Origin of the sequence: Gluconobacter aidae, assembly GCF_009547075.1 — a bacterium.
Taxonomy (GTDB): domain Bacteria; phylum Pseudomonadota; class Alphaproteobacteria; order Acetobacterales; family Acetobacteraceae; genus Gluconobacter; species Gluconobacter aidae.
In genome coordinates this window covers 111849-169519 of record NZ_WIPH01000003.1, presented here as the reverse complement: position 1 = coordinate 169519, position 57671 = coordinate 111849, and the positions used below count along the sequence as shown (strand labels likewise).

The window sequence follows — 57671 nt, the reverse complement described above, 5'->3', positions numbered from 1 at the left end:
TGCGGAATATGAGCGGTTCCGGGGCTTGAATGATGCGTATCGTGCGCGGTTTTCCATGCCGTTCGTGATCTGCGTGCGCAAGGTCGCTGCACCCGGAAAAGCGGCGAAAACCGTCATTATGGATGAAATGGAGCGCCGTCTTTCTGGCACTCCCGAACAGGAACTGACCGAGGCGCTGACGCAGATTGATGCGATTGCAGGACTTCGTCTGAAAGATCTGGTGACGGCATGAGTTCTCTGTCCACGCATGTTCTCGATACGGTGTCCGGGAAGCCTGCCGCGGGTGTGAGCCTGCGTCTGTTGCAGGGAGAGCAGGTTCTGTTCGAAGGCCAGACCAATTCGGATGGGCGTTGCCCGGAACTGCGGGATGTTGCGCTTCCGAAAGGGACGTATTGTCTGGAGTTCCGGATTGGCGATTACTTCCGCAAAGGCGGGCAGGTTCTGTCTGATCCGCCGTTTCTGGATGTGGTGCCGATCGTGTTCGGGCTGGCGGCGGAAACACATGCACATGTGCCGCTGCTGGCGGCGCCGTTCGGATATTCCACCTATCGCGGAAGCTGAGGGCTTTTCATGACTGCCGAGAACGCCGCGATGACCGGTCTGCATCCCGTTGACGAGAAACTGCCGGTCTGGCGGCTTGGGGCCTATGGGTTGCAGCATGTGCTGGCGTTCTATTCGGCGGCGGTCATCGTGCCGATCCTCGTAGCGGGCGCGCTGCATCTGCCGCGCGAGACGCTGATCCATCTGATTGATGCGGATCTGTTCACCTGCGGGATTGCTTCGCTGCTTCAGGCGGTGGGGTTCGGACCGGTCGGGGTTCGGCTGCCGCTGTTGCAGGGCGTGACGTTCACGGCCGTGGGGCCGATGATCGCCATTGGCTCTGCTGTGGGCGGCGGGACGCCAGGGCTGCTGTCCATTTACGGCTCCGTCATCGTGGCGGGGTTCGTGACGTTCCTGATGGCGCGGCATTTCGCCGGGCTGGTGCGGTTTTTCCCGCCGGTGGTGACGGGGTCCATCATTCTCATCATTGGTCTGGCGCTGTTGCCGGTTGCGGCGAATGACATTGTGTCGGGGGCCAGTCCGTCCGTCATGCAGGACCATGTTCCGCTGCGGAGCATCTGGTACGGGCTTGGAACACTGGCCTCCATTCTGGTGATCCAGCGGCTGTTTCGCGGGTTTATTGCCACGATTGCCGTGCTGATCGGACTGGTGCTCGGGACGGTGGTGGCCTGGATACTGGGCGATGCGAATTTCGGGGATGTGGCGTCCGCGCCGCTTCTGTCCATCACGCATCCCTTCTATTTCGGGATGCCGACGTTTCATCCGGTCTCGATCCTGTCGATGGTGATCGTCATGACGATTTCCATGATCGAGACGATTGGCAACGTCTATGCGACGGGCGAAATCGTGGACAAGCCGATCACGTCCGAAGATATTGCCCGCACGCTTCGGGCCGATGGGATCGCGACCATGCTCGGTGGGGTGCTCAACTCGTTTCCCTATACGTGTTTTGCCGAGAATGTCGGTCTGGTGCGGATGACGGCGGTGAAGAGCCGCTGGGTCGTGGCGGCGGCGGCGGTCATCATGATGCTGCTGGGCTGTCTGCCGCGTCTGGGCGCGCTGGTGGCTGCGGTGCCGCTGCCGGTTCTGGGCGGGGCTGCGCTGGCGATGTTCGCAACCGTGGCCGTGGTCGGCGTGCAGACCCTCTCGCGGGTGGATTTCAACCGGCAGAGCAACGTGATTATCGTTGGGACCAGCATCGGACTGAGCATGCTCGCGACGGCCCAGCCGCATATCTCCGACACGTTTCCGATGTGGGCGAAGATCGTTTTTGGAAGCGGAATTACACTTGGATCGCTGTCAGCGATTTCGCTGCATCTGATTTTCAATGTGAAGCGGACGATTCATGAGGCGGCCCATGCCACGGATGTGCCGCGTGAGTCTTTGATCGACGAGCGTATCCGCGAAGGGTGAGGCTCAGGGCTCTGTCCTGAAACCCGCCAGAGGCCGTGGGCTCTGGACACCGATTCATAAAACAGGGTGCAGGGATCGAGATCCCTGCCGGGTCCGGGCAGAGCCCGGATCGCCCCTTCAGAAGCCGGTCTGCGCGGAAAAATAGAAGCCCGTCTGATTTTTATACGTCGCGATCGTGCCCAGCGACACATAGGCCAGCGTGACGTTCAGGTGTTTGTTGACGAAATAGCTGGTGTAGACGTCGAACCAGTTGCTTTCATCGGTGAAGCGCTGGTTGCGGGGTTTGGTGCGATATTCCACGCCGACCACCAGTCCGGGGATGAAGGAGGGCAGATAGCCGAGAGAGCCTTCGAACTGGGCGTGATAATTGTTGTCCTGATCCCCGCCGAAACCGAGAATGCCCCACTGGTTGCCCTTGGTGAAGCGGACGGTGGTGTCGATCAGGATGCCGATTTTCGGAAACAGCTTGGTCACGGCGAGATAGGCGTCCCCGCCATCGGTATGTTTCGAGCCGACTTCGTGGATGACCTTGCCGTCGCTGTCATGTTTGTACATGCCGCCGATGGCGACCTGCGGGATCAGGGTATTGTCGGCAATATGCCCGAAGAGGCGGACTTTCGCGCCCGCGACATCAAGGTCGAACTGGTAGCCGTTGCCGATGCCGAGTTTTGCGCCGGTGCCGCGGGTCTGGAAGAAATTGTGCGTGTAGGAGATCTCGACGCGGTCGAAGAAGCCCATCGACGCGCCGACGTTCTGGTCCCAGTAGCTGGTGAGGTTCACATAGCTGTAGTGCAGGGCCATGCCCGCGCTTTTGTTGGAGCCATAGCCGCTGATGGTGGCCCAGCTTGCGATGCCGCCGCCGCTGGCGCCTTCGAGCGAAGAAAGTCCGCTGGTGCCGAGCGCGCGCTGTCCGTCAAAGAGGGTGCGGAACATGGAGTGTCCGGTGCTGTTCCCGTCATTGCCGAGCGTCACGCTGGGCGTTGTATCTGTGCTCCCGGCGGCATGCGCTTTTTCGGGAAAACCTGTGGCAGCAGCGAAGGACAGTGCCACTCCCAGGAAAATCAGGAAGCCGCAGCGGAATGCGGTATGGGCCGGAGGGTGCATGGCGCCTGCTTTTATGTCGCGAGCCCGAGGGTGAGCCGGAGTATTCTCGCAGATTAAATACTCTGATCAGTATTACCGCTGCGACTCTGAAAAATAATTAAGATACCCCTAGAGTTCAAAATTTTTCCGAGTCAAAGAAAAAATTACACTCAGTGTCTGTTTATGACGCTGATATGCTCCTGTGCCGTCATGTTGCTTTATCTCCGGTGGAGCAACTGTCCGGCGACATAGGTGGCGGCGATGCTGCGATCGTCGCCCAGCATGGTGAGGGCGAACAGGCGGTCGGCGAGGGTTTCGGCGGTCTGGGACCGAATCCGGCCCAGCGGCGTGGCGGCAGGGTCGAAAACGCAGAGATCGGCGTAGAGGCCGGGTCGAATATTGCCGATCCGCTCTTCGAGGCCGAGAGACTGTGCACCTCCCGCCGTGGCGAGCCACAGTCCCTGCGCGGGATGAAGTCTGGTCTGGAGGCCCTGTGCGACCTTGTAGGCGTCGGAGAGAACCTGAAGCAGCGATAGCGAGGGTCCGGCGCCGATATCGCTGCCGATGCCGACGGGCACGCGACGTTCGGGTTTGAGGGCCTCAAAGAGCGGGAAAGATCCGCTGCCGAGGAACTGGTTCGAGCCGGGACAGTGCGCGATGGAGCAGCCGGTGTCGTGACAGCGCTGGAAGTCGGCTTCTTCGGCGTGGACAGCATGGGCGAGAATGGCGCGGGGACGCAGGAGACCGGCCTTGTCGTATACGTCCAGATAGGAGCTGCGATCGGGGAAAAGCTCGCGGACCCAGGCGATTTCGGAGCGGTTTTCGAGCAGATGCGTCTGCATGAACAGATCGGGTTTTGTGGCGAGGAGGGCGCCTGCGAGATCGAGCTGTTCGGGGGTGCTGGTGGGAGCGAAGCGGGGAGTGACGGCGTAAAGCTGGCGTCCGCGATTATGCCAGCGTGCGATGAGGTCCGCAGACTGGTCGTAGCCTCTCTGGGCGGTATCGCGCAGGCTCTCTGGGGCGTTGCGGTCCATCAGGACCTTGCCTGCGATCATGCAGGTGTTGAGGCGTTCGGATTCCTCAAAGAATGCGTCCACGGACTGGGGGTGGACCGTGCAGTACACGGCGGCCGTCGTAGTGCCGACGCGCAGGAGTTCGATCAGGAACTGCCTGGCGACAGTGCGGGCATAGGCGATGTCGGCGTAGCGGGCTTCGGCGGGGAAGACGTAGCTTTCCAGCCATTCCAGAAGCTGTTCACCGTAAGACGCGATGACCGGAAGCTGCGGGTAATGGACGTGCGTGTCGATCATGCCCGCGGAAATCAGCATGTCGGGATAGTGGTCGAGGGGCGTTCCGGCAGGGATGGTGTCGCGCAGACTGTCCCAGGGACCGACGGCGGTGATGCGGCCGTTTTCCGTCAGGATCAGACCATCGGGCTCGTGATGCAGGGCGTCCATGGGATCGGTGGTGAAGGGATCGGCATGGAAAGTCAGGATGGGACCGCGAATGGCTCGGATCTGGGTCATGCGGGTACCTTAGCGCAGGGATTTCAGTGCGGGGAGCGGGTTTGTGTGCAGGAGGCGATGGGCAGCCGGTGTGGGAGTGGCTTGCAACACGGACCGGAAGATCCGGCTTCTGGTGCGTTCTTCGGCCTGAACCTGGAGTCTCCGTCCATGATGCCGAACTGGGGAAATTCGGGCGGCCGGGCAAGTGTCAGGAGCAGCGACGGGATCATGCCTTTCGGATATGGGGCAAAAGTTGTGCTTCTGGGGGGCGGGGCTGGCATGACGGCTTTGGCCCTGATATCTGCGGGGCTGTCTTTTTCATCCGATCGCGGCTGTGTCTGCGGTCCCGGTCGCCGGATGCCTGCCTCATGTCCGATATTCTCGAACCGATCCGTATTGTCGCGCTGTATCATTTTACGCCGTTCGCCGACCCTGCCGCATTGCGCGGGCCGTTGCTGGACCTGTGTGAGCGTGAGGGGATCAGGGGGATTCTGCTTCTGGCGCGCGAAGGGATCAACGGGACGATTGCCGGGACGGATGAGGGCATGGAGCGCGTGATGGCGCATATCCGTGCACTTCCGGGCTGTGCGGAACTGGAAAGCAAGGACTCCCGCGCGCCTGAACTGCCGTTCCGCCGCATGAAGGTGCGGCTGAAAAAGGAAATCGTCACGATGGGCGAGCCGGATATCGACCCGCTTCAGGGCGTGGGGCGGTATGTGGCGCCGGAAGACTGGAACGCGCTGATTTCCGATCCGGATACGATCCTGATTGATACGCGCAACGATTATGAAGTGGCGATTGGGACGTTCAAAGGCGCGGAAGATCCCAAGACGAAATCATTCCGCGAATTTCCCGAATGGTTCCGTAAGCGTCGGCAGGAACTGGAAGCGGAAGGCCGTCTGCCGAAGATCGCGATGTTCTGCACGGGCGGTATCCGCTGCGAAAAATCAACGTCCTTTGCGCTGGCGGAAGGTGTGGATGAAGTCTATCACCTCAAGGGCGGCATCCTGAAATATCTGGAGACCGTGCCCGAGGAAGAGAGTCTGTGGGAAGGCGAGTGCTTCGTGTTCGACCAGCGTGTGTCGGTGAAGCACGGGCTTGAGGTCGGGACTTATGACGTGTGCCATGCCTGTCGTCGTCCATTGAGTGACAAGGACAAGGCTTCGGCTCTGTTCGTACAGGGTGTGTCGTGCCCGCATTGCCATAACGAACGCACGGAAGAGCAGCGCCATCGCTATGCCGAGCGTGAGCGGCAGGAAGCGCTGGCTCAGGCGCGGCAGGTTGGGCATCTGGGGGTTCGGCAGAAATAAGTGAGAAGAAAAGATACTTCTCTATACTCAGCTTGATTGCCGTTCCCGATTAGGGGAACGGCTTGATGTTATGTGCCCAAATCATTATCGGCTTCTTTCGCCGTCATCTTGGCAACGCACGGGATTGGAATGGTTTTTTTGAAAGCTGACCTTTGTTAGCAGTCAGCCGTTAAAACCTCATTCAGAGTGTCCAGCGGCATGGAGGCACTTTGTGCACTGGTTGGGAATACGCCGGCGCGAACATCCTCAGCATATTCCCTGACCGTTTTTTCAATAGCTGCGCCAATCTCTGCAAAGCGTTTGGCGTGTCGAGGCGTCTTGTTGTCATAGAGCCCAAGAATGTCGTGCCAGACTTGTACTTCTCCATCACAATGTGGTCCTGCGCCAATCCCGATGACGGGAATAGACAGCCGCTTTGTAATGACTTCAGCCAGAGGAGCCGGAACGACTTCGAGGACAATCGCAAATGCGCCAGCCTGCTCCAGCGCCACAGCATCATCCAGAAGTTGCCGTGCCGCTGAGGCTTCGCGTGCTTGAACTTTTAGCCCGATTTGATGCTGTGCCTGAGGCGTCAGACCAAGATGTCCCATGACGGGGACGCCCATGGCGGTCAGGTGATTCACCATGGGGAGGATTTCTTGGCCACCTTCCAGCTTGATCGCCTGTCCTCCACCTTCCTGCATGACGCGGCGGGCCGAAGAGATGGCATCCGGCATAGTCGCATAACTCATGAACGGGAGATCAACCACGACGAGTGCTGAACGGCTGGCGCGTGTCACCATTTTTGCATGAAGAATCATGTCATCCACAGTCATTGGTAATGTGGTGTCATAACCATGCACCACCATTCCGGCGGAATCTCCGACCAACAGCATCGGAATACCCGCCCGTTCGGCGATCAGGGCAGAAGGGTAGTCATAGACGGTCAGCATCGGAATTCTTTCGCCAGCGACCTTCATTTTGCGGATACCATCAACTGTCTGCCGTTTGATCACGATTTATCCTTCTGCCTTTAAAAATTTCTATGATAGCCGGCATGTAGGCGCTGTTATATCTTGGATCTACAGTGCCTTGCAGAATAATCTGGCAGATTTAAATCATCGGTGCTGCCAGACCGGCAATGCCTCCCTCATCCCCGACAAAATATCGGTCAAAGAGGGAGGGGCTTGTTTTTCGTCTGAACCGTTTTGTTTTGACGGATTTAATCCGGTTTAAGCTTTGGCTTTGTTGCAGGAGCCGGCAGGACGACCTCTAGGTTTCTTTTCAGTGTCGGCTTTTTCGGCTGCCTTTTCCTTGGCGGTTTGGGCCTTTTTTGCGGCTATACGTTCGGTTTTTGGGGGCGGCAGGCTGGCGGCGAGCATGGCTTGTGTGATTTTGGTGGCCGTGACTTTGCGGGGCTGTCTTGCGCCGGGCGCGTCCAGCAGCGGGGCGAGGAAGCGGCCCGTATGGCTGGCTTTGCATGCGGCGATGTCCTCCGGCGTTCCGGCTGCGACGACCTGACCGCCGCCGTCTCCGCCTTCGGGGCCGATATCGATCAGCCAGTCGGCTGTCTTGATGACTTCAAGATTGTGCTCGATGACCAGCACCGTGTTGCCCTGATCGACGAGGGTGTGCAGCACTTCGAGCAGCTTGCGGACATCTTCCGTATGCAGGCCGGTTGTGGGTTCGTCGAGGATATAGACTGTGCGGCCGGTGGCGCGTTTGGCCAGTTCCTTTGACAGCTTGACGCGCTGGGCCTCGCCGCCCGAGAGCGTTGTGGCCTGCTGGCCGAGGGCGACATAGCCCAGCCCGACCTGTTGCAGGATGGCGAGACGGTCGCGGATTTTCGGCGCGGCCTGAAAGAACGGCAGGGCCTCGTCCACGGTCATGGCCAGCACGTCCGCGATGGACTTGCCGCGGAACTTCACGTCCAGCGTTTCGCGGTTGTAGCGTGCGCCTTTGCAGGTGTCGCAGGTCACGTACACGTCCGGCAGGAAGTGCATTTCGATTTTGAGAACACCGTCGCCCTGACAGGCTTCGCAGCGACCGCCCTTCACGTTGAAGGAGAAGCGGCCCGGCTTGTAGCCGCGCGCTTTGGATTCAGGAAGTTCGGCGAACCAGTCGCGGATCGGGGCGAACAGGTCCGTATAGGTCGCGGGGTTGGAGCGCGGGGTCCGGCCGATCGGGGACTGGTCGATCTCGATGATCTTGTCGAGATTGTCCACGCCTTCCAGACGGTCATAGGGCAGCGGCGTCTGGCTCGATTTCATGAGCTGGCGGGACAGCGCCTTGTACAGCGTGTCGATGACCAGCGTGGATTTGCCGCCACCCGAGACGCCCGTGACGGCGATGAAGGTGCCGAGCGGGAAATCGACCGTCAGGTCTTTGAGGTTGTTGCCGCGTGCGCCGTGCAGGGTGAGCATGCCGCTGGACTTGCGGCGTTCGGTCGGGACGGGAATGACCTTGCGGCCTGACAGATAGGCGCCGGTGATGCTGCTGGGGTTTTCGGCGACCTCTGCGGGGGTGCCGACGGCGATGACCTGTCCGCCGAGCTTGCCTGCACCCGGTCCCATGTCGATCAGGTAGTCGGCGGCGCGGATGGCATCCTCGTCATGTTCGACGACAATGACGGTATTGCCGAGGCGCTTGAGGCGGTCGAGCGTACCAAGCAGGCGTTCGTTGTCGCGCTGATGCAGGCCGATGGAGGGTTCGTCCAGCACATACAGAACGCCCGTCAGGCCCGAACCGATCTGCGATGCCAGACGGATGCGCTGGCTCTCGCCGCCGGACAGGGTTGCGGAGCCGCGCGAGAGGGTGAGGTAGTCCAGCCCGACATCGTCGAGGAAGTGCAGACGGTCGGTGATCTCGCGCAGGATGCGGCGGGCGATCTCGGCGCGCTGGGGCGTGAGGGTGGCTTCCACGCCGGAAAACCAGTCGAGCGCCTTGCGGATCGGCATGTCCGAGGCTTCGGCGATGTTGAGGTCGCGGACCTTCACGCACAGGGCTTCAGGTTTGAGGCGTGCGCCGTGGCAGGCATGGCAGGGTTTTTCGGACTGATAGCGCGACAGTTCTTCGCGGACCCACATGCTGTCCGTCTGGGCCATGCGGCGGCGCAGGTTCTTCAGTACGCCTTCGAAAGGCTTGGTGACGATGTGGACCTTCCCGCCATCGGTATAGGGAATGTCGATCGGCTCTTTGGAACCGTTGATGATGAGGTCTTGCGTGGCGGGCTGGAGGTCGGACCAGGGCGTGTTCATGTCATCGCCGCAATGGCGGGCGAGTGCGGCGAGCGTCTGGTCGTACCAGTCCGTGCTCGCACCCTTCCACGGGGCGATGGCGCCTTCGGCCAGCGTCAGGCTGTCATCCGGGACAATCAGATTTTCGTCGAAATGGGTTTCGGTGCCGATACCGTCGCAGACAGGACAGGCGCCCATTGGGGCGTTGAAGGAGAACAGGCGCGGCTCAATCTCCTCGATCGTGAAACCGGAGACGGGGCAGGCGAAGCGGGACGAGAACACGACATGCGCCGGGGCTTCTTTTTCGCCTGCACGTTTGACTTCCTCGGCGTATGCCAGACCGTCCGAGAGTTCGAGCGCGGTCTCGAAACTGTCGGCGAGGCGGGATTCGAGACCTTCCTTGACGACGATCCGGTCCACCACGACCTCGACCGTGTGGCGTGTCTTGCGGTTCAGTTCCGGGGCCTCGGCGATTTCATACAGTTCGCCGTCGATCTTCACGCGGGTGAAGCCCTTGCGCGTCAGTTCGGCCAGTTCGCGTTTGCAGTCGCCCTTGCGATCCCGGACGACGGCTGCGAGCAGCATCAGGCGCATTCCGTCCGCCATGGCCATGACGCGGTCCACCATCTGGCTGACGGTCTGCGCCTCGATCGGCAGGCCGGTCGCGGGGGAATAGGGGATGCCCACGCGCGCCCAGAGCAGGCGCATGTAGTCGTGGATTTCCGTGATCGTACCCACGGTCGAGCGGGGGTTCTTGGATGTGGTTTTCTGCTCGATCGAGATGGCCGGAGAGAGACCCTCGATGGAGTCCACATCCGGCTTGCCCATCAGTTCGAGGAACTGGCGGGCATAGGCGGACAGGCTCTCCACATAGCGCCGCTGGCCCTCGGCATAGATCGTGTCGAAAGCCAGGGAAGATTTTCCGGAGCCGGAGAGCCCCGTGATGATCGTCAGGGAATCACGGGGGATCGTGGCATCGATATTCTTGAGATTATGGGCGCGGGCCCCACGGACGCGGATCGAATGATTGTCTGGAAAGCTCACGGAGACCCCGGAATATGGAGAAAAGGCGATTGTGAAAGCTGAAACGCCCCAAGAAGGACGCTGGATCAATTATAGATGGGCGTTTAGGATAGGATGAAAAGAACAATTCGAGAAAATTGGTTGGGACGGGAATGGCAGGCAGCGTCAACAAGGTGATTCTGGTCGGAAATCTGGGCAAGGACCCGGAAGTCCGCAACACGCAGTCGGGGGCGAAGATCGTCAACCTGACCGTTGCGACGTCCGATACCTGGAACGACAAGCAGTCGGGTGAGCGCAAGGAGCGCACCGAGTGGCATCGCGTGGTGATCTTCAACGAGCGCACGGCCGATGTTGCCGAGCGTTACCTGCGCAAGGGCCGCAAGGTTTATATCGAGGGCGAACTCCGCACCCGGAAGTGGACCGACCAGTCCGGCCAGGAAAAATACACGACCGAAGTCGTGATCGACCGTTTCCGCGGCGACCTGGTGCTGATCGACAGCAATCGCGGCGGTGGCGGCGATGATGGCGGTTTTGACAACGGTGGTGGCTATGGCGGTGGTGGCGGCTTCGGCGGCGGAAGCCGGGGCGGCTCGGGTGGTTTCGGCGGTGGCTCCCGCGGGAACACGGGCAGTGCTTCGGGTGGAAACCGCTCGGGTGGCAGCAATGGTGGCTGGGATGCCCCGCCGGACAACGATCTGGACGACGAAATCCCGTTCTGAGTGCGCCGTTTTGCTAGCCATTTCAAGCACTTACGCGCAATCGTGATTATGGACTATCAGGATGTCCATTGCAAGCCTGACCTACCTCTGTCTGGCAACAGGCTGTAATCGGCGAAAGCCGAAGGGGGAAAGTAGCATGTCAGGAAAAGGCGCAGCGCGGCAAAGCAGTCGAGCAAGCGGGCGTCATTGCAAGTCGCACAAGGTTAAGCCTGGATTGGTTGAATCGTAGATCTGAGTGAACTTGGGATGTTGATGGCGTAGGACTGTTGAGACGCCATCTCGGAGATTGAGACGGAGAGATTAGAACGCCGTCTCACCTGATGTCTCTGACACCTGCCCGGCGAGGGTGGTCAAGGATTGAATGCGGAACCTAAATGCGACGACTTGAGTGGTTGGAAATGCGGGATCGCCTAAGTTGGTCAACTTGCTGACCAATATGGTGACGGAGCTTTCATAGTACCCAACGTGGGGTCGTAATGGGCCTTGCAGCCGGTATCCAATCCGGCCTGAAACGACGGTATAAGCAGGCAGCAATGGCTGTGAAACCCGGCGAGGTAAGGGGGAAGGAAAGCAGTTTGTAGTAACGCTTTCTGATGATGAAGGGAGGGCAGTCAGTGCTGTCCGATCGAACCAGCAGAGCTTTGGAAGGCGTCAGTGGAGCAGTCCGCTCAGGCGCGAAGGTCAAAAAGCTACACAAAATCATGAGAAATCATGAGGATTTGTGGCTGACGGCCTACGCACGTATTCAATCGAACCGAGGGGCTCTGACCCGAGGTGTAGATGACAATACGCTGGACGGTTTTGGCATGGGACGACTGCAAGACCTTATGGCCTCCATAAGAGACGGCAGCTATCGTCCTAAACCTGTCCGTAGGATGTATATCCTGAAGGACCCTAAAAATCCCAACGGGAAGAAACGCCCTTTGGGTATACCAACTGGAAACGACAAACTGGTGCAGGAGGTTGCCCGCACTCTACTGGAAATCATTTATGAGCCGATCTTCACAGAACGCTCACATGGTTTTCGGCCGAGTCGATCATGCCATACCGCACTACTGGAAATCGTCGATAGCTGGAAGGGAACGAAATGGATATGCGAAGTTGACATCAAGGGATACTTCGACAGCATCGACCATGAAAAACTGATCAGTATTCTGGAAGCCCAAATCGACGATAAGGCTTTCATCAAGCTGATCGAACTGTTTCTCAAGGCGGGCTACCTTGAGAATTGGAAGTACAACGCAACCTACACGGGAACACCGCAAGGAGGCGTAATCTCTCCAATTCTGGCAAATATTTATCTCCATGAACTCGATAAGTTCATGGACGAGAAGATACGCGCCTTCAACAAGGGAAAGCGAAGAAAGCCCAACAAGGAGTATAGGGCACTCATCTACCAAATCGGGCGTCGCAGGGAGTTCATCCGACAGCATGGGGAAACCCATGAAAAGTCAGTGATCTACCTGGCCGAAATGGAAGAACTGAGCAAAAAGCTGAGAACCCTTCCAAGTGTGGATATGCATGATCCGGAGTTCAAGCGATTGCACTATGTGCGATACGCAGACGACTTCCTGATCGGTATAATCGGCACAAAAGAAGAAACCACACAGATTATGGCCGACGTGACTGATTTCGTTGAGAAATCGCTCAAGTTGACTGTATCTCGGGAGAAATCCCGGCTGGGCGCTCTCGATAAAGGAGCGTTATTTCTGGGTTACGGAATTACGGCTCGCATCATGCCCAAGCAGATGAAGTGTAAGGTTGGAACGGCAGCAGGACGTGATGTCTATGCGACAAAACGCACTGTTACGTCCCACATTCACCTGTCTGTGCCGGAAGATCGAATCCGGAATTTCGCACAGAAATGTGGTTACGGAACTTATGACACTGGCCTGAAGGACATTCGGGCGCGGATCATGATGACAAATCTTTCAGATTTTGAAATCGTCTCGAAATTCAACTCAGAATTGCGAGGATTTGCAAACTACTACTCTCTTGCTCCAAAATACTACCTGAACAAGTTGGAGTGGATGGCTCACATCAGTCTCTACAAAACCTTGGGACGGAAGCATGGCGAAACATGGGCGAAGTGGTTTCGGCGAATAAGGAACGATGGTCGCTCCTTGAGATTCGAGAAAAATGGGGAAATCAACTATCTTCGCGTCTATTCACTGATAGATCGGAGAAAGTCTGACATTCCTATGAACGTGGATAAAAAGCCCAACCTCTTCAATTTTGATGGACGGTCTGAGCTTCTAACGCGTTTAGGTGCGAATCGGTGTGAATATTGCGGCGATGAAAACGGACCTTTTGAGATCCATCATGTCAGGAAACTGAAGGATGTCTCAAAGGGGACAGAAAAGTGGAAGCAACTGATGATCCAGCGGCAACGCAAAACATTGGTGCTTTGCAAATCCTGTCACACCGACCTTCATCGTGGGAAACTGCCGGATAATCGCTTTGCTGCTTAATACTGCAAATGGAGAGCCGGATGCGGCGAAAACTGCAAGTCCGGTTCGGAGGGGGGATAACGGGAAACCCATCTTGGGACCACGTATCCTACCCTACTCCTGTCAGAAAAAACGGGTAGCAGATAAAAAATGGCGGATTTCAGCCGACATCCGCCATGGCGGGGCTTTTCCGTCAGCCCTCAGGCCGGGTCTTAAAAGACCGCAGTTTCCTTTTCTGATCGTGGTGACCATGCGATTCTGAAAAGGGAAAGTGAAATCTTAAGTGTCTATCGGTTCATAAGCATCACTTATGAACCGGGGATGCGCTCGTCCGGGAAAAGGCAATAAAAAAGGTCGGCGCATTCCTGCACCGGCCTTTCCGTATTCCTGCTTTTCAGCGGGACTCAGGCTTCGACGTAAGCCTTGAGAATGGTGTCGGGGTCCTTGACCACGCCGCCGGCGCCCGAACCGCGCTTGATCTGGTCCACGTATTCCATGCCTTCGATCACCTTGCCGACGATCGTGTACTGACCGTTCAGATGCGGGCTGTCAGCGAACATGATGAAGAACTGGCTGTTGGCGGAGTGCGGGGCCATCGTGCGGGCCATGCCCACCGTGCCGCGCTCGAACTTGGCCTTGTCCGTGAATTCGGCCTTGAGGTCCGGATAGGAGCTGCCACTCGTGCCGGTTCCCGTCGGATCGCCACCCTGGGCCATGAAGCCCTCGATCACGCGATGGAATGCCACGCCGTTATAGAACCCTTCGGTGGCCAGGAGCTTGAGGCGCTCGCACGCCAGCGGGGCCAGGTCAGGGCGCAGCTCGATGACGACCTTGCCAGTCTTGAGTTCGAAAACCAGCTTGTTGCCGTCGGGCACTGCAGTATCGGACATCTTGGAACCTTCCAGAAAACATTGAAGATTCCTATGTCGGCCCTCGGCCCAGTTTCGACAAGACGATACGTGCAACATCTTCGCTGACGAAGGGAGAAATATCGCCCCCCAGCCGCGCGATTTCCTTCACGATCCTGCTGGCCGTGCTGCGATGTTCTTCAGAAGACAGCAGGAAGACCGTCTCGATTTCCGGCGCCAGACGACGCAGCGCGCCGGAAAGCTGGCTTTCATAGTCGAAGTCCCCGCCGGACCGCAGTCCGCGCACGACCGTGCCTGCGCCCGCCTGGCGGACGGCATCGACCAGCAGCGTATCGAAGCCCACGACCTCGATCCGCCCGCCATGAGGCAGCTTGTCCACTTCATGGCGCAGGGCGGCAAGGCGCGCGTCCAGATCCAGCAGCGGCTGCTTGCCTTCATTGACCGCTACGCCGACCAGAAGCCGGTCGAACAGGGCCGAGGCCCTGTGGATGATGTCAAGATGCCCGAACGTGACCGGATCGAACGTGCCAGGATAAAACCCGACACGCGGATCAGTCCGCATCTCAGGCGTCAGGTGCAGCATCGTCACCTGCGGAGGGGGCTTCGGGAGCCGCGTCCGAAGCGGGCTCGTCGGTATCGCCTTCTTCCGTGTCGTCTTCGAGAACAGGGAACACGCAGATGACCGTTTCGCTGTCATTCAGGCGGAACAGCGTCACACCGCTGGCCTGACGGGACATGACACGGACCTGCGACACCGGCAGGCGGATCAGGCGGCCCGTATCCGTCACCAGCATGACGTCCGTGCCATCGAGCGTCGGCAGGGTGCCCACCACTTCCTTGCCGCGACGGTTCGCGGAGAAGGTCATGTTGGTGATGCCCTGACCACCACGGCCCGACACGCGGTAGTCATAAGCCGAGGAGCGACGGCCGAAGCCGCCATCCGTTACGGTCAGGAGGATTTCCTCCTGCTGCTCCAGTTCCTCGAAACGCTCCTGCGTCAGATCGCCCGTGATCTCGACGGTTTCCTCATCGCCGGAAACGGTCTCGTCCTCGGCGCTGTCATCCAGAGCGGCATTTTCGGCGCGGCGCTTGGCATTGGCCATGCGCAGATAGGCCGCACGTTCCTCGACGCTGGCATCCACGTGATTGAGGATGCACAGCGAGATGACCGCATCGCCCTCGCCCAGACGGATGCCGCGCACGCCCGTGCTGCCACGGCCGGCGAATACGCGCAGTGTTTCGTCCGTGATCTGGAAGCGGATGCAGCGCGCATTCTTCGTCGCCAGGAAGACGTCCTGACCTTCACGGCAGGTCGCCACGCCGATGAGGGAGTCGCCCTCATCCAGTTTCATGGCGATCAGGCCGGACGCGCGGATATTGCGGAAATCGCTCAGACGGTTGCGGCGCACATTACCGCTGGCCGTGGCGAAGGCGAGGTGCAGGTCTTCCCACAGATCCTCGTCCTGCGGCAGCGGAAGGACGGCCGTGATGGAGTCCGTTCCCAGTTCGGGCAGCAGATTGACCAGCGCGCGGCCCTTGGCGGTCGGCGCGGCTTCCGGCAGGTGCCAGACCTTCATCCTGTAGGCCTTGCCGCCCGAGGAGAAGAACATCACCCACTGATGCGTGTGCGCATTGAAGCTGCGGACGATGATATCGTCCCCACGGCGCCCGGAGGCCGTGCGGCCACGGCCGCCCCGGTTCTGGGAGCGGAAGACCTCCAGCGGCGTGCGCTTGATGAAGCCGTCGCGCGTGATGGTGACGACCATCTGGCCCGGTTCGATCAGGCTTTCATCCGTCTGGTCACCGAGTGCGTCGGAAATTTCCGTCACACGCGGTGTGGCGACTTCCGCACGGGCGGCCAGAAGCTCTTCGCGCATGACTTCCATGCGGCGCGGGCGGCTCTCGATAATGGCCAGCAGTTCGCCGATCTTCTGCGCGACTTCGCCCAGTTCGCCCTGGATTTTCTCGCGCTCCAGACCCGTCAGGCGTTGCAGGCGCAGTTCAAGAATACCGCGCGCCTGCGCTTCCGTCAGACGGACCTTGCCATCGATGATGACATTGCCCTCGTCATGGATCAGTTCCAGCAGCGGGACGACTTCCGAAGCGTCCCACTCCCGCGCCATCAGCGATTCACGGGCCGTGGCGGCGTCCGGTGCCGCACGGATCAGCGCGATGACCTCATCGATATTGGCGACGGCCAGAACCAGACCGACCAGCAGATGTCCGCGGTCGCGGGCCTTGTTCAGATCAAACCGGGCGCGGCGCAGAATGACTTCTTCGCGGAACCGCAGGAAGGCTTCCAGGATGTCCTTGAGGCCCATCGTCCGCGGCTTGCCGTCGTCGAGTGCCAGCATGTTGGCGCTGAAGGACGTCTGAAGCTGCGTGAAGCGGTAGAGCTGGTTCAGCACCACATCCGGGGTCGCATCGCGCTTGAGTTCGATGACAACACGCATACCCGAACGGTCGGACTCGTCGCGGATGTCGGAAATGCCTTCGATTTCCTTGGACCGTACCAGATCGGCGATTTTTTCCTGCAACGTGGCCTTGTTCACCTGATACGGGATCTCGGTGATGATAATGGCCTGACGGTCCTTGCGGATTTCCTCGATTTCGGCGCGTGCGCGCACCGGAATGGAGCCGCGACCCGTCTCATAGGCGCGACGGATGCCGCTGCGGCCCATGATGATGCCACCCGTCGGGAAATCCGGACCCGGGATGATCTGCATCAGTTCGTCGAGTTCGATGGCCGGATTGGCGATCATGGCCAGCGTGGCGTCAATGACCTCACCCGGATTATGCGTCGGGATGTTGGTCGCCATGCCGACGGCAATACCGGCCGCGCCATTGACGAGCAGGTTCGGGAAGACAGCCGGAAGGACCTTCGGCTCGTTCTCGCTTTCATCATAGTTCGGCTGGAAATCGACCGTATCGCGGTCGATATCGTCCAGCAGGAAGGACGACGCCTTGGCCAGACGGGCCTCGGTATAACGCATGGCGGCCGGGCTATCGCCATCGACCGAGCCGAAATTGCCCTGACCGTCGATCAGCTTGACGCGCATGGACCAGTGCTGCGCCATCCGGACCATGGCGTCATAGATCGAGCTGTCACCATGCGGATGGTATTTACCCATCACGTCACCGACCGCACGGGCCGATTTGCGATAAGGCTTGTCGGCCGTGAAGCCGCTTTCGCGCATGGCATAGAGAATACGGCGATGGACCGGCTTCAGACCGTCCCGCACATCCGGCAGCGCGCGCGATACGATCACGGACATCGCATAGGCCAGATAGGAGGAGCGCATTTCCTCCTCGATCGTCACAGGAAGACGGCCGGAAGGGGTCAGATCAGTCGGCTCGGTCAGCTCGGTCAAGACAGGTCACCACGCTAGAATTCGGTTTTTCCAGCATACCGCATGCGTCGCCATCACGCCACACCCGGCTCCTGAAGGGGGCTGTCCTGTCGTGGAAGTTCCTGATTCCCCCTTGGGCCGGAAATGTCATGTGTCCAGAATTTTCACGAGTTTGTGCGCAATACGGGTTAGAGTTTGCATATTATTAACTTGATGAAGCCATATGGCATGGTTAGTAATTCCAAAATATATCCCCGGCACGTCTGCGCCGGTCATCTTTCTGGAAGATCTCATCATGGCCGATACGTCCAACGTCAATGACGCCCTGCCCCCCGGCAGCGAAACCATCCAGTACAACAGCGACGAAACCAGCTTCCATAACCGTGATTACGCATGGCGCTGGGTTGGGCCTGCCACGGGTGGCGACTGGTCCGATCCGAGCAACTGGGTTCTGAGCGACGCTGGAAATCCCGTCGATACGACCGGCGCCTCCTTCAGTGGCTGCGCTATTCCCCAGAGCGAGCAGAATGCTGATGTCAATGTCGGTTCCTCCGACAATACTCCGAGCGTGGTTGTTTCGAATGCCGTGCTTTACAACCAGATCCGCAGCCTCAGCATCTGGCAGAACAGCACCCTGAAAATCACCGCTCAGGGCGACAACGGAAACGTTTTCGCAACGGCCGGGGTGGAAAACTACGGCACACTCATCATCGACACGCCGTCCAAGGTCGAACTCGGTGGCGTCACCGCTGGCGACGGTACCCTGACGATCATGAATAATGATGGGAACGTGACGTTTGACGACGGGCAGCTGAACAACGGCACGCTGAACCTGATCAACTCGTCCCTCGGCAGCGTGACGTCTCCTGTGACGGTCGCCGGTGGTACGATCAATCTCCAGCAGGACAGCACGCTCGTTGCGAACCTGTATGGCGAAGGTTCCACGATCAATGTTGATCCGGCGACCACCAATACGCTGTATGTCAACGACCGTTATTCGAATGACAGTGGGTCTGTTCAGGGCGTCACCATCAATGGCGTTTCCGAAAACACCCATTTCGGCATTCTGAGCGGTTCTTCCAAGCCGGCAGCCGCTACCTATACCGAGAATTCCGACGGGTCTTATAGCCTGACGATCACTCTCGATAACGGCCATTCCATCACCTATCCGACCGTCAATATGGCAAAGGGCTACACGCCCGCCGCGCAGGCGACGATCGTGCAGGATGGTTCCAAGGGCTGGCTGATCGAGGATGCCGGCACGGCAACCGCTCCGGCTTCCTATACCACCAGCGACCTGCATCAGCAGATGGCCTCTACAGCCGCTGCTGCCGCAAGTGCTGGTGGAGACACGTCCCAGTACAGCACCAACAGCGTCAGCTATCACCAGCATGACGGCAGCTGGCGCTGGACAGGCCCGTCAACGGGTGGCGACTGGTACGACCCGAAGAACTGGACGCTCTACGACGATCAGGGCCATGTGGTTGATACGTCCGACAGTTCCTTCAGCGGTAATGCTGTTCCGCAGAGCCAGCAGAACGCGGATGTCAATGTCGGTTATTACGGCAACACCACGCCGAATACCGTCGTCGCCAATGCCCCGTCCTACAACCAGATCCGCAGTCTCAGCGTCTGGCAGAACAGTACGCTGGAAATCACCGCGCAGGGTGGCAGCGGCTATAGCGGTTATGTTTTCGCAACCGCGGGTTTCGAAAACGACGGCACAATCGTTATTAACACGCCATCGCAGGTCGAACTCGGCGGCGTTACGATGAACCGTGACGACGGTACGATCACGATCATGAACAACGACAACAACGTCGTGTTCGATGGAAACAGCGTGAACAACGGTGGCACGATCAATCTGATCAACGCCACGCTGGGAAGTGTCAGCGATCCGATCTGGATCAACGGCGGTACGGTCAACCTGTCGCAGGGCAGCAGCCTCTTCCTGAATCCGGGCGAGAGCATCAACACCATCAATGTTGATCCGAACTCGGTGAACACGGTTTACGTTGAAGCCAACGGCTACCTGCATAACGACTCCACCAACAGCCAGGGTGTTGTCATCAACGGGGTCTCGGCCAACACGCATTTCGGTATTTCCGGCGTGTCTTCCGCTCCCACGGCAGCCACCTATACGCCGAATAATGACGGCTCCTACACGCTGACGATCACGCTGGCCGACGGCCGCGAGCTGACATACGGCAACATCCACACGGCTGACGGCTTCGTTCCCGCCCTCCATGCGTCCCTCGTTCAGGACGGCAGCAATGGCTGGATCGTGGAAGACAGCAGCAATGCTCCCTGTTTCCTGGCGGGCAGCATGATCCGCACACCGGAAGGGGATGTCGCGGTTGAAACCCTGCGTCTGGGCAGTGCTGTGGTGGCTTTTGTCAACGGCGAAGCCATCGAGCGGACCGTGAGCTGGATCGGACGGGCACATAAGGTCGCGAGAACGGGCCTGGGCGATGCGGAAGCCGGTTACCCGGTCCGGATCATGAAGGATGCGATTGCACAGGGCGTGCCTTACAAGGACATGCTCGTCACGCCGGAACACTGCCTGTTCATCAACGGCGGCTTCATACCCGCCCGTATGCTCGTGAACGGCCGTTCGGTGATCTATGACCGCGCCTTTGCCGCTTACGATTATTTTCATGTGGAAACGGCGGAGCATTCGGTCATCATGGCTGACGGCATGCTGACCGAGAGCTATCTCGACACGGGCAACCGCCGCTCCTTCCGTCAGGAGGGCACGGTCGTTTCGCTGGGTGGTCGCGAGCGTAACTGGAACGACGACGCGGCAGCCCCGCTGGTTGTCAGCCGCGAGGTGGTCGAACCAGTCTTCCGTGAGATCGAGGCCCGGGCCATCGCAGCCGGTCTTGAGAATATCATCGAGGCTCCGGCCCTGACCGAAGAGTCCGGTCTGCACCTCGTCACCAGCACGGGCCAGACCATCCATCTGGTCCGGACGGCCAATGGTCGCGCGATGTTCATGATCCCGTCCGATGTGACGGAAGTGCGCCTTGTGTCCCGTACCTTCCGTCCGAGCGAGACGGTCGGACCGTTCATGGATGACCGTCGTCAGCTTGGCGTTCTGGTGGGTGACGTCACGCTGTTCGACTCGGGCGATACGATCCGCATCGATCAGCATCTGACCGATGCCGGTCTGGCAGGCTGGGACGTTCAGGACGATGCGGCCGCCCGCTGGACCAACGGCAACGCCGTGCTGTCCCTGACAGCCCGCCAGCCGAACAGCCTCGGCATGCTGGCCATTCAGGTTCTGGCAGCAGGTCCGTACATTCTGGCTTCTGAAGGTGAAGCCGAAACGGCTCACACCGCCTGAGACCAGACGGTCTGAAACGGAAAAAGCCTCATCCCTTCGGGGGTGGGGCTTTTTTTTGTCCATTTTCCCCGTATGGCGTAGGGCACGGCCCCAACGAGAAAAGGCGCCCCTGTATGGGACGCCTTTTCCTGTGGGACAGTCTGGGAGCGGGTTCAGAAGTTGGCGTTGATCCGTCCGTAGTAGTAACCGCCGGTGATGGGCACCTGCAGCGAGAACTGATCGTAGATCTGGGCGCCGCGGGAGTTATTGACCTGCGGGACGCGACGGGGGCGGACGTTGAAGATGTTGTTCGCGCCGATCGCCAGATGCCAGTTGCTGTTGAAGCGGTAGCCGACTTCGATATCCGTCAGCCAGCGCGGCGTATTCTTGAACTGCGCAAAGCAGCTGTTGGAATAGGCTAGGCTTCCACCGCTCGGGCAGGGGAGCGTCTTGTCCGCCCAGTCATAGTAGGTCAGCATGGACGTGGTTTCGCCATACCGTGTCTGGCGGACGTTGAAGTCCCATTTTCCGACCGTGTACAGCGCGTTCAGGATGATCTTGCTGCGCGGGTAGGCGGTCGTGATGTAGGCGATGTTCTGCGCATTCAGCAGCGGATTGCCGTTGGTGTCGGTACCGTTGTGGTGCAGGCGGGTGCGGTTCAGGTCCAGTGCCATGCTGAGGTTCAGGTTCCCGGCATTGTGGAAGCGGATCATGTAGTCCGCCTTGATATCCAGACCCTGCGTGCGGGTGCTGGCGCCGTTGGTCATGTAGTACGCGGATACGTTGTCGGCCGTGATGCTGTTGAGGGGCAGGGAGTATCCCATGGCCTCGATGGCCTCGATGGCGGACTCGCCCTTGACGGTGCCACCACCCACGATGCGGTCACGCAGATTGATCTGGTAGACATCCGCTTCCACGTGGAAGTTCTTCACCGGCTCCACGACGATACCGCCGCTGGCACTGACGGAACGTTCCGGTTTCAGTGCGCTTGCACCCAGGACACGGGCGGCCGTTGAACTGACGGGCAGTAGGCCGGAGGCGCCGGTCGGATCCACGTTCATGGCGCTGTAGTGCTGCTCGGCCAGGGTGGGCGCACGGAAGCCGGTGCTGATCGTGCCACGAAGCGCAATCTTGCTGGTCACGTCATAACGGGTCGAGACCTTGCCGTTCTCCGTGTTGCCGACATCGGTGTAGTGCTCGAAACGCCCGGCGAAATCGAGATCCCAGTGCTTGAGCGGGTGGAAGTCGCCATCGACATAGGCCGCCCAGATGTCGCGGCTCCAGTTGCCGGCACTGTTGGGGCCGAGACCGGCATAGCCCTGCGTCCCGCCCAGTTCATAGGACGGGGGCGTGCCGGCCTTGATCTGATAGGTTTCGAGGCGATGCTCGCCACCGAAAGCCAGCGTCATCGGAACGGTATGGGCAATGTTGAACTGGCGGCGGAAGTCCAGATTGTTGGTCCACTGCGCCATGCGATAGGTCTCGGCGCGCGTGGAGCTGGGCGACCAGCCGCAGCCATCGGTCGAATAATAGGACGATGTCGGATCGGTCGAGCAGGTGCTGGCGAGCATGCCTGTATTGGCGGTGTTCTTGTTGCCGATCTTGTTGCCGTCAGCACCATAAGTGGTGCTCAGGTCCCAGTCGAACCCAAAGAAATTGTCGCCTTTGAGGCCGAGCGTGGCGGCGTAATCGTTCTCTTCCGATGTTTCGAGCGGGGAGAAGCCAGCCGGGTACATGGTCGGCGCGATCGCCGGGGTCCGGTAGTTTTCGTACGCTTCGCCATGGCGGTGCATGTAGGTGATGAGGCCGTAGAAATTCACGCCTTCGGTAATGGTCTTGCCGAAATCGATGGCGAGGCTTTCGCGGGTTTCTTCGGGCGTGCTCATGATCTTGTTGGAATCAGCGGGCACGTTCATCGCGTTCGGAACGACACCGTTATAATATCCGGTCGTGGTGGCGTTGTTGGGCCAGCTTCCGATCAGGCGGTGGTCGCGTGCGCCGACGACCATGTGGTCGGTGTGGTAGACTTCGCCGCTGATGTGCAGGTAGCCGTCATTGCCCCATTTTACGCCACCATCGGCATCCACCTTGTACTGCCAGCCGTCGCCGTTATAGGCGTTCGCACCGGTCTGCACCGAAGTGTGCATGCCGTGAGCCTGCTTCTTGGTGATGATATTCACCACGCCGGCAATGGCGTCGGAGCCGTACATCGCGGCGGCACCGTCTTCCAGCACTTCGATATGGTCGATGGCGCTGGCGGGGATCGTGTTCAGATCAGCACCCGTGGAGCCGAACTGCGGGCCGGCATCGGCCGTGATGTTGGCCGTGTTGTGGCGGCGCTTGCCATCCACCAGCACCAGAACTTCGTTCGGGCCGAGGCCGCGCATCTGGATGGAGGATGTCAGGGCTGAGGAATCCGCGCCCATGGCCTGCACGTTGATGGAGGCATAGGTCCGGGTCAGGGCATCCGCGACGTTCATCATGCCGGAGTGGCGCAATGTTGCAGCCGAAATCACGCTGACAGGGGACGAGCTTTCGCGGGCCTTGCGGTTGGTCGCATGGGTCCCGGTGGTGACGTTGATTGTCTCGGCTTCGCCGGTGAAATTGACGTCCGTCTTCTTCTTGCGTGGTGCGGCAACGGCGGGTGTGGCCGTCGCAGCCGCAGGATGGGCAGCACTGTGAGCGGCGCTGCCGGGTTTCGCGCTGTGATGGCGTGTGACGGGATGCGCCGTGGTGGTTGCGGCCAGGGCAGACATGCAGGGCATGACGGAAACTGCCGTCGTTACAAGCAGGGAGATGCGATGCCGGTATTTCATTATTACTATCTATACCTCCATGAGACGCCGCTCTTGGGTTCAGAGGGGGTTTTGGGGATAGTAATGAGAAGATTTCGTTACGTGAAAGCAGCAAAAATGATTCTTGCAACAGTTTTCCGGATTGTTGTAAAAATACAACAAAATGTTTGTACTTCTTAAAAACGGGGAATGAAATTTCGAAAGAAATATGCTTTGGGAAATATATTTCTGATTACAGGGATGCGAGGCGCCAGCAGCGCTGTAGGGAAGGATCGTCTTGTTACTTTACCGCACCGATCTGTGTCAGTCGTCCAGGCGGACCTTGCGGTTGCGCTTGATGCTGGCCCGGTGTGATTTTCCGTCAAGGCGACGCTGCCGGGCTGCTCTTCCGGGACGGGTGGCCACGCGGAAAATGGGGCGGTGAGCCGCCTTGCGGATCATCTCTGCCAGGCGTTCGATGACGTCCTCACGGTTTCTCTGCTGTGTGCGAAAACGGCGACCCGTGATGATGATCTCGCCATTCTGGGTCGCACGGCTGCCTGCGAGTTCAATCAGGCGTGTCCGGATCCGGTCTGACAGGGACGGAGAGCGCGCGGCATCGAACCGGAGCTGTGCGGCCGTGGCCACCTTGTTGACGTTCTGTCCTCCCGGACCGGAGGCCAGGATATAGGTGACTTTCAGTTCGTCATCTTCAAGCCGGAGGCCGGGAAGAATCTCTATGGGCATCTGTTCCTTCCTTTCGGGATTGAAAACGGGGTGGATCCTGTCAGGAAACGAAGGACGTCGCGCCCATAGCCTCTTTCAGCGCGGGAGACCATGGAGCGAGGGGCGCGTTGTCAGGCGGATGGGGACGAAACCTGTTTTTCCAGGTAGCAAGGTTGACGCCCTCATGGGTTGTGGGGTAGCCAGCGTGCGGATGAACCGGTAGCTCAGTTGGTAGAGCATTCGACTTTTAATCGAATGGTCCTGGGTTCGAGTCCCAGCCGGTTCACCATTTTTCTGTAAATTCTGAAAATACCATGCAGCCTTTAACCGGACAGGCTGTGGCGCGAGGCGTTGTGGCGGCGTAGTGTGACGCGAGGAAACGATAATAAGAGGAAGCGCTGATGACGCGCGTTCGGATTGGGGTGGCGCTTGCGCTGCTGGCAGCTCTTGCGGCTTGTGGCCCGGATTATGGTGGTCAGGGATCGCGGCAGTTCCGTGGCGATGGCTACGGAAATGTCGGGGCGGGCCGGAGCAGCTACGGTTATCAGGGTGGTCCGACCTGAGTTTTTCTCAGGCCGGGAAGGTGCAGGACAGAGCGTCCTGAACCAGTTTTTCCTGCTGGGCGGCATGCACGCCTGGTAGTCCTGTTGCGGGAGAAGCCGCGCTGTCGCGACCGACATAGTCCGGGCGCTGCACGCGATGGCCGCAGCCGCGCAGGGCGCGTTCGATGCGACGGTCCACGAAAATCCAGGCGCCGTTGTTCTGCGGCTCTTCCTGGCACCACAGAACCTGTTCCGCGTCCGGGTGGCGGCCAAGCTGTTCCATCAGGGCATGATGTGGGAAGGGATAGAGCTGCTCGACACGGATGATGGCGACGTCTTCACGGTTCTGGCGCGTCCGTTCGGTCACGAGATCATAATAGACCTTGCCGGTGCACAGGATGATACGCCGTGCGCCGTCTTCCTTCGCCGGGTCCGCGATGACGGGCTGGAAGCGCGTATGCGGTCCCATGGCGTCCAGCATCGAAACCGCGTCTTTGTTGCGCAGCAGGGATTTGGGCGTGAAAACGACCAGCGGCTTGCGGCAGCGGCGCGCGATCTGGCGGCGCAGGGCGTGGAAGTAGTTTGCGGGTGTCGTGATGTTGCACACGCGCATGTTGTTTTCGGCGCAAAGCTGAAGGATGCGCTCGGGGCGGGCGGAAGAGTGTTCCGGGCCGCCGCCTTCATAGCCATGCGGCAGAAGCAGGGTCAGGCCGGAGGTTCGCAGCCACTTGGTTTCGCCCGAGGCGATGAACTGGTCGAGGATGATCTGCGCGCCGTTGGTGAAATCGCCGAACTGCGCTTCCCACAGAACCAGAGCTTCGGGATTTCCGAGGGAATAGCCGTATTCGAAGCCGAGAACGGCGTATTCGGAGAGCGGAGAATTCCAGATGTTCAGTGGGGCCTGATGGGGCGCGATATGGGTCAGGGGCGTGTCTTCGCGGCCTGTGTCCTGATCGAACAGCACCGCGTGACGCTGGCTGAACGTGCCGCGACGGCTGTCCTGACCTGACAGGCGGACGGGGTGGCCGTCCATGGACAGGGTGCCGAAAGCGAGGGCTTCCGCCGTGGCCCAGTCGAGTGGACCACCATCGCCGACGGCCTTGCCGCGCGCCGTGATCTGGCGGGCCAGACGCGGATGGACGGCCAGCCCTTCGGGGATCGTGCCGATGGCGTCTCCGACATCCTGCAGGCGGCGAAGTGGCACGCCGGTCATGGGCTGGATACGGTCCTGCTCATCCTGAAGGCGGGTGGGGTCTTCGGGGCCGTCCAGCCAGTCCGTGCCGTCGGGATGATAGGTCTTGGATTTTTCGAACTGTTCTTCCAGACGGTTCTGGAAGTGGTTCCACATCTCCTCGACCTCGGCTTCGGTCATGACGCCAGTGCGAACCAGATGCCGGGCGTAAAGACTGCGCGTTGTGGGGCGGGACTGGATGGCGTGGACCATCGCGGGCTGCGTGAAGGCGGGTTCGTCGGCTTCATTATGGCCGTGACGCCGATAGCAGACCACGTCCAGCACGATGTCGGACTGGAAGGTGCGGCGCCATTCATGCGCCAGAAAAGCACAGCGGGAGACGGCTTCGGGATCGTCGCCGTTGACGTGCAGGATCGGGGCCTGAACGGATTTGGCGATGTCGGTGTTGTGGATGCCGGAATGGGCGTCGGACTGGACGGTGGTGAAGCCGATCTGGTTGTTGATGATGACGTGAACCGTGCCGCCCGTCCGGTAGCCTTCCAGCTTCGAGAGGCTGAGGGTTTCGTACACGACGCCCTGACCGGCGAAGGCGGCGTCACCGTGGACGAGGATGCCCAGATGGTGCTGGCGGTCGTGGTCTTTCTCGCGATCCTGGTCGGCGCGGACGCGGCCAAGCACGACGGGGTCCACCGCTTCCAGATGCGAGGGGTTGGGCAGGAGCGAGATGCGGACGGTGTGGCCCGCATGTTCGAGCGTCGTGGCGGTGCCGAGATGGTATTTGACATCGCCCGAGCCCTGAATGGTGTCGGGCTTGAAGGACGCGCCGGCGAATTCGCTGAAAATGGCGGCAAACGGTTTGCGCAGGATGTTGGCCATCACGTTCAGACGGCCGCGATGGGGCATGCCGAGCGAGACGGACCGCACGTCGTCCTGTGCGGCGGCATCAATCAGGGTGCGCAGAGCGACGATGACGCTTTCGCCGCCTTCAAGGCCAAAACGACGCATGCCCATGAAGCGCTTCTGGCAGAACTGCTCGAAGGCTTCGGCGCGGGTCAGGGCGAGGAGGAGGCGCTTCTGGTCCAGCGACGGGCCGGGAACCGCCGTCTCCAGACGGTCGATCCACCACTGGCGCTGGGCGGGGTCCTGAAGATGCATGAACTCGGCGGCCGTGGTGCCGCAATAGGCACGGCGCAGGCGGGCGATCAGGTCCCGGTCGGCTCTGGGCGGGTTCAGTTCGGCAATGTCGGGGACTGGTGCCAGGCCGAGCGGGTCCAGTTTGGCGATGGCATGTCCGCGCAGGCGATAGGCGAATTTCAGGCTCTCGGCGCTGGCGTCGGTCGCGTCGTTGGTCTGGACGGTCGTGTCCGGGCCGGACAGCCGTTCGGAGCCGAGTGTTTCGAACAGGGACGCGAAGGCCGGGTCCACCGAAGCCGGGTCGTGCTGCCAGCGCGTGTGCAGCTCCGCCAGATAGACGGTGTTTTCGCCATTGATGGCGTCCCGGTCATCGCGATGGTCGCCCATGAACTCGTCTCCTGTGTCCCCGGTCCCGGGTCCTGTCTTGTGGTCGCGTTTTGTGTCACCCGGGCAGCATCTGCCCGGTCAGAGACCGAACCCGCGCTTCATGGCATCAATCCTGCGGGCGATGGACCGTTTGGCGACCGGTGTGTCTGTCTGGTCGAAGATATGGCAGGCGCCGGGCACGATTTCCAGTTCCACGGCGACACCCTGATGGATCAGACGTCGCGCATAGGCGAGATCCTCGTCCAGAAACAGATCCAGCGCCCCCACGGACAGATAGACCGGGGGCAGGCGGGACAGGTCAGTGGCGCGGGCGGGGGCGGCATAGGGTGAGACGTCAGCCGAGCCGGGCGCTACGGGATTGAGGAGGGCGGTCCACATGAAAGTATTGCTGGTGCGCGTCCACAGGAACTCACCGCCCACGGGGGAGGTATCAGGCTGGCCCGTAACCGTATGGTCGTCGAGCACGGGATAGACCAGATTCTGGAACAGGATTTCAGGCCCCTCACGGTCCCGGTTCAGAAGGGCAAGCCCGGCTGCAAGGCCGCCCCCCGCACTTTCGCCCGTCAGGCCGATGCGGGCGGGATCAATGCCGAGAGTGTCGGCGTTACGCGTGATCCAGCACAGAGTGGCGTAGGCGTCTTCGAGCGCCGCCGGGAAAGGGTGTTCCGGGGTCAGGCGGTAATCCGGGGAGATGACCACGCAGTCCAGTTCCTGTGCGAACTGGCAGAGCTGGGTTGCGGTCAGTTCGGGCTGGCCCGCGAAATAGCCACCACCATGCAGATGAAGGAGAACCGGTCGCGCAGCCGCAGACTCTTTGCGGGGGCGGACCGTAAAAAGGCGGATGGCGGGGGTGTGGTCCGACTCCGGAATGCTCAGCCGTTCGAGCGTGACGGGATAGTCCTCGGCTTGAAGAAAGGACTGCCCGGCCGCCTGTTCGAGTCCGGCGCGAAACCCGGGCAGGGAGTCCGCCGACAGATCGACAGTGGGGATCTCTTCAAGGAGCGGGAGGAGTTCGGGGAGTACGAGGGGACGGGTCGTCATCGCAGGATAGGCCTTGGCAGGGGGAATTCAGTCTGGAGTCAGTGGTCAGACTGTATAAAGGCGAAAATCTGTTCGCTCCGCCACAAAGCTGCCGCAACTTTTCAGCCTCCGGACGCGTCATGTGCAGTGACCGGTCATGAGCCGGCCTTTGTCGAGATGGGAGTTCCGCAGATGCGTGCTCTGCTGTTTCTGGCGACGATGATAGGAAATCTGCTTGTCCTGACGGGTCCTCTGGCCGCCCTTCCGGCCGCAGCGGAGAGCCTGCGCCAGGGTGAGATGTCTGTTCATACGGTTCTGACGGATGATGTCGGGCAGTCGGGCGTGGATCGCCGGCTGCTGGAATGTCGGACTGACCCGCGTCTTCTCCATACGGCCTGGAGCGGAAAGCTGCCGCTTTTTCCAGGGCCTCATGTCTGCACGGGGGGTGCGAACCGTCTGGGAGCAGGATATGTCCGTTATCTGGCGACGAGCCGGATAGTCAGGACGCATAAGCCGCTGCGGGGGTAATATTCTTTCGCAGAAGGCAGGTCTCACATGCGTGGAATAGGCCTTGTCGCCGGCGTGGGCCGCGTCTAGCCTTCCGCGCCATGAGCAGGATTTCTCTTGATTATGATGCGTTCGAGAGCGCACCCGTTGCGGAAAAACCGTTTCCGCATCTGGTGGTGCCGCATTTCATTGGCAACGATGATCTGAAGGCGGTTGTCTCCGATCTGCCGGAAATGAAATCCGGTGGCTCCTTTCCGCCGGAAGCCCTGAAGCTGACGCCGCGTGTTGCGGGCATGATTGCGGAGTTGCAGGGGCCGAAGCTCAAGGCGTTGGTGGCGGAGAAATTCGGGCTGGATCTGACGGATGCGCCGACCATGCTGACGGTGCGCGGGCGCACGCGGGAAAAGGACGGGCGGATCCATCGGGATTCGGAAGCCAAGCTGGTCACGATCCTGCTGTATCTCAATCCGCGCGGGGAAGACTGGGCCTCGCGCGATGGCTGTCTGCGGCTGCTGAACGGGCCGGATGACGTCGAGGATTTCGACGTCGAGGTGACGCCCGCGGAAGGAACGCTTCTGGTGTTTCCGAACGGTCCGGCCACCTGGCACGGACACCGGCAGTTTGTCGGAACGCGCTATGCGATCCAGCTCAACTATATGGCGACGGGGCGCAAGGCCCGCTACGAACTGCGGCGGCACCGTCTGTCGGCGCTGGTAAAGCGTCTGCCCTTTTCGGGCTGATTTTCAGGGAACGGGAAAAGATCATGGGTTATCGGGTTGCGGTTGTTGGCGCCACGGGTGCGGTGGGGCGTGAACTGCTGCGAATTCTGGCGGAGCGGGAGTTTCCGGTCGATGAGGTTGTGGCGCTGGCCTCCCCGCGTTCGGCGGGACGCGAGATTTCCTTCGGGGACAAGACGGTCCTGAAGGTTCAGAACCTTGAGACGTTCGATTTCAAGGGCTGGGATATCGCGCTGTTCTCCCCGGGTGGAGCGATTTCGGCCGTTTATGCGCCCAAGGCTGCGGCTGCCGGATGCGTCGTGATCGACAACACGTCCCATTTCCGTATGGAGCCGGGAATCCCGCTGATCGTGCCGGAAGTGAATGCAGCCGCCATTGGCAAGGCCAGCCGGGGCATCATCGCCAATCCGAACTGCTCGACCGCGCAGATGCTCGTGGCGCTTAAGCCGCTGCATGACCTGTTCCGCATCAAGAGGATCGTGGTTTCGACCTATCAGGCCGTGTCAGGCGCGGGCAAGGACGGAATGGACGAGCTGTTCGCCCAGACCAAGGGCACCTTCGTCAACGATCCGCCGACGGTCGCTCAGTTCACCAAGCAGATTGCCTTCAACGTCATTCCCCATATCGACCGTTTCATGGACGACGGTGCGACCAAGGAAGAATGGAAGATGGCCGTCGAAACCCGCAAGATCATGGACCCGGACATCAAGGTTCTGGCGACCTGCGTGCGCGTGCCGGTGTTTATCGGTCACTCCGAGGCCATCAGCATCGAGTGCGAGAAGCCGGTTGATCTGAAGAAGGCCCGCGAGGCGTTGCGCAAGGCGTCGGGCGTGATCCTGCGCGATGAGCGCGAGGATGGTGGCTACGTCACCCCGATTGAATGTGTGGGCGAGGATGCGACGTATGTCTCCCGTCTGCGGATTGATCCGTCGGTCGAGAACGGTCTGGCGCTGTGGTGCGTGTCCGACAATCTTCGCAAGGGCGCGGCTCTCAATGCGGTCCAGATTGCGGAAAGCATCGTCGAGCAGGGACTTCTGAAGGACGGGCAGCTTTTCCGCCGCAATGAAATCCCGGATGAAGACGGGGTCGAATGACGGCCTCGCGCACGGAAACGGTTCTTGCGGCCAATGAGGATATCGAGCGCCTGTCGCTCGATGCTCTGTTGGACCGGCTTCTGACGTCCCAGAAGGCGGCTCTGGACCGTGTCGGGGAGGCATTGCCGTCCATCGAGCGGGCCGTCGAGGCCGCTGTTCCCCGGCTTCAGGCTGGTGGACGGCTGGTCTATGCGGGGGCGGGGACGTCCGGGCGCATCGGATTGCAGGACGGTGTTGAACTGACGCCGACCTTTGGGCTGGCTCCGGAGAAACTCGTTCTACTGCTGGCTGGCGGGGCCGGGGCGACGACCCAGGCCGCCGAGGGAGCGGAAGACCGGGAAGATCAGGCGCGGCTTGATCTCATGGAGCACCATCCCAATGAACATGACGTGGTGATCGGCGTCGCGGCGAGCGGTAACACGCCCTATACCTGCGCCATCGTGCAGGTCGGACGGGAAATAGGGGCGCTGACGATCGGTGTCAGCGGCAATCCGGAATCGCGTCTGCTACAGGAAGCGGAGTTCGGCATCTGCATCCCGACGGGTGCCGAGGTTCTGGCCGGGTCAACGCGCATGGCCGCCGGGACTGCACAGAAAGTCACGCTGAACCTGTTTTCCACGGCGCTGATGACGCGGCTGGGGCACGTCTATCGTGGTCGCATGGTGGATATGCGCATCAGCAACGACAAGCTTCAGGCCCGGGCGGAACGAATGGTCATGGAACTGGCCGGCGGAACGGCCGAAGAGGCGCGTGAAGCCCTGAAAATGGCGCAGGGGAATACGAAACGCGCTGTTCTGCTCAGGCACGGGGTTGCTCTGCCGGAGATTGAGCCGCTTTTGAAGCGTTGTCAGGACGATCTGCATCTGGCGCTTGCCATACGGATCTGAAGTCTTCAGGGCTGCCATTGTTCTGATCGAAAACGATCGAAGCAGCCCTGCGTTGCGGGAAGGCTGTTGAAAGCCCTCCCGCAGGTCTGGGCGGAATCAGACGGAAGCGAGTTCGGGCCAGCCGGTTTCGGGGCGGTCGAGATGCTTCAGAAGGTCATGGTCCGGCGTGTTGACGAGGTCCTTGACCAGCGTCTTGAAAAGTTTCTTGCTTGTCGGCTTGTCGAGATGCTCGCGGATTTCGTGCGAAGCCTGAGCAGGAGCGACAAGCAGGATGCCCTCGACATCGCTGTTCTGTGCGGCCTTGTTGATGTGGGCGGCCAGATCGCGTGTGAAGTGCTCCTTGAGCTGCTCATGCGGATTTTCACGGGGCGCCTTGATGGAGCCGACATCCGTTTCCGCATTGGAGCCCTTGTGCAGGTCGAAGCTTGCAATGGTGCGCAGCTGTGCCCCTTCGAGGCGCAGGAAGCGGGCTTTTTCGCCGTCAGCAACAACGTAAATAACGGGATCCTGTGTAGCCATGTCTGGAAAACCTTGTTTCAAAATCAGATGGTGTGTCTGTAACAGCTTCGAGATGGGATGGTTGCCTTTAGACGACAAGATCATGCAGAGTCGTATTCTTATAACCCTTTGAAAGAATTTGGATATTTCATTTCTTTGAATGTTTTTTGAAGAATTCTGATTTTTTTTGTTGAAACGCGGGGAGGATGTGCTCAATCTCTGAATCGAGCCTACCAGAAAATCTTTTCCAAAGGCTCAAAGGAGGCAAGTATGGCTCTGACGAATACTCTTCTGCCGTATGTTGGTCCCATGACCGTCGCTGTTGCGGTGTTTGCCTATACTTTGCTGCAAGGGACCCGGAAACCGGATGTTTCCTATGCGAAGGTAAGGCATCGACGATAGCGTCCCGCAAGGGGCGCGTATCTCCGGACGCTTTCCCTCTTTCCTAAGTCGGTGCCCGGTTCCACAGTAGAGGGCACTATGGCATTTCTTCACAAAACACCCCGTATCGCTCCTCCGCCAGAAGGCCGGACCGGTATTCTCCTTATCAATCTCGGAACGCCTGATGACACAGGCTATTTTTCGGTAAGGCGATATCTGAGCGAATTTCTCTCTGACCGTCGCGTCATCGAGAGTCCCCCCCTGATCTGGCAGCCCATTCTGCAGGGCATCATCCTGACAAAACGTCCCTTTGCCAGCGGCGCAAATTACGCGAGGATCTGGCACAGGGAAGAAAATGCTTCCCCGCTGCGGGTTTATACGCGCAGACAGGCCGAAGGTCTTGCTGAACGGCTCAAAGCCGAAGGTGTCCCGGTGGAATGGGGCATGCGCTATGGCCGCCCATCCGTCACAAAAGCTCTTGAAAGTCTGATGGATCAGGGCTGTGACCGGATTATCAGTATCCCCCTCTATCCACAGTATTCCGCGACAACGACCGCAACGGCGAACGATCAGCTTTTTCGCGCACTCATGCGTCTTCGCCGTCAGCCCGCCGTTTTGACGGTTCCGTCCTTTCCGGATCGTCCTGCTTTCATACGCGCTCTCGAGACGTCCGTGCAGGATACGCTTGCGGGTCTGAGCTTCAAGCCGCAGCAGATCGTGGCGTCGTTTCATGGTCTTCCCAAGATCTGTATCGAAAAGGGCGACACTTATCGCGATGAGTGCGAACGCACGATTTCGGCTCTGCGTCAGGCGCTGGGGCTGAGCGAAGAGCAGATGCCCCTGACGTTCCAGTCCCGTTTTGGACCGCTGGAATGGGTCCAGCCTTATACGGCGCCCTTCGTCAAAGCCCTGCCGGCCCAGGGAACCACGAAGATTGCCGTCATCATGCCTGGCTTCATGGTGGATTGTCTCGAGACGCTGGATGAGATCGGAAACGAACTTCGGGAGGAATTCATGGAAGCGGGAGGTGAAGAGTTTGCCCTCGTGCCGTGCCTGAACGACTCGAAAGGAGCGATCGATCTTCTCGAAGACCTGTCCCGCTCTGCCATGGCAGGCTTTCAGCGCGTCTGAGTCTTCCCGCTTCTCAGCTTTTCTCAGAACCCCACCCGCTACCGGGTGGGTTTTTTTTGTGATCCTGGGGCCGGAAAGACCGGCGGATTTTATTTAGCTTGCATTGCGCGCATCTTTTTCCTATAACTGTGGCACTGAGCCATAAAACATAGTCAAAAAAAACCGGTTCAGAACGCAATTTCACAGAATGATTTCCATAAAGGCCAATCCCTTGGGGAGCGGCTTTTTTTTTGTTGCGTACGTCAGAAGCAAGACACGTTTTCCTGCATAAATATTGCGGCTCAGGGCAGGATTTCGACCGTCTCTTCTGTTCGATCTCCAGTAGCCGATGTTCTTCCGGTTACTGGAGATCGTCTGACTCTTTCCAAATTTCATTTACGGGAAAAATCATGAACGCTGTTTCCAGCAAGCAGAGCGCAACCCGGGCAAGTTCGCGCTGGACGATCGCTGACGCAATGAAGATTCATACCGATGATCCGACGACGACCATGCCGGTCATCGACTATGCTTTCCCGGTCATCGATTCCGATGTGTGGCAGTGGGATACCTGGCTGCTGCGCGACATCCACGGCAAGACCGTGACCTTCAAGGGCTGGTACGTCATGTTCGCCCTCGTGGCCGACCGCTCTGCAACGGGCGATACGGTTGAGGGCTGGCACAGCCGCAACAACTATTCCTATATCGGCTACTACTACAGCCGCACCGGCAATGGCGCGGACTGGAAGTTCGGCGGTCGTGTCATCAAGGAAGGCGCCAACTCCCGCAGCTGGGAATGGTCCGGCTGCGCAGTCATGCGCGAGAACAGCGGCAGCACGGTCGATCTGTTCTACACCTCCGTCAATGACACCCCGTCCGAGTCCGTTCCGTCCTACACGACGGGCCGTATTCTCGCGGATGCCAACGGCGTGTGGTTCGAGGGCTTCGATGTCTGCACGGACATGTTCCAGGCGGACGGCGTGAACTACGCCAACATCGTTGAGGACCAGTACTGGGACTTCCGCGATCCGCACATTTTCCGTAACCCGGACGACAACCAGATCTACGCCCTGTTCGAAGGCAATGTTCCGGGTATGCGTGGTGATTTCACCATTGGCTCCGACGAGATGGGCCTCGTGCCGCCGGCCACGACCGTTCCGGCCGGTGCGCAGTATGGTGCGGCCGCCATCGGTATTGCGCGTCTGAAATCCGACTCCACCAAGGGTGATTTCTCACAGTGGGAAATGCTGCCGGCGCTTGTCACCGCGCTCGGCGTCAATGACCAGACGGAACGCCCCCATGTCGTGTTCCAGGACGGTCTGACCTATCTGTTCACGATCTCCCATCACTCCACCTTTACCGGCAACAGCACGGGTCCGGATGGCGTGTATGGCTTCGTGTCGCGCAACGGCATTTTCGGCCCGTATGCTCCGCTGAACGGCTCCGGCCTCGTGCTTGGAAATCCGTCTTCGGCGCCGTATGAGACCTATTCGCACTTCGTTGATCCCGCCGGTTACGTGCAGTCCTTCATCGACACCCTGCCGCAACCCGGCTCGGCTGATCCGCAGGACCCGACGACCTATCGCATCGGCGGCACGCTGGCGCCGACGGTGAAGATCGTTCTCGACGGTGAGCGCACCTTCCTGACGGAAGTCCATGCTTATGGTCAGGTCTACGCCCAGGGCGTGTGGCCGACTTCTTCGGCCTGGGACAAGCGTTCCTGAAGCCAATTTGCCCTCTCCCGAAAGGGAGGGGGCATTTTTCTGCGTTTCAGGCGCAGAGATGCGCTGGCCTGAGGCCAAGAAACTGTATCAGCGATTTCTGGAAAAATTATCGGCTGGTCGGAGTGAGAGGATTCGAACCTCCGGCCCCTGCGTCCCGAACACAGTGCTCTACCAGGCTGAGCTACACTCCGGCCGACGGCGCTTCTCCTACAGGGGTTAACGCTTTCCTGCAAGAGGGCTGGAGCGAAAAATCAGAGAACGAGCGCCGTTCTGCTAATATCCCGCCATGACCACAGGACGGCACGGGCTTCTCCCTGAAGGTTCCAGACGGGAAGAAGCCCGACGCCCCCATCCGCTACGCTGACCCGCGAGTCGGCGGAATTGTCCCGATTGTCGCCCATGACGAACAGGTGGTTTGCGGGAACGGTGAAGGGGGCGATGTTGTCCAGGTCTCCGTCCTGCGCCATTTTAAGAATGTCGTGGTGTCTGTTGCCCGGCAGGGTTTCTTCATAGCGTTCTGCCGCACGCCAGACGTTCTTTCGGCTTTCTTCGCGGGTTGGTCCCATGTCTTTCCATGGAAGCACCGTTCCGTTCAGGATGACCCGGCCATGCACCAGAGCCACCGTGTCGCCCGGCAGTCCGATGACGCGTTTGACCCATGTCTGGTGCAGGTTGGCGGGTGCGCGGAACACGACCACGTCTCCGCGATGGGGCAGGTGTCCGAAGAGGCGTCTTCCGCTGCTGTCATGCGGCTTCAGGGCAGGACCGAAAGGCAGGTTGGCGGTGCTGAGACCATAGCTGGGCACAATGACGCCAATCTGGTCCCCGATCATCAGTGTCGGCTCCATCGAGGCCGAGGGCACGATGTAGGCCGCGGCAAGGGCCGTATGAATGGTCAGGAAGCCCAGTAGAACGGGCAGGCAGGACAGGATGTCTCGGGCGAACTTACGCAGGGTCATGATGGGTGTCTCCGTGCCCTGAAGAGTGCCTCATGGGTGCCGGAGAGCCAGTTAAACCTCTGTCAGGTCCTGTCATGAAAAAAGGGGCGTCCCGTCATGGGGCGCCCCTTTTTTGCCGTTGCAGGAAAAGAATGCCTTACAGCGCTTTTTCAAGCTCCGGCAGGACTTCGAACAGATCGCCCACGACCCCATAATCGGCGACCTTGAAAATCGGGGCTTCCGGATCGGTATTGATGGCCACGATGACGCGGCTGTCCTTCATGCCCGCCAGATGCTGGATCGCACCGGACAGACCCACGGCGATATAGAGTTCCGGTGCCACGATCTTGCCGGTCTGGCCGACCTGCATCTCGTTCGGGGCAAAGCCGGAATCCACGGCCGCACGCGATGCGCCGATGGCGGCGTTCAGCTTGTCGGCGATGGGTTCGAGCAGCTTGAAGTTCGCAGCGTCCTTCATGCCCTTGCCGCCGGAAATCACCACGCGGGCGGATTCCAGTTCCGGACGGTCGGAGGCCGAAAGCTCGACCTTCACGAAGACGGACTTCTCGCTGGCCGGAGCTTCGATTGTCTCAACCGTGGCGGAGCCACCCTCGGCCGCGATCGGATCGAAATTGGAGCCGCGGATCGTCAGCACCTTGATGCTGTCGGAAGAGCGGACCGTTGCCAGGGCGTTACCGGCATAGATCGGGCGCACGAAGGTGTCGGCGTCCTTGATCTCGACCACATCGGGGATGGGCTGCACGTCCAGCAAACCTGCCAGACGCGGCAGGATATTCTTACCGGTGGCGGAGGCTGCGGCCACGATGTGGCTGTAGTCTTTCGCGCGGGCGGCCAGCAGGTCGGCGGCGGGCTCGGCCAGATCGTTGACCAGAGCCGGCACGCTGAGAACGCGCGTCACACCCGGCAGGGCGGCAGCGGCTTCCGCGCCGTCTCCGAACACGATGGCATCGACGGCACCGAAGCGGGAGGCCGCGGCAACAGCCGAACGGGAAGCCTGACGGACCGCGCCGTTTTCGACTTCAACCAGAACAAGAGCGGTCATCAGATCACCTTCGCTTCTGTCTTGAGCTTCTCGACCAGTTCGGCCGCGCTGTTCACCTTCACGCCTTCCTTGCGCTCGGACGGCTCGGCCACGGAAACCACCGTCAGGCGCGAGGCCGTATCGACGCCGAGGCTGTCGATCTCGATCGTCTCAAGCGGCTTCTTGCGGGCCTTCATGATGTTCGGTAGGGACGCATAGCGCGGTTCGTTAAGGCGCAGATCCGCCGTGATCACGGCCGGGAGTGTGAGGGACACGACTTCCGTGCCGCCATCAATCTCGCGGGCAACTTCGATACGGCCATCGGCAACCGTCACAGCGCTGGCGAACGTGCCCTGCGGCCAGCCGAGCTTCGCGGCCAGAATCTGGCCCGTAGCGTTCATGTCGTCGTCGATCGCCTGCTTGCCCATGCAGATCAGACCGGCGTCCTCGCGCGTGGCAATGGCCTTGAGCACGTTGGCCACGGCGCGCGGCTCAAGCGTGTCGTCCGTGCGGACGAGAATGGCGCGGTCCGCGCCCATCGCCATGGCCGTACGCAGCACGTCCTGCGCGGCCTGTGCGCCGATGGTCACGGCCACGACTTCCTTGGCCGCGCCTTTTTCACGAAGGCGCACTGCTTCTTCGACTGCGATTTCGTCGAACGGATTCATGGACATTTTCACGCCCTGCGTTTCGACACCGCTGCCATCGGCCGCTACACGTACCTTGACGTTGTAATCGACCACCCGTTTGACTGGGACCAGAACTTTCATCGTCATCTTTCGCTGCTGTCGCCGCCACAAAAACGGGCGCCACCGTAGCGGGACTGACCGGAAAAGTCACATTCCGCTCTGGCCGTGCCCTTTTGCGGGAAGAAAATTACATCCCGACCGGATAGTTCGGACCGCCGCCACCTTCGGGCGTGCACCAGTCGATATTCTGTGTCGGGTCCTTGATGTCGCAGGTCTTGCAGTGCACGCAGTTCTGGGCGTTGATCCGAAGCTGCCAGGCGTTTTCGCCCTTCTGTTCCTGTTCATACACACCAGCCGGGCAGTAGCGGCTCTCCGGCGAATCGAACACGTCATGATTGACGGTGCGCCAGATGGCCTCGTTGCGGAGCTTAAGGTGAACCGGCTGGTTTTCCTCATGGTTTGTTCCGCTCAGAAAGACCGAGCTGACGCGATCGAAGGTGATCTTCCCGTCGGGCTTGGGATAATCGATTTTCGTGCACACCGAAGCGGGACGCAGCGTCTCGTTATCGGCATGTGGGTGATGCAGCGTCCAGGGCGCACGGCCGCGCAGGATCATGCTGTCGATGCCCGCATAAATCGCGCCGAGCTTCATGCCCCATTTCGCGAAAGCCGGGCGGATGTTGCGGACGTCGCGCAGTTCGGACCACAGCCAGGACTGCTGGACGCGCGCCGTCATGCTGGCGGCTTCTTTCCTATCCTTTTCCAGAGCCTCGGCCACGGCCTCAGCCGCGATCATGCCGGATTTCATGGCCGTATGTGTGCCCTTGATCTTGGGCACGTTAAGGAAGCCCGCCGAGTCACCAGCCAGAACGCCGCCGGGGAAGGTCAGGCGCGGAATGGACTGGAATCCGCCTTCGGACAGGGCGCGCGCGCCGTAGATCAGGCGCTTGCCGCCTTCGAAGTGCTCCAGGAAGGCCGGGTGCAGCTTGGTGCGCTGCATTTCTTCGAACGGGGAGAGATAGGTGTTGGCGTAATCGAGGCCGGTCACGAAGCCGAAGCTGACCAGATTTTCCCCGAAATGATAGAGCCAGGCACCACCATAGGTATGGTCATCAAGCGGCCAGCCGAAACTATGCTGCACGAGGCCGGGACGGTGCTTTTCCGCCGGGATTTCCCAGACTTCCTTGACGCCGAGGCCATAGGTCTGCGGATCAATGCCCTTGCGCAGCCCGAAACGCTTCATGGCATGGCCGGTCAGGGAGCCGCGCGCGCCTTCGGTCAGGATGGTCTGCTTTGCCCGCAGGATCATGCCGGGCGTGAAGTTCGGCCCGTGCTCGCCGTTGCGTTCGATGCCCATGTCACCCGTGACGACGCCGGCAACGCGGTTGTCCTCGATGAACAGTTCCGCGCCCGAGAAGCCCGGATAGATTTCCACGCCAAGGGCTTCGGCCTGCTCGCCGAGCCAGCGGCAGACTTCGCCGAGCGAGACGACATAGTTCCCGTGATTGGCCATCTGCGGCATCACGCGGTCCAGATACGGAACGGCGAAGGAGCGCGTTTCGGTTAGGAACAGCATCCGCTCTTCCGTAACCTGCGTCCGCAGCGGCGCACCCAGATCCCGCCAGTTCGGCAGAAGCTCGTCGAGACTGCGCGGTTCGATCACCGCGCCCGAGACGATATGCGCCCCGATCTCGCTACCTTTCTCGATCAGGCAGACGCCCGCGTCCGGCGCGAGCTGCTTCAGGCGGATCGCGGCGGACAGACCGGCGGGACCGCCACCGACCACCACGACATCGAATTCCATTTCTTCGCGTTCGATCTGGGTCATGATGTCAGGACACTCGCTGTGATAACGGGATTGGAGAGTTCAGGGGCGGCGCGTGAAAGTCCAGTAGAACGGCACGCGCCCTTCGCGGAAGGCCTTGGCCTCATAGCGTGTGGGCGACCAGCCATCCGGACGTTCCTTGGCCGGGGGCGGCGCATCGAACAGGTCCTGTTTGCCCATCACCTCCGTGACCCATTCCTGGTAGACGGGATGGTCACTGGCGACGCGCCAGATGGCGCCGGGTTTCAGGACGCGGTGCATCTGCTTGATGTTTTCCGGATGCACGAAGCGGCGTTTGGCATGCCGGGCCTTGGGCCACGGGTCCGGGAACATCAGATACGCCCGGTCCAGACACGCATCGGGCATGTCCTTGAGCAGCAGGCGGGCATCTTCGGCCCAGATGCGGAAATGGGGAGGCGGCGTGGCCGTGTCTTCCTCACCTTCAGGCACAAGGCGCGACAGCAGGGAGCACAGGCCGTTCTCGAAGACCTCGGAGGCGATATAGCCGACATCCGGGTTCAGTTCGGACTGGCCGATGGCATGTTCGCCGCCGCCAAAACCGATTTCGAGAAAGACACGCGAAACCGCATCGGAGAATCCCGCGGCGGGATTTTCCGGTGAAGTGAAGGAAAGCCGGGGCAGCGCCTTCTCAAGAAGGTGCTGCTGCCGGGCCCGGAGCGGATGGCCGCGCTGGCGGCCATAAAGCCGCTCCGGCTGGGGTTTGAGAGACTCGACCAGGGGTTTTCTGCCAGATTACCGGTTGAGACTTAGCGGTTCAGGGCGCCACGCAGCGTGGTGACCAGATCCGTCTGCTCCCAGGTGAAGTTGTCCAGAACCGGGTCCGGCGCACGACCGAAATGGCCATAAGCGGAGGTCGGAACATAGATCGGACGGTTCAGGCGCAGATGCTTGCGGATGCCGCGCGGGGACAGGTCCACAACGTCGTTGAGGATCGCACCCAGACGGGCTTCGTCCACGTCCTTGCCCGTGCCGTCGAGGTCAACATAGACCGAGAGCGGCTTGGACACGCCGATGGCGTAGCTGAGCTGGATCGTGCAGCGGTCGGCAAGGTCGGCGGCCACGACGTTCTTGGCGAGGTAACGTGCGGCATAGGCTGCCGAACGGTCCACCTTCGTGGGGTCCTTGCCGGAGAATGCGCCACCACCATGCGGGGCTGCGCCACCATAGGTGTCGACGATGATCTTGCGACCCGTCAGGCCGGCGTCGCCGTCCGGTCCACCGATGACGAAGTTGCCGGTCGGGTTCACGTAGAACTCGTCTTCCGGGCAGGTCCAGCCTTCCGGCAGGATGCCGTTGACCACGTCGCGAAGCGTTTCGCGGATCGTGTTCTGGCTCATGCCCTCGACATGCTGCGTGGAAATCACGACGGACGTGACGCCAACGGGCTTGCCATCGACATAACGCAGCGTGACCTGGCTCTTGGCATCCGGCAGAAGGCCGACGCCACGGGCGTCACCGTTCTTGCGGTAGTCGCGGATGCGTTCGAGGATCGTCTGCGCGTAATACAGCGGCGCAGGCATCAGGTGCTCGGTCTCGCGCGTGGCGTAACCGAACATGATGCCCTGGTCGCCGGCGCCCTCGTCCTTGTCGCTGCCGCTGTCAACGCCCTGGGCGATGTCTGCGGACTGCGCATGCAGGTAAGAGGTGATGTCGGCCTTCTTCCAGGAGAAACCTTCCTGATCGTAGCCGATGTCCTTGATGGCTTCACGGGCACGGTCGATCAGTGTGTCCTCGACCTCTTTGGGGCCGCGGACTTCACCGGCCAGGATGACGCGGTTGGTGGTGACCAGCGTCTCACAGGCAACACGCGCTTCCGGATCAGCCTGAAGATAGGCGTCCAGAACGGTATCGGAAATGCGGTCCGCCACCTTGTCGGGATGGCCTTCGGAAACGGACTCGGACGTGAAAAGGAAATCGCCGTGATTGCGCACTCAGGGACCTCGCAGGGAATGAGTGGTGAGAAGGGCCACAGGGTGTCTTGGCAGACAGGCTGTGGCATTCAGGGAGGTGACGGCTTGGCGGAATTGGTCGCAAGGGTCAAGGGGCTGCATGGGGTCTGAACGCGGTTTTCTGCGGGACAGTCCCGAAAATCGCCGTGAGATCACAAAAAAGAGAGTCGGCGCCCCCGTTTCATTTTTCAACGACACCGTCCATGCTGCGTTCGTGTTCCCGCGACCCCTGCTGTCCGTCACGGGTGCGGTTCCGGGAAAAACAGAGTTTGAGGCATTCGGAAATGTCGAAGAAGTTTAACGGTAAAGTCTGTCTGGTCACCGGCGCGGGTGGCAATATCGGTCTTGCGACCGCCCTTCGTCTGGCAGAAGAGGGCACGGCCATAGCCCTTCTGGACATGAACCGCGAGGCCCTGGAAAAGGCGGAAGTCTCCGTCCGTGAAAAGGGCGTCGAAGCCCGCTCCTATGTCTGTGACGTCACATCCGAAGAGGCCGTGATCCAGACCGTGGATACCGTGGTCCGGGATTTCGGGAAGATCGACTTCCTGTTCAACAATGCCGGCTATCAGGGTGCTTTCGCCCCCGTTCAGGACTATCCGTCCGACGATTTCGCACGTGTGCTGACGATCAACGTCACCGGTGCCTTCCACGTCCTCAAGGCCGTTTCGCGCCGGATGATCGCGCAGAACTACGGTCGCGTCGTCAATACCGCCAGCATGGCCGGTGTGAAGGGACCGCCGAACATGGCCGCCTATGGCGCGTCCAAGGGCGCCATCATTGCCCTGACCGAAACCGCCGCGCTGGATCTCGCTCCCTACAACATCCGCGTGAACGCCATCAGCCCCGGTTACATGGGCCCCGGCTTCATGTGGGAGCGTCAGGTCGAGCTTCAGGCAAAGGTCGGAAGCCAGTATTTCTCCACCGATCCCAAGGTTGTGGCCCAGCAGATGATCGGCAGCGTTCCGATGCGCCGCTATGGCGACATCAACGAGATCCCCGGTGTGGTGGCGTTCCTGCTTGGGGATGATTCCAGCTTCATGACGGGTGTGAACCTGCCTATTGCCGGGGGTTGATCGGGGGAGTCCGGGCTCTGCCCGGGCCCGGCAGGGATCTTGATCCCTGCACCCTGTTTTTTGGTTAGCGTTTTAAAGCGTCGGCCATTGTGTAGAGGCCGGCGGGGCGTCCGGCTAGCCATCTTGCGGCCAGCATCGCGCCTCTGGCGAAGACCCTCCGGTCCAGCGCGCGGTGAGACAGGGTGATCTGTTCGTCCGCCGCCATCAGGACGAGGTCGTGTTCGCCCACGATCTGCCCGCCGCGCAGGGACGCGAATCCGATCGCCCCCTCCGGACGGCGGCCGTTCTGGTCGGTCCGGGCCACGTCCTCGAGCCTGACACCACGTCCTTCCGCCACACCCCGGCCAATCGCCAGCGCCGTGCCGGACGGGGCGTCCAGTTTCTGGCGATGATGAACCTCTAGGATTTCCGCATCATAATCCGGCAGTCCCGCGCCAAGCTGCCGCGCCAGTTCCAGAAACAGCGTCAGCGCCGGGGAGAAATTGGCGGCCTGAAGAACGGGAATATGCTGCGCCGCCGCGTTCACGGCGTCCTGCGCGCCCTGATCGAGTCCCGTGGTTCCCAGAACCCACGCGCATCCGGCCTGTGCGAAAGCTGCCGCATGAGCCGGGACGGTCGAAGCATGGCTGACATCGATCACCACATCGCAGCGTTTCGCAAGTGCGGCGGGATCGGTGGTGATGTTGCGCTGGGCGTTTGCGGTGCGGGACAGGCCGCCGACAAGGGCGTTGCCTGCTTCTTCGGCACAGAGCGTTCCAAGCCGGCCCGTAATGCCGGCGATACCAATACGGGGAGCGGAAATCTGGGTCATGGTTGGTCCATCAGAACGGAAAAATCAGAGATCGGCTTCAAGCCGGGCATCGAAACGGGCGCGGGCCGCCTCGATTTCGGGACGGTTGGACAGCGCCCACTGACCAAAGGCTTCGGTCAGCGTCCACAGCGACTCCCCGAGCGTCGTCAGCTCATAATCCACGCGCGGCGGAGTCGTTGGGGTGACGGTCCGCAGCACGAGGCCATCGCGTTCCAGATTGCGCAGGGTCAGGGTCAGCATCCGCTGTGAAATCCCGTCGATCGCGCGGCGCAGTTCGCTGAAACGGTGTGGCCCGCGCCCGAGCGACTTGACGATCAGGATGCTCCACTTGTCCGTCGTGCGCGCCAGAATGGAGCGGATGACGGCACAGGCATCGCTGTTCTGCGTGCAGTCTGGCGAGGGTGGGGAAAGAGCGGTCTCGCTGACGCGAACATCCATGTGCCTATGGCTCCGGAATGTGCCTTCTTGCGGCGGGGTTCAAAGGTTCCTTATCTGGTGCTGGTTACGATCAGGAACCGGAAAGATCAAAATGAAACTTCTCCACATCGATTCCAGCATCCTCGGTGACAGCTCCGCCAGCCGTCAGGTCAGTGCCGCCGCTGTCGCGCAGTTCCGCAAAAAGGATCCGTCCCTTGAGGTCACGTCCCTTGATCTCGCCAGCGATCCGCTGCCGCATCTGGACGTCGAGGCCCTGTCCTGGCTCGGCAAGGAGCTGACGCCGGATGTGTCGGCCCGCCCTGAACTGGTCGCCAGTGCCAGGGCCATGAAGGATTTCAAGGCCGCCGATATCCTCGTCATCGGCGTGCCGATGTACAACCTGTCGATTCCCAGCCAGCTCAAATCCTGGATCGACCGCATCATGGTGGCGGGCCAGACATTCCGCTACACGTCCGGCGGCGCAATCGAAGGTCTCGCAAAGGGCAAGAAGATCGTGCTCGCAGTGGCTCGCGGCGGTCTTTATGGCGAAGGCTCTCCGGCCGCCGCCTTCGAGCATCAGGTGACCTATCTGAAAGCCGTGTTCGGCATGATGGGCGTCACGGACATCACCGTGATCGAGGCCGAGGGTCTGGCCACGAATGGTGGCGCCGACCGTGCCCGCATCCTGTCGGATGCGGAACAGAAGGCCGGCGCGCTTTAATCAGCCCTTTGCGTCAGTCCGTTACCCCGGTATCCGGTCCGAACGTCTCGTAACGCAGACGCCCGGCCGGAACGCCGGCTGTCGGCAGGCCGTGCACCATGTCACGCATGAAGCCTGTCGGACCACACAGATAGGTCTCGACTCCGTTGGACAACTGCCCGGCCACCCAGGCGGCGGTCGGGCGCCCGTCTTTCTCCGTCAGGCGCGTGACCACCCGGATGCGCCCTGCCGAACTGCCGGACAGCTCGGCCAGACGCTCCGCAAACGGCGCGGTCTCCGCGGAATGGGCGATCTGCACGACATGAACGGGCGTTGTGACACCGGGCTGGGCCAGCGCTTCCAGCATCCCGATCATCGGCGTAATGCCGATCCCGGCACAGACAAACGCCAGCGGTCCTTCGACCTTTTCGGGCAACACGAAATTGCCGGCAGGCGGCGACAGCAGGACGTCCGTCCCCTCGCATTTTCCGCTGTTCAGCCAGCCCGAAACGGCACCGTTGGGGACATGGCGCACGCTGATGCGATAGCCCTTGCGGTTCGGGGTGGAGGTGATGCTGTAATTGCGGCGCGTCCGCCCATGTCCCGGAATATCCAGATCAACGCCCAGATACTGCCCCGGAACGGCGCTGATGACCGGCTTGCCGTCCACGGGTTCCAGTTCGAGTGACGTGACATTGGCACATTCCGGAACGGCGCGGGCAATGCGGAACGGACGCCAGCCACTCCAGCCGCCTTCGGCATGGGCGCTGCTGTCATAAAGCTGATGCTCGCGGCCGATCAGGATATCCGCCAGCGCCCAGTAGGCCCTGCCCCAGGCGTCAAGGATTTCCGGCGTTGCGGCATCCCCCAGAACAGCCGAAATCGCACCGAGCAGGGCTGTGGCGACATGCGGATAATGCTCCGGCTGGATTTCGAGGCTGGCATGTTTCTGCGCGATTCGTTCGACCGCACCGCCCATCACACCCAGATTGTCGATGTTTTTCGCGTAGGCCAGCACGGCCATGGCCAGCGCCCGTGGCTGCGTGCCGGTGGACTGGTGCGTCGGGTCGAACATCTCCGCAATCGCGGGATCGGCCAGCAGGCGGCGGTACATTTCGGACGTGATCGTCACGCCATGGGCTTCGAGCGCCGGGATGGTCGCCTTGATGATGGCGATGGTCCCGGGCGTGAGGCTGCGATCGGCGGAAGTGGACATGAGCGGTCCCCTTAAAGGTGTATTTGAAATACATCTTTAAAAACGTGACCTGTGTCTGTCAATCTGGCAGAGGAGTCGCCATGCGCCTGACACTGCACACCGATTACGCCCTGCGCGTGCTGATCCATCTTGGGGTTCACACCTCACGCCGCGTCTCCATCCGCGAGATCGCGCAGGCCTATCGCATTTCCGAAAACCATCTGGTGAAGGTCGTGCACCGTCTGGGGCAGGGCGGTTTCGTCACGACCGTTCGCGGGCGTGGGGGCGGCCTGGAACTGGCGCGCCCCGCTTCAGAGATCAACGTGGGCGCGGTCGTGCGCTTTACCGAAGATGACATGATGCTGGTGGACTGCGAGGGGCGGAACAGCACGGACGGACGGCCCTGCGTCCTGTCTCCGGCCTGTGTCCTGCGTGGTGTGCTGGGCGATGCGCTGGGTGCGTTTCTGTCGGTGCTGGACCGCTACACGCTCGCCGACCTGCTGACGGGTCGGGAAGCGGCCCTGCTGGCTCTCGGCCCCCTTTCGTGAAAACTGATATTCTTGGAATGTGAATGGACCCTTCCGTGATCCCGTGCGTCATCTCGGATGAACGATAACAGATCCGAGGAGCCTCTCATGAGCCAGCAGAATTTCCGCAGCATCCTGACCGGATCGTTCTCCACGCCGTGCGATGACAATCCGACCGTCGCCATGATCGAGGCCGCGTACCGGCACTACAGCATTGATGCGCATTACATCAACTGTGACGTCAAGGCGGAGAACCTGAAAGACGCGGTCGCGGGGGCGCGGGCCATGGAATGGGTCGGATTCAACTGCTCCCTGCCGCACAAGGTCGCGGTGATCGAGCATCTGGACGAACTGGCGGAGTCCGCCCGGATCATCGGTGCGGTGAACTGCGTTTCCATCCGGGACGGGCGCCTGATCGGCGACAATACGGACGGGAAGGGCTTTCTGGCGTCCCTGAACAAGGTCGCGGAGCCGTCCGGAAAGAAGGTCCTGCTTCTGGGCGCGGGTGGGGCCGCACGCGCCATTGCCGTAGAACTTGGGCTCGCTTCCGCTGCCCATATCACGGTCATGAACCGCGATCCCAAAAAAGCGGAAACCATTGCCTCACTTGTGCGGGACAACACCTCCGCCAGAGCCGACGTTCAGGCATGGGACGGTGAGGCCAGTGTGCCGGAAGATGTGGACATCCTGATCAATGCCACATCCATCGGTCTGGGCGATGCGGACGCCATGCCGCCGCTGAAGGTCGAGACCCTGCGCAAAGGACTGATCGTCGCCGATGTCATCCCGAATCCTCCCAGAACCCGACTGCTGCGGGAAGCGGAAGGCAGGGGCTGCACCGTGCTGGACGGGCTCGGGATGCTGGTCAATCAGGGCGTGATCGGCGTGAAGCACTGGTTGGGCAGGACGCTGGATGCCGGGGTGATGGAACGGACCCTGAAGGATATTTTCAGCGCGGACTGACATGAAAAACCCGGTGTCTCCGAAGAGAGCACCGGGTTTTTTGCGGATCTGAAAGATCAGCGGCCTTCGAAGAAGTCGCGGACCCTGGCGAAGAAGCCGCTGTTTTCAGGGCTGCCCTTGGCGTGGTCGTCCCCGGCTTCCTTCTCGAACTCTTCGAGAAGTTCGCGCTGGCGCTTCGTCAGATGGCTCGGCGTCTCGACCGAGACCTGGATGTACATGTCCCCACGGGCCGAGGAGCGCAGGACCGAGAAGCCCTTGCCGCGCAGACGGAACGTCTCGCCCGTCTGCGTCCCGGCAGGAATGCGGACCTTGCTGCGGCCACCATCCACAACCGGAACCTCGACTTCCGTACCCAGTGCCGCCTGCGTCATGCGCAGCGGAACACGGCAGTAGATGTTCGATCCGTCACGCTGGAAAATGTCATGCGACAGGACGGAGATGTGGACATACAGATCGCCCGGCTGCACGCCTTCGCCGCCGGCCTCGCCCTTGCCCGCCATGCGGATGCGCGTGCCATCCTCGACGCCGGCCGGGATGTCGATGCTGATGGTTTCCGTCTTCGCTTCCGTGCCCGTGCCGTGACACACCTTGCACGGATTGGCGACGGTGCGTCCCGAACCGTGACAGGTCGGGCAGGGGCGCTCGACGAGGAAGAAGCCCTGCTGCGCACGAACCTTGCCCGCGCCATGGCAGGTCGGGCAGGTGCTGCTGCCAGCCTTCGGATCGGCCGAACCCGAACCATGACAGGCTTCACACGTCACGCGCGTCCGGACCTCCACGTCCTTCGTCACGCCCGTGAAGGCTTCCATCAGCGTGATCTCGACCTGAACCTGGACATCCGCCCCGGTCCGGCGTCCACCACCCCGACGCCCCCCCATCATGTCGCCGAACATCTGGTCGAAGATGTCGCCCAGACCGCCGGCACCGGCAAAACCACCACCGAAGCCGCCGCCCATTCCGCCCATGCCACCTTCGAAGGCGTCATGGCCGTAGCGGTCATAGGCAGCCCGCTTCTGCTCGTCCTTCAGGACGTCATAGGCTTCATTGATTTCCTTGAACTTCTGCTCGGCGGCGTCATCACCCGGATTACGGTCGGGATGGTACCGCATGGCCTGTTTGCGGAAGGCTTTCTTCAGCTCGTCCTGCGAGGCCGTGCGGGAGACTTCAAGGGATTCGTAATAGTCGATTCTGGTGGCCATGTTCGGTCCTTGGGGCGGTCCTGAAGGCGGTCCCTGTGGAGGGCCGGAAAACAAGAATGGCGCCCACCCCCTTGCGGGAACGGGCGCCCTCGGAAAACAGGGTCAGACGGAGCCTTCAGCCCCGTCTGCGGAAGTCACCCGGTCAGTGCTTCTTGCTGTCGTCTTCGAGGTCTTCGAAGTCGGCATCAACGACGTTTTCGTCTTTCTTCTCGCCTTCCGGCGCAGCGCCACCTTCAGCGCCCTGACCAGCCTGGTACACAGCCTGACCAACCTTCATGGCCGCCTGCGTCAGCTTTTCGCTGGCAGCCTTCAGGGCATCAAGATTTTCGCCACCCAGAGCCTCGCGGGCTTCGGCGATCGCGGCTTCAGCTTCGGACTTGTCAGCCGCCGGAACCTTGTCGCCACCTTCGGTGATGGACTTCTCGGTCTGGTGGATGAGGCTTTCCGTGCTGTTGCGCAGTTCGACCAGTTCGCGCTTGGCCTTGTCAGCGGTTGCGTTGGCTTCCGCGTCCTTGACCATGCGGTCGATGTCGGAGTCGGACAGACCGCCAGAAGCCTGGATCTTGATCTGCTGTTCCTTGTTCGTGGCCTTGTCCTTGGCGGACACGTTCACGATGCCGTTGGCGTCGATGTCGAAGGTGACTTCGATCTGCGGCACGCCACGCGGCGCCGGTGCAATGCCCTGAAGGTCGAAGTTGCCCAGCAGCTTGTTGTCAGCCGCCATCTCACGCTCGCCCTGATAGACCTTGATGGTCACGGCGCTCTGGTTGTCTTCGGCCGTGGAGAAGGTCTGGCTTTTCTTGGTCGGGATCGTCGTGTTGCGGTCGATCAGACGGGTGAACACGCCACCCAGCGTCTCGATACCCAGCGACAGCGGCGTCACGTCGAGCAGCAGGACGTCCTTGACGTCACCCTTCAGGACGGCGCCCTGAACGGCGGCACCGATGGCGACCACTTCGTCAGGATTGACGTTGCGTGCCGGATCCTTGCCGAAGAACTCCTTAACCGTCTCGATGACTTTCGGCATACGGGTCATGCCGCCGACCAGGATGACTTCGTCGATCTCGTTCGGGGAGACGGACGCATCCTTGATGGCTGCACGGCACGGGCCGAGCGTCCGCTGGATCAGGTCATCAACCAGGCTTTCCAGCTTGGCGCGGGACAGCTTGACGACGAGGTGCTTCGGACCGGAGGCGTCGGCCGTGATGAACGGCAGGTTGATCTCGGTCTCCTTGGAGGAGGACAGCTCGATCTTGGCCTTCTCGGCGGCTTCCTTCAGGCGCTGCAGGGCGAGCTTGTCACCACGCAGGTCGATGCCCTGGTCCTTCTTGAACTCGTCGGCCAGGAACCCGATGATGCGGTTGTCGAAGTCTTCACCACCCAGGAACGTATCACCGTTCGTGGACTTCACTTCGATCACGCCGTCGGAGATTTCGAGGATGGAGACGTCGAACGTACCACCGCCAAGGTCATACACGGCCACCGTGCCGGAATCGCGCTTGCCAAGCCCATAGGCGAGGGCGGCCGCGGTCGGCTCGTTGATGATGCGCAGGACTTCGAGGCCGGCGATCTTGCCGGCGTCACGGGTGGCCTGACGCTGGGCGTCGTTGAAGTAGGCCGGGACCGTGATGACGGCCTGGGAGACGGTCTCGCCAAGATAGCTTTCGGCGGTTTCCTTCATCTTGCCCAGAACATACGCCGCGATCTGCGACGGAGCATACTTCTCGCCACGCGCCTCGACCCATGCGTCACCATTGTCGCCACGGACGATGGCGTACGGCACCATCTCCTTGTCCTTCTGGACAGTCGGGTCGTCGTAGCGACGGCCGATCAGACGCTTGACGGCATAAAGGGTGTTGGCCGGGTTGGTGACAGCCTGACGCTTCGCGGCCTGTCCGACGAGACGCTCACCGTTATCGGTGAAAGCGACCATGGACGGCGTCGTGCGGGCGCCTTCGCTGTTTTCGATGACCTTGGTTTCGTCACCCTCGCGTACTGCGACGCAGGAGTTGGTGGTACCAAGGTCAATGCCAATGACTTTGCTCATGTAATATCAGTCCTCTCAGCGGTCCGTCCCGGCCCTGTGAGGCACCGGATCGGACCCTATTGACGTATCCAGACCCTCACGGGCCTGTGTTCCGACTACTGATCTAGGCAACGCCGCAAGGTGTTTCAAGCACTTGGACGACACATTTCGTCGAGAATGTTCGCTTCACGGGGCCGGAAAGGGAAGATGGCTGTTTCCGAGACGGACATCCCCCTCTAGTAAGGTTGGGCCTTCCGCTTTGCCTGCCAATGGGACAGTCTTCAGACAGTCATGCCGAATCACCCTTACTTTCGTGCCACGCTGATGGCTGCCCTGGCCGTTTTCTCCGCAACCGGTCTCTCTGCCTGTGGTCCGATGGGGCCCGGAAAACTGCGGGACGACCAGCTCGAATACTCCCGTGCCCTGGGGGATACGCAGAAGCACGAGATGCTGCTGAACATCGTCCGGCTGCGTTACGCCGATCCGCCGACATTCCTGGATACGACGCAGGTGATTGCGGGCTACAGCGTTTCCAAGAGCATCAGCGGCGGTTTTTATGCCTATCCGGCGACGGCGGTGGGAAACTACCTGTTCGGCACGGGAACCATGTCCCTGGGTGAGAGCCCGACCTTCACCTATCAGCCGGTGACGGGGCAGCAATACGCCGAGAACGTGGTCCGGCCGATCTCGCCGACGGTCATCATGCCGCTCAGCCTTGGCGGCCTGCCGATCGATACGCTGCTGCGCCTGACGGCACAGTCCATCGACGGCCTGTCCAATGTCCGCGGGCTTGGTGCGGGACCGTCCGGTGGTGGTTCGGTCCGCTTCTATCTGCTTCTGCACGATCTGCGGCAGCTTCAGATCCAGGGCGCCATGACCATCCGGATCACGAGCGAGACTCCGACCCCGCCGACCGGCAAGAAAAACGGCGGCAAGTCCGATAGCACTGGCAATGGGGGAAGCAGCGCGGGCACCGAGCACTCCTATCTGGTCCTGACCTCGACATCGGACAGCAACCTGCTGGCGATCCAGGCGGAGGTGCGTCGTCTGCTGCATCTCGACCCGGGGGCCGAGGAAGCCGAAATCGTCTATGGTCCGTATCCCAAGCATCCGGGCAAGCAGATCGCGATCCTGACGCGCTCCATGCTCGCGATGCTGACGCAGCTCGCCTACGAGGTCGAGGTGCCGGAAGACGACATCAAGAGCGGCCGAACGCCTCCTACGATCGGGCAGGTCGGAATCGAGAACCGCCCGGAAGTCGTGATCCATTCGAGCCGGGAAGAGCCGGCTTCCCCCTATGCCGCGGTCAGCTACAACAACACCTGGTTCTGGATCAGCGATCGTGATTTCCAGAGCAAACTGGCGTTTACGATGGTGCAGGTTCTTGAGGCCCTGGCGGCGACGAATCATACGGCGGGGGCGGTTGTGACCATCCCGGCTGGGTAACAAAGATAATGCGCATTTGAATTCATTTAAATGGAACTGTGTTATTACACGGTTTTGTTAGAATTGTATTCAAGGATATTGAAAAAGAACCGTAGATTTCAGAAAAGTCTGGATTTACCGTCTGATCTTTCAGTTCTGGAGGCTTTCACCGATGCCGAATACTTATGGCAGCAGGACCCTGGCTGAGTGGCTCACACTTGTCCTGGGAGTTATTATTCTTCTGGTGGGCCTGTTCTTCGTTATCGCCGGGGCTGACCTCGCGATGCTGGGCGGGTCCATCTACTACGTTCTGTGCGGAATCCTGTTGGTGGCCAGCGGCGTTTTCATGCTCATGGGACGGACCCTCGGTGCGTTCCTCTATCTCGGTGCGTTGGCCTACACATGGATCTGGGCGCTGTGGGAAGTGGGCTTCAGCCCCGTTGATCTTCTCCCCCGCGCCTTTGGTCCCACGCTGCTGGGCATCCTTGTCGCCCTGACCATTCCGGTTCTGCGCCGGATGGAAAGCCGCCGTACTCTGAGGGGAGCCGTCTGATGCGCAGATCCCAACTTCTTGCGACCGCCGCCTGTGTGACGTTCGCCTGTGCTCCACTGGCCGCAAACGCCCAGTTCGCGCCTGCCGGCAGTGGCGGAGCGCCGACATCCACCGTTCCCGGTCCGGGCAATGGCAGCGACAATTCCTTCGAGCCGACCGAGAGCACGCCGGCTGTGAAGAGCCGCTTTTCCGGCCCGTCCCCCTATGCGCCGCAGGCTCCGGGTGTAAACGCGGCCAACCTGCCGGATATCGGGTCCATGGATCCGAACGACGTTTCGCAGATGGTCCCGCAGCAGAGCGCAAACCCCGCACGGGGCGACTGGTCCGCCTATGGACGTGACGACAGCCAGACGCGCTATTCGCCGTTGTCCGAAATCACCCCGCAGAACGTCGATCAGCTCAAGGTCGCTTTCGTCTATCATACCGGCAGCTATCCGCGTCCGGGACAGGTGAACAAATGGGCCGCCGAAACCACGCCGATCAAGGTGGGTGATGGTTTGTACATGTGCTCGGCCCAGAACGACATTATGAAGCTCGACCCGGTGACGGGGAAGGAGATCTGGCGTCACAACATCAACGAGAAATACGAGGCTATTCCCTATACCGCCGCCTGCAAGGGCGTGACGTATTTCACCTCCTCGCAGGTGCCGGAAGGCCAGCCCTGCCATAACCGTATTCTTGAAGGCACGCTCGACATGCGCCTGATCGCGGTTGATGCCGCGACCGGCAATCTGTGCGAGGGCTTCGGGCATGGCGGCCAGGTCAATCTGATGCAGGGTCTTGGCGAATCCGTCCCGGGCTTTGTGTCCATGACGGCTCCGCCGCCGATCGTGAACGGCGTGGTCGTGGTCAACCACGAAGTTCTCGACGGTCAGCGCCGCTGGGCGCCGTCGGGCGTGATCCGAGGTTATGACGCCGAAAGCGGCAAGTTCCTGTGGGCCTGGGACGTGAACCGTCCCAACGATCACAGCCAGCCGACCGGCAACAACCATTACAGCCGTGGTACGCCGAACTCCTGGGCTGCGATGACCGGCGATAATGCGCTCGGCCTCGTCTACGTCCCGACCGGCAATTCGGCCTCCGACTATTACAGCGCCCTGCGTAGCCCAGAAGAGAACAAGGTCTCTTCCGCTGTGGTCGCGCTCGATGTGAAAACCGGCGCTCCCCGCTGGGTTTTCCAGACGGTCCACAAGGACGTCTGGGATTATGACATCGGCTCGCAGGCCACGCTGATGGACATGCCGGGTCCGGACGGGCAGACCGTCCCCGCGCTGATCATGCCGACCAAGCGCGGCCAGACCTTTGTGCTGGATCGCCGTGATGGCAAGCCCATCCTTCCGGTCGAGGAGCGTCCTGCGCCGTCGCCGGGTGTCGTTCCGGGCGATCCGCGTTCGCCGACGCAGCCCTGGTCCACGGGGATGCCCGCCTTGCGCGTTCCGGATCTGAAAGAGACCGACATGTGGGGTATGTCCCCCATCGATCAGCTCTTCTGCCGGATCAAGTTCCGTCGTGCGAACTATGTGGGTGAGTTCACGCCGCCGAGCATCGATAAGCCATGGATCGAATATCCGGGCTATAACGGTGGCAGCGACTGGGGTTCCATGTCCTATGATCCGCAGAGCGGCATCCTGATCGCGAACTGGAACATCACGCCGATGTACGACCAGCTCGTGACCCGCAAGAAGGCTGATCAGCTTGGTCTGATGCCGATCGACGACCCGAACTACAAGCCGGGTGGCGGTGGAGCGGAAGGTAACGGCGCCATGGATGGTACGCCTTATGGCATCGTCGTGACCCCGTTCTGGAACCAGTACACGGGCATGATGTGCAACCGTCCGCCCTATGGTATGATTACGGCCATCGACATGAAGCACGGTCAGAAGGTGCTGTGGCAGCATCCGCTGGGAACGGCCCGCGCCAATGGTCCCTGGGGGCTGCCGACAGGTCTGCCCTGGGAGATCGGCACGCCGAACAATGGTGGCTCGGTTGTGACGGCTGGCGGTCTCGTGTTCATCGCGGCGGCTACGGATAACCAGATCCGCGCCATCGACGAACACACGGGCAAGGTGGTCTGGAGCGCGGTTCTGCCGGGCGGCGGACAGGCCAACCCGATGACCTATGAGGCCAATGGTCACCAGTACGTCGCCATCATGGCAGGTGGACATCACTTCATGATGACGCCGGTCAGCGACCAGCTCGTGGTTTACGCCCTGCCCGATCACAAGGGCTGATAAAACCGGGGGCTGCGGCTCCCGATACAGGCGGAAGGGGTGGTTTTCGTGCCGGAAATGGCACGGGGGCTGCCCCTTTTGTCGTTCAGGGCAGTCGTTTTTCATTTTTCGGGTGGGAAGGGGAGGCAGACCCGGCTACAGGCTGTTTTCGTCTGAAAAGCTCTTTCCGGAACAGGCTCCGCAGAACCCTCATGACCGACCGCTCTCCCGTCATCCTTCAGGTTCTTCCGGCGCTGGGCACCGGCGGTCTGGAGCGCGGGGCTGTCGAGATTGCTTCTGCCATCACGCATGGGGGCGGGACCGCGCTTGTAGCTTCGCGTCCGGGGCGTCTTCTGGTGCAGCTTCGTCATGCGGGCGGGCGGCATATCGCGCTTGATCTGAAGAAAAAATCTCCTTTCGCCGTCCTGCGCCGGGCGCGGGATCTTCAGGCGATTATCCAGCATGAGGGCGTGGATCTGGTCCATGCACGTTCGCGGATTCCGGCCTGGGCGGCATGGATCGCCTGTCGCCGCGAAAACATCCCGCTCGTGACGACATGGCACGGCGTGCATAAGGCGACATGGTGGGGCAAGAAATTCTATAATTCCGTTCTGGCGCGGGGTGCGCGGGTCATTGCCATTTCTGAATTCATTGCGAGCCGTCTGCGGAGCGAATACGGCGTGCCGGAGAGTCGTCTGCGCGTCATTCCGCGCGGGGCGGACCCGCAGGAGTTCGAACCCGGCGTGATTTCCGGCGAGCGCGTGCAGAAACTTGCCGAAGCCTGGGGGGTGTTGCATGGCGAAGACGTCATTCTCATGCCCGCGCGACTGACGGCCTGGAAGGGGCAGGGCATTCTGATCGAGGCGCTGGCGCTCCTGCGGGATCGGGCGGACACGGGATGGATCTGCGTTCTGGCGGGGCCGGAGGGCGACCGGAAATTTTCGCGTCAACTGCAGCGGCGCGTGCGGGAACTTGGTCTTGAAAAGCGTGTCCGCTTTGCCGGAACCTGCACGGACATGCCTGCGGCCTGTGATCTGGCGCGGGTTGTGGTGGCGCCCTCGCTCCGGCCTGAACCGTTCGGGCGGACGCTGGTTGAGGCGCAGATGATGGGCCGCCCGGTGATCGGTACGGCGCAGGGGGCCATGATGGAAACGATACTGCCGGGCGAGACGGGTCTGATCGTGCCGCCCGGTGATGCGGAAGCGCTGGCCGATGCGCTGAAAAGCGTACTGGAAACGGACGAAGAGGCGCTGGACTGGCTGGCTGAAAAAGCGCGCGCCCATGCCATCGCCCATTACACGACATCGCTGATGCAGGCCCGGACGCTGGGCGTTTATGACGAACTTCTGGGCACCCGTCTGCGGACGACATTCGAGGAACAGAACCATGACCGGTAAGGACGCAAAATCCACGGAGCAGATCATCCGTGACCGCGCTGCGGCCGCAAAGGAAGAGCGGGAAAGCCGCGAGGCCAGGGCGCTCCGGGCCAATCTGATGCGTCGAAAACAGCAGCAGCGCGCGCGCCCGCAGGATGAAACGCCTTCAGCCGCCGCTGATGAGCGCTGAGAGAAGGTGAAGCGCAGTTTCCCCCTTCCGTCGCCGCAGGAACTGGCGCTGACGGGCGTGACGGTGCTGTGGGGCGGAACGTTCCTCGTGCTCCACATTGCCATGCAGCATTGTGGGCCACGGTTTTTCGTGTTCGTCCGGTTCATGATGGCGGCGGTGTTTGTCGGGCTTCTGGCCGGGCGGAAACTGCTGGATTTCAACCGGCGTGAGATCCGGGCCGGGGCCCTGATCGGAATTGCCCTGGCGACCGGCTATATGTTGCAGAGCGCGGGCCTGCACGACATCACCAGCAGCCGCTCCGCTTTCATTACGGCGCTGTATGTTCCGCTGGTGCCGATCTTTCAGTGGGCGTTCCTGCGCAAGGCGCCGCATCTGATGAGCTGGCTCGGAATCGGGCTGGCTTTTGCGGGGCTGGTCTGTCTGGCGGGACCGGCGGCGCTGTCGCTGTCCTTCGGGCGCGGTGATATCCTGACACTGTTTGCGGCGATTGCCATTGCGATCGAGATCGTCCTCATCAGTCTTTATGCGCGGGGCGTGGACAGTCTGCGCGTGACGGTCATGCAGCTTTTTGCAGGAAGTCTGTTTGCGGGGCTGATGGTTCCGGTTTCGGGAGAAGCACTCCCGGCATTTTCGTGGGTCTGGTTCAGTTGTGCGCTGGCGCTGGGCAGCCTGAGCGCGCTGGTGCAGGTTGTGATGAACTGGGCGCAGAAATCCGTCTCCCCGACCAAGGCGGCTGTGATCTATGCTGGAGAGCCGGTCTGGGGCGGGCTTGTCGGCTGGCTGGCGGGGGACAGTCTGCCTCCCGCCACGCTGCTGGGAGCCATGCTGATCGTGGGCGGCGTGCTGACCAGCGAACTGCGCCCGCAGTGGCTGGAGCGGTTGCTGGGACGCGCGCCACAGACCCTCACGAAAAATGACTGATCTGACACATTGCGTGATCGGGCGTCGGTCGCTAGAGCAGGTGGGTTAAACGCACGGCGATTTCTGTCGCCCCTGCTCAGGAGTGCCC

Annotated in this window: 47 protein-coding genes and 2 tRNA genes (1 of these 49 only partly in view); 25 read left to right on the top strand and 24 right to left on the bottom strand. The window is 60.8% G+C overall.

The genetic code is table 11. The annotated features are described in order from the left end of the window. The 3 genes in view from uraD to GFJ39_RS02960 are tightly spaced (at most 9 nt apart) and all read left to right on the top strand, a layout consistent with a single transcriptional unit that may run on beyond the window. Window positions 1–232 carry the final stretch of a 2-oxo-4-hydroxy-4-carboxy-5-ureidoimidazoline decarboxylase gene (gene uraD, locus GFJ39_RS02970; protein WP_153429630.1) on the top strand. The gene continues 293 nt to the left of window position 1, outside the view, so only the last 232 of its 525 coding nucleotides appear in the window; its start codon lies off the left edge, out of view; the stop codon is at window positions 230–232. After that, window positions 229–561: a hydroxyisourate hydrolase gene (uraH, locus tag GFJ39_RS02965; RefSeq protein ID WP_153429628.1), complete on the top strand. Its 333-nt coding sequence runs from the start codon at window positions 229–231 to the stop codon at window positions 559–561. The genes uraD and uraH overlap by 4 nt, the downstream gene beginning before the upstream one ends. 9 nt (window positions 562–570) lie before the next feature. Beyond that, the gene (locus tag GFJ39_RS02960; RefSeq protein ID WP_153429626.1) at window positions 571–1974 is read left to right on the top strand and encodes a nucleobase:cation symporter-2 family protein; all 1404 of its coding nucleotides are present in this window, start codon (window positions 571–573) and stop codon (window positions 1972–1974) included. Window positions 1975–2091: 117 nt separating this feature from the next. Here GFJ39_RS02960 and GFJ39_RS02955 read toward each other — a convergent pair whose 3' ends face one another. Further along, window positions 2092–3078, bottom strand: a complete 987-nt coding sequence (locus GFJ39_RS02955; RefSeq protein ID WP_153429624.1) for a DUF3034 family protein — start codon at window positions 3076–3078, stop codon at window positions 2092–2094. A gap of 197 nt (window positions 3079–3275) precedes the next feature. Then, complete coding sequence (gene guaD, locus GFJ39_RS02950) at window positions 3276–4583, bottom strand: guanine deaminase (protein WP_153429622.1); 1308 nt, start codon at window positions 4581–4583, stop codon at window positions 3276–3278. Between the two features lie 347 nt (window positions 4584–4930). Here guaD and trhO point away from each other — a divergent pair, with 347 nt between their 5' ends. After that, window positions 4931–5872: an oxygen-dependent tRNA uridine(34) hydroxylase TrhO gene (gene trhO / locus GFJ39_RS02945; protein ID WP_153429620.1), complete on the top strand. Its 942-nt coding sequence runs from the start codon at window positions 4931–4933 to the stop codon at window positions 5870–5872. A gap of 155 nt (window positions 5873–6027) precedes the next feature. Here the strand turns inward: trhO and panB are convergent, their stop codons facing one another. Then, window positions 6028–6867: a 3-methyl-2-oxobutanoate hydroxymethyltransferase gene (gene panB / locus GFJ39_RS02940; RefSeq protein ID WP_325062804.1), complete on the bottom strand. Its 840-nt coding sequence runs from the start codon at window positions 6865–6867 to the stop codon at window positions 6028–6030. Between the two features lie 216 nt (window positions 6868–7083). Beyond that, on the bottom strand, window positions 7084–10131 hold the full coding sequence (gene uvrA, locus GFJ39_RS02935; RefSeq protein ID WP_325062803.1) for an excinuclease ABC subunit UvrA: 3048 nt from the start codon (window positions 10129–10131) through the stop codon (window positions 7084–7086). 131 nt (window positions 10132–10262) lie between these two features. Between uvrA and ssb the strand changes: the two genes are divergently transcribed. Further along, the gene (gene ssb, locus GFJ39_RS02930; RefSeq protein WP_153429618.1) at window positions 10263–10829 is read left to right on the top strand and encodes a single-stranded DNA-binding protein; all 567 of its coding nucleotides are present in this window, start codon (window positions 10263–10265) and stop codon (window positions 10827–10829) included. A gap of 614 nt (window positions 10830–11443) precedes the next feature. Then, the gene (locus GFJ39_RS02925; protein ID WP_325062802.1) at window positions 11444–13300 is read left to right on the top strand and encodes a reverse transcriptase domain-containing protein; all 1857 of its coding nucleotides are present in this window, start codon (window positions 11444–11446) and stop codon (window positions 13298–13300) included. Between the two features lie 383 nt (window positions 13301–13683). Here GFJ39_RS02925 and GFJ39_RS02920 read toward each other — a convergent pair whose 3' ends face one another. Genes GFJ39_RS02920 through gyrA form a run of 3 tightly spaced genes read right to left on the bottom strand, consistent with a single transcriptional unit; the run spans window position 13684 to window position 17519 of the window. Then, the gene (locus tag GFJ39_RS02920) at window positions 13684–14169 is read right to left on the bottom strand and encodes a peptidylprolyl isomerase (RefSeq protein ID WP_011252457.1); all 486 of its coding nucleotides are present in this window, start codon (window positions 14167–14169) and stop codon (window positions 13684–13686) included. Window positions 14170–14200: 31 nt separating this feature from the next. Further along, complete coding sequence (coaD, locus tag GFJ39_RS02915; RefSeq protein ID WP_153429710.1) at window positions 14201–14731, bottom strand: pantetheine-phosphate adenylyltransferase; 531 nt, start codon at window positions 14729–14731, stop codon at window positions 14201–14203. Further along, the gene (gene gyrA / locus GFJ39_RS02910) at window positions 14712–17519 is read right to left on the bottom strand and encodes a DNA gyrase subunit A (protein ID WP_194285269.1); all 2808 of its coding nucleotides are present in this window, start codon (window positions 17517–17519) and stop codon (window positions 14712–14714) included. The genes coaD and gyrA overlap by 20 nt, the downstream gene beginning before the upstream one ends. A gap of 274 nt (window positions 17520–17793) precedes the next feature. On the opposite strand from gyrA, the gene GFJ39_RS02905 reads away from it, so the two are divergent. After that, window positions 17794–20844, top strand: a complete 3051-nt coding sequence (locus GFJ39_RS02905; protein WP_153429616.1) for a Hint domain-containing protein — start codon at window positions 17794–17796, stop codon at window positions 20842–20844. 152 nt (window positions 20845–20996) lie between these two features. Here GFJ39_RS02905 and GFJ39_RS02900 read toward each other — a convergent pair whose 3' ends face one another. Together GFJ39_RS02900 and arfB are read right to left on the bottom strand one after the other, a co-directional pair. Further along, complete coding sequence (locus tag GFJ39_RS02900; RefSeq protein WP_153429615.1) at window positions 20997–23639, bottom strand: TonB-dependent receptor plug domain-containing protein; 2643 nt, start codon at window positions 23637–23639, stop codon at window positions 20997–20999. A 282-nt stretch (window positions 23640–23921) separates the two neighbouring features. Beyond that, on the bottom strand, window positions 23922–24344 hold the full coding sequence (gene arfB / locus GFJ39_RS02895) for an alternative ribosome rescue aminoacyl-tRNA hydrolase ArfB (RefSeq protein ID WP_153429613.1): 423 nt from the start codon (window positions 24342–24344) through the stop codon (window positions 23922–23924). 192 nt (window positions 24345–24536) lie between these two features. Here arfB and GFJ39_RS02890 point away from each other — a divergent pair. Both GFJ39_RS02890 and GFJ39_RS14020 read left to right on the top strand, forming a co-directional pair. Then, window positions 24537–24612: transfer RNA gene (locus GFJ39_RS02890), tRNA-Lys, on the top strand. 112 nt (window positions 24613–24724) lie between these two features. Further along, window positions 24725–24886: a hypothetical protein gene (locus GFJ39_RS14020; protein ID WP_194285268.1), complete on the top strand. Its 162-nt coding sequence runs from the start codon at window positions 24725–24727 to the stop codon at window positions 24884–24886. A gap of 7 nt (window positions 24887–24893) precedes the next feature. Here GFJ39_RS14020 and GFJ39_RS02885 read toward each other — a convergent pair whose 3' ends face one another. Together GFJ39_RS02885 and GFJ39_RS02880 are read right to left on the bottom strand one after the other, a co-directional pair. Beyond that, the gene (locus GFJ39_RS02885; protein WP_153429611.1) at window positions 24894–27578 is read right to left on the bottom strand and encodes a 2-oxoglutarate dehydrogenase E1 component; all 2685 of its coding nucleotides are present in this window, start codon (window positions 27576–27578) and stop codon (window positions 24894–24896) included. A gap of 78 nt (window positions 27579–27656) precedes the next feature. Continuing rightward, window positions 27657–28619 (bottom strand): alpha/beta hydrolase, encoded by a 963-nt coding sequence (locus GFJ39_RS02880; protein ID WP_153429609.1) that lies wholly within the window; start codon window positions 28617–28619, stop codon window positions 27657–27659. A 171-nt stretch (window positions 28620–28790) separates the two neighbouring features. Here GFJ39_RS02880 and GFJ39_RS02875 point away from each other — a divergent pair, with 171 nt between their 5' ends. From GFJ39_RS02875 to GFJ39_RS02860, 4 genes are all read left to right on the top strand, one after another. Further along, window positions 28791–29126 carry a hypothetical protein gene (locus tag GFJ39_RS02875; RefSeq protein WP_153429706.1) on the top strand — a complete coding sequence of 112 codons (336 nt, stop codon included), beginning with the start codon at window positions 28791–28793 and terminating at the stop codon, window positions 29124–29126. Window positions 29127–29206: 80 nt separating this feature from the next. After that, window positions 29207–29845, top strand: coding sequence for a 2OG-Fe(II) oxygenase family protein (locus GFJ39_RS02870; RefSeq protein WP_153429607.1), 639 nt, complete (start codon window positions 29207–29209; stop codon window positions 29843–29845). Window positions 29846–29868: 23 nt separating this feature from the next. Next, window positions 29869–30936: an aspartate-semialdehyde dehydrogenase gene (locus tag GFJ39_RS02865; protein WP_153429605.1), complete on the top strand. Its 1068-nt coding sequence runs from the start codon at window positions 29869–29871 to the stop codon at window positions 30934–30936. Further along, window positions 30933–31823 (top strand): N-acetylmuramic acid 6-phosphate etherase, encoded by an 891-nt coding sequence (locus tag GFJ39_RS02860; RefSeq protein ID WP_153429603.1) that lies wholly within the window; start codon window positions 30933–30935, stop codon window positions 31821–31823. The genes GFJ39_RS02865 and GFJ39_RS02860 overlap by 4 nt, the downstream gene beginning before the upstream one ends. 96 nt (window positions 31824–31919) lie before the next feature. Here the strand turns inward: GFJ39_RS02860 and GFJ39_RS02855 are convergent, their stop codons facing one another. Continuing rightward, a complete protein-coding gene (locus tag GFJ39_RS02855; protein ID WP_153429601.1) occupies window positions 31920–32342 on the bottom strand; it encodes a host attachment protein in 423 nt (140 codons plus the stop codon). Between the two features lie 459 nt (window positions 32343–32801). Here GFJ39_RS02855 and hemH point away from each other — a divergent pair, with 459 nt between their 5' ends. Further along, on the top strand, window positions 32802–33833 hold the full coding sequence (gene hemH / locus GFJ39_RS02850; protein WP_153429599.1) for a ferrochelatase: 1032 nt from the start codon (window positions 32802–32804) through the stop codon (window positions 33831–33833). A gap of 389 nt (window positions 33834–34222) precedes the next feature. After that, entirely contained in the window at window positions 34223–35533 is a 1311-nt protein-coding gene (locus tag GFJ39_RS02845; protein ID WP_153429598.1) for a glycoside hydrolase family 68 protein, read from the top strand. Window positions 35534–35647: 114 nt separating this feature from the next. Here the strand turns inward: GFJ39_RS02845 and GFJ39_RS02840 are convergent. The 7 genes from GFJ39_RS02840 to metK all read right to left on the bottom strand — a co-directional run bounded on the left by GFJ39_RS02840 (window position 35648) and on the right by metK (window position 41979). After that, window positions 35648–35724, bottom strand: a tRNA-Pro gene (locus GFJ39_RS02840). A gap of 60 nt (window positions 35725–35784) precedes the next feature. Continuing rightward, complete coding sequence (gene lepB / locus GFJ39_RS02835) at window positions 35785–36492, bottom strand: signal peptidase I (protein ID WP_153429596.1); 708 nt, start codon at window positions 36490–36492, stop codon at window positions 35785–35787. A gap of 136 nt (window positions 36493–36628) precedes the next feature. After that, complete coding sequence (locus tag GFJ39_RS02830) at window positions 36629–37534, bottom strand: FAD-binding protein (protein ID WP_153429594.1); 906 nt, start codon at window positions 37532–37534, stop codon at window positions 36629–36631. Further along, window positions 37534–38283 (bottom strand): electron transfer flavoprotein subunit beta/FixA family protein, encoded by a 750-nt coding sequence (locus GFJ39_RS02825; protein WP_153429592.1) that lies wholly within the window; start codon window positions 38281–38283, stop codon window positions 37534–37536. Before GFJ39_RS02825 ends, GFJ39_RS02830 begins: the two co-directional genes overlap by 1 nt. A 106-nt stretch (window positions 38284–38389) precedes the next feature. Then, complete coding sequence (locus GFJ39_RS02820; protein ID WP_153429590.1) at window positions 38390–40030, bottom strand: electron transfer flavoprotein-ubiquinone oxidoreductase; 1641 nt, start codon at window positions 40028–40030, stop codon at window positions 38390–38392. A gap of 39 nt (window positions 40031–40069) precedes the next feature. After that, window positions 40070–40765 (bottom strand): tRNA (guanine(46)-N(7))-methyltransferase TrmB, encoded by a 696-nt coding sequence (gene trmB, locus GFJ39_RS02815; RefSeq protein ID WP_153429588.1) that lies wholly within the window; start codon window positions 40763–40765, stop codon window positions 40070–40072. 29 nt (window positions 40766–40794) lie between these two features. Continuing rightward, complete coding sequence (gene metK / locus GFJ39_RS02810; protein WP_325062801.1) at window positions 40795–41979, bottom strand: methionine adenosyltransferase; 1185 nt, start codon at window positions 41977–41979, stop codon at window positions 40795–40797. 302 nt (window positions 41980–42281) lie between these two features. Between metK and GFJ39_RS02805 the strand changes: the two genes are divergently transcribed. Further along, window positions 42282–43070: an SDR family NAD(P)-dependent oxidoreductase gene (locus GFJ39_RS02805; RefSeq protein WP_153429586.1), complete on the top strand. Its 789-nt coding sequence runs from the start codon at window positions 42282–42284 to the stop codon at window positions 43068–43070. Window positions 43071–43134: 64 nt separating this feature from the next. Here the strand turns inward: GFJ39_RS02805 and dapB are convergent, their stop codons facing one another. Both dapB and GFJ39_RS02795 read right to left on the bottom strand, forming a co-directional pair. Next, on the bottom strand, window positions 43135–43881 hold the full coding sequence (gene dapB, locus GFJ39_RS02800) for a 4-hydroxy-tetrahydrodipicolinate reductase (protein ID WP_153429584.1): 747 nt from the start codon (window positions 43879–43881) through the stop codon (window positions 43135–43137). Window positions 43882–43905: 24 nt separating this feature from the next. Then, window positions 43906–44319: a winged helix-turn-helix transcriptional regulator gene (locus GFJ39_RS02795; protein ID WP_153429583.1), complete on the bottom strand. Its 414-nt coding sequence runs from the start codon at window positions 44317–44319 to the stop codon at window positions 43906–43908. A 91-nt stretch (window positions 44320–44410) separates the two neighbouring features. Here GFJ39_RS02795 and GFJ39_RS02790 point away from each other — a divergent pair, with 91 nt between their 5' ends. After that, window positions 44411–45019 carry an FMN-dependent NADH-azoreductase gene (locus GFJ39_RS02790; protein ID WP_153429581.1) on the top strand — a complete coding sequence of 203 codons (609 nt, stop codon included), beginning with the start codon at window positions 44411–44413 and terminating at the stop codon, window positions 45017–45019. Between the two features lie 13 nt (window positions 45020–45032). Here the strand turns inward: GFJ39_RS02790 and GFJ39_RS02785 are convergent, their stop codons facing one another. Further along, window positions 45033–46214 (bottom strand): globin domain-containing protein, encoded by a 1182-nt coding sequence (locus GFJ39_RS02785; protein ID WP_153429579.1) that lies wholly within the window; start codon window positions 46212–46214, stop codon window positions 45033–45035. Window positions 46215–46294: 80 nt separating this feature from the next. Between GFJ39_RS02785 and GFJ39_RS02780 the strand changes: the two genes are divergently transcribed. Beyond that, on the top strand, window positions 46295–46741 hold the full coding sequence (locus GFJ39_RS02780; RefSeq protein ID WP_153429577.1) for an RrF2 family transcriptional regulator: 447 nt from the start codon (window positions 46295–46297) through the stop codon (window positions 46739–46741). A gap of 87 nt (window positions 46742–46828) precedes the next feature. Continuing rightward, window positions 46829–47683, top strand: coding sequence for a shikimate dehydrogenase (gene aroE / locus GFJ39_RS02775; RefSeq protein ID WP_153429575.1), 855 nt, complete (start codon window positions 46829–46831; stop codon window positions 47681–47683). A gap of 56 nt (window positions 47684–47739) precedes the next feature. Here aroE and dnaJ read toward each other — a convergent pair whose 3' ends face one another. Together dnaJ and dnaK are read right to left on the bottom strand one after the other, a co-directional pair. Then, window positions 47740–48882 carry a molecular chaperone DnaJ gene (gene dnaJ / locus GFJ39_RS02770; protein ID WP_153429573.1) on the bottom strand — a complete coding sequence of 381 codons (1143 nt, stop codon included), beginning with the start codon at window positions 48880–48882 and terminating at the stop codon, window positions 47740–47742. A 142-nt stretch (window positions 48883–49024) separates the two neighbouring features. Beyond that, window positions 49025–50929, bottom strand: coding sequence for a molecular chaperone DnaK (gene dnaK / locus GFJ39_RS02765; RefSeq protein WP_153429571.1), 1905 nt, complete (start codon window positions 50927–50929; stop codon window positions 49025–49027). Between the two features lie 270 nt (window positions 50930–51199). Here dnaK and GFJ39_RS02760 point away from each other — a divergent pair, with 270 nt between their 5' ends. From GFJ39_RS02760 to GFJ39_RS02735, 6 genes are all read left to right on the top strand, one after another. Further along, the gene (locus tag GFJ39_RS02760) at window positions 51200–52354 is read left to right on the top strand and encodes a hypothetical protein (RefSeq protein WP_194285267.1); all 1155 of its coding nucleotides are present in this window, start codon (window positions 51200–51202) and stop codon (window positions 52352–52354) included. Window positions 52355–52505: 151 nt separating this feature from the next. Next, a complete protein-coding gene (locus GFJ39_RS02755; protein ID WP_153429569.1) occupies window positions 52506–52886 on the top strand; it encodes a glycerol dehydrogenase in 381 nt (126 codons plus the stop codon). After that, window positions 52886–55117: a pyrroloquinoline quinone-dependent dehydrogenase gene (locus tag GFJ39_RS02750; protein WP_153429567.1), complete on the top strand. Its 2232-nt coding sequence runs from the start codon at window positions 52886–52888 to the stop codon at window positions 55115–55117. Before GFJ39_RS02755 ends, GFJ39_RS02750 begins: the two co-directional genes overlap by 1 nt. A gap of 191 nt (window positions 55118–55308) precedes the next feature. After that, on the top strand, window positions 55309–56493 hold the full coding sequence (locus GFJ39_RS02745; protein WP_153429566.1) for a glycosyltransferase family 4 protein: 1185 nt from the start codon (window positions 55309–55311) through the stop codon (window positions 56491–56493). Further along, window positions 56483–56662 (top strand): hypothetical protein, encoded by a 180-nt coding sequence (locus GFJ39_RS02740; protein WP_153429564.1) that lies wholly within the window; start codon window positions 56483–56485, stop codon window positions 56660–56662. Before GFJ39_RS02745 ends, GFJ39_RS02740 begins: the two co-directional genes overlap by 11 nt. A gap of 6 nt (window positions 56663–56668) precedes the next feature. Next, complete coding sequence (locus GFJ39_RS02735) at window positions 56669–57583, top strand: DMT family transporter (protein WP_325062800.1); 915 nt, start codon at window positions 56669–56671, stop codon at window positions 57581–57583. Window positions 57584–57671: the final 88 nt, after the last annotated feature.

Bases quoted from the DNA above. Each gene is read 5' to 3' on its own strand.
- GFJ39_RS02960 (WP_153429626.1), top strand. From the start codon at position 571: ATGACTGCCGAGAACGCCGCGATGACCGGTCTGCATCCCGTTGACGAG.
- GFJ39_RS02745 (WP_153429566.1), top strand. From the start codon at position 55,309: ATGACCGACCGCTCTCCCGTCATCCTTCAGGTTCTTCCGGCGCTGGGC.
- dnaJ (WP_153429573.1), bottom strand. From the start codon at position 48,882: ATGGCCACCAGAATCGACTATTACGAATCCCTTGAAGTCTCCCGCACG.
- GFJ39_RS02820 (WP_153429590.1), bottom strand. From the start codon at position 40,030: ATGACCCAGATCGAACGCGAAGAAATGGAATTCGATGTCGTGGTGGTC.
- dnaK (WP_153429571.1), bottom strand. From the start codon at position 50,929: ATGAGCAAAGTCATTGGCATTGACCTTGGTACCACCAACTCCTGCGTC.
- GFJ39_RS02880 (WP_153429609.1), bottom strand. From the start codon at position 28,619: ATGACGACCCGTCCCCTCGTACTCCCCGAACTCCTCCCGCTCCTTGAA.
- GFJ39_RS02780 (WP_153429577.1), top strand. From the start codon at position 46,295: ATGCGCCTGACACTGCACACCGATTACGCCCTGCGCGTGCTGATCCAT.
- GFJ39_RS02845 (WP_153429598.1), top strand. From the start codon at position 34,223: ATGAACGCTGTTTCCAGCAAGCAGAGCGCAACCCGGGCAAGTTCGCGC.
- uraH (WP_153429628.1), top strand. From the start codon at position 229: ATGAGTTCTCTGTCCACGCATGTTCTCGATACGGTGTCCGGGAAGCCT.
- GFJ39_RS02905 (WP_153429616.1), top strand. From the start codon at position 17,794: ATGGCCGATACGTCCAACGTCAATGACGCCCTGCCCCCCGGCAGCGAA.
- GFJ39_RS02920 (WP_011252457.1), bottom strand. From the start codon at position 14,169: ATGTCCGATACTGCAGTGCCCGACGGCAACAAGCTGGTTTTCGAACTC.
- GFJ39_RS02885 (WP_153429611.1), bottom strand. From the start codon at position 27,578: ATGGGCGACCATCGCGATGACCGGGACGCCATCAATGGCGAAAACACC.
- GFJ39_RS02830 (WP_153429594.1), bottom strand. From the start codon at position 37,534: ATGACCGCTCTTGTTCTGGTTGAAGTCGAAAACGGCGCGGTCCGTCAG.
- GFJ39_RS02955 (WP_153429624.1), bottom strand. From the start codon at position 3,078: ATGCACCCTCCGGCCCATACCGCATTCCGCTGCGGCTTCCTGATTTTC.
- GFJ39_RS02755 (WP_153429569.1), top strand. From the start codon at position 52,506: ATGCCGAATACTTATGGCAGCAGGACCCTGGCTGAGTGGCTCACACTT.
- lepB (WP_153429596.1), bottom strand. From the start codon at position 36,492: ATGACCCTGCGTAAGTTCGCCCGAGACATCCTGTCCTGCCTGCCCGTT.
- GFJ39_RS02790 (WP_153429581.1), top strand. From the start codon at position 44,411: ATGAAACTTCTCCACATCGATTCCAGCATCCTCGGTGACAGCTCCGCC.
- GFJ39_RS02760 (WP_194285267.1), top strand. From the start codon at position 51,200: ATGCCGAATCACCCTTACTTTCGTGCCACGCTGATGGCTGCCCTGGCC.
- GFJ39_RS02870 (WP_153429607.1), top strand. From the start codon at position 29,207: ATGAGCAGGATTTCTCTTGATTATGATGCGTTCGAGAGCGCACCCGTT.
- dapB (WP_153429584.1), bottom strand. From the start codon at position 43,881: ATGACCCAGATTTCCGCTCCCCGTATTGGTATCGCCGGCATTACGGGC.
- GFJ39_RS02875 (WP_153429706.1), top strand. From the start codon at position 28,791: ATGCGTGCTCTGCTGTTTCTGGCGACGATGATAGGAAATCTGCTTGTC.
- aroE (WP_153429575.1), top strand. From the start codon at position 46,829: ATGAGCCAGCAGAATTTCCGCAGCATCCTGACCGGATCGTTCTCCACG.
- GFJ39_RS02865 (WP_153429605.1), top strand. From the start codon at position 29,869: ATGGGTTATCGGGTTGCGGTTGTTGGCGCCACGGGTGCGGTGGGGCGT.
- arfB (WP_153429613.1), bottom strand. From the start codon at position 24,344: ATGCCCATAGAGATTCTTCCCGGCCTCCGGCTTGAAGATGACGAACTG.
- GFJ39_RS02825 (WP_153429592.1), bottom strand. From the start codon at position 38,283: ATGAAAGTTCTGGTCCCAGTCAAACGGGTGGTCGATTACAACGTCAAG.
- GFJ39_RS02900 (WP_153429615.1), bottom strand. From the start codon at position 23,639: ATGAAATACCGGCATCGCATCTCCCTGCTTGTAACGACGGCAGTTTCC.
- GFJ39_RS02860 (WP_153429603.1), top strand. From the start codon at position 30,933: ATGACGGCCTCGCGCACGGAAACGGTTCTTGCGGCCAATGAGGATATC.
- ssb (WP_153429618.1), top strand. From the start codon at position 10,263: ATGGCAGGCAGCGTCAACAAGGTGATTCTGGTCGGAAATCTGGGCAAG.
- guaD (WP_153429622.1), bottom strand. From the start codon at position 4,583: ATGACCCAGATCCGAGCCATTCGCGGTCCCATCCTGACTTTCCATGCC.
- trhO (WP_153429620.1), top strand. From the start codon at position 4,931: ATGTCCGATATTCTCGAACCGATCCGTATTGTCGCGCTGTATCATTTT.
- coaD (WP_153429710.1), bottom strand. From the start codon at position 14,731: ATGCTGCACCTGACGCCTGAGATGCGGACTGATCCGCGTGTCGGGTTT.
- GFJ39_RS02750 (WP_153429567.1), top strand. From the start codon at position 52,886: ATGCGCAGATCCCAACTTCTTGCGACCGCCGCCTGTGTGACGTTCGCC.
- GFJ39_RS02855 (WP_153429601.1), bottom strand. From the start codon at position 32,342: ATGGCTACACAGGATCCCGTTATTTACGTTGTTGCTGACGGCGAAAAA.
- GFJ39_RS02740 (WP_153429564.1), top strand. From the start codon at position 56,483: ATGACCGGTAAGGACGCAAAATCCACGGAGCAGATCATCCGTGACCGC.
- GFJ39_RS02795 (WP_153429583.1), bottom strand. From the start codon at position 44,319: ATGGATGTTCGCGTCAGCGAGACCGCTCTTTCCCCACCCTCGCCAGAC.
- hemH (WP_153429599.1), top strand. From the start codon at position 32,802: ATGGCATTTCTTCACAAAACACCCCGTATCGCTCCTCCGCCAGAAGGC.
- GFJ39_RS02785 (WP_153429579.1), bottom strand. From the start codon at position 46,214: ATGTCCACTTCCGCCGATCGCAGCCTCACGCCCGGGACCATCGCCATC.
- GFJ39_RS02805 (WP_153429586.1), top strand. From the start codon at position 42,282: ATGTCGAAGAAGTTTAACGGTAAAGTCTGTCTGGTCACCGGCGCGGGT.
- GFJ39_RS14020 (WP_194285268.1), top strand. From the start codon at position 24,725: ATGACGCGCGTTCGGATTGGGGTGGCGCTTGCGCTGCTGGCAGCTCTT.